This window comes from Candidatus Poriferisodalis sp. (assembly GCF_965203655.1).
GTDB lineage: Bacteria > Actinomycetota > Acidimicrobiia > Acidimicrobiales > Poriferisodalaceae > Poriferisodalis.
The window spans coordinates 401599-459269 of sequence record NZ_CBDBDD010000009.1; the positions used below are offsets into that span (position 1 = coordinate 401599).

52 protein-coding genes (2 of these 52 only partly in view) are annotated in these 57671 nt (G+C 67.9%); 25 read left to right on the forward strand and 27 right to left on the reverse strand.

Going from position 1 to position 57671, the window contains the following annotated elements:
• Positions 1-721, forward strand: the 3' portion of a protein-coding gene (locus ACOGW9_RS13210) for an acyl-CoA dehydrogenase family protein (RefSeq protein WP_419911979.1). It extends 488 nt beyond the left edge of the window; the window shows 721 of its 1209 coding nt (coding positions 489-1209); the start codon falls outside the window, past its left edge; its stop codon occupies positions 719-721.
• 45 nt (positions 722-766) lie between these two features.
• Here ACOGW9_RS13210 and ACOGW9_RS13215 read toward each other — a convergent pair whose 3' ends face one another.
• The 4 genes from ACOGW9_RS13215 to ACOGW9_RS13230 form a co-directional block, all read right to left on the reverse strand.
• Entirely contained in the window at positions 767-1675 is a 909-nt protein-coding gene (locus ACOGW9_RS13215; RefSeq protein WP_419911981.1) for a LysR family transcriptional regulator, read from the reverse strand.
• A gap of 244 nt (positions 1676-1919) precedes the next feature.
• The gene (locus tag ACOGW9_RS13220) at positions 1920-4589 is read right to left on the reverse strand and encodes a GcvT family protein (RefSeq protein WP_419911983.1); all 2670 of its coding nucleotides are present in this window, start codon (positions 4587-4589) and stop codon (positions 1920-1922) included.
• Positions 4586-5908, reverse strand: a complete 1323-nt coding sequence (locus ACOGW9_RS13225) for an aromatic ring-hydroxylating oxygenase subunit alpha (protein WP_419911985.1) — start codon at positions 5906-5908, stop codon at positions 4586-4588. The genes ACOGW9_RS13220 and ACOGW9_RS13225 overlap by 4 nt, the downstream gene beginning before the upstream one ends.
• A gap of 66 nt (positions 5909-5974) precedes the next feature.
• Positions 5975-9400: a pyruvate carboxylase gene (locus ACOGW9_RS13230; protein WP_419913083.1), complete on the reverse strand. Its 3426-nt coding sequence runs from the start codon at positions 9398-9400 to the stop codon at positions 5975-5977.
• 113 nt (positions 9401-9513) lie between these two features.
• Between ACOGW9_RS13230 and ACOGW9_RS13235 the strand changes: the two genes are divergently transcribed.
• Together ACOGW9_RS13235 and ACOGW9_RS13240 are read left to right on the forward strand one after the other, a co-directional pair.
• Positions 9514-10686, forward strand: coding sequence for an aminotransferase class V-fold PLP-dependent enzyme (locus tag ACOGW9_RS13235; protein ID WP_419911987.1), 1173 nt, complete (start codon positions 9514-9516; stop codon positions 10684-10686).
• A 123-nt stretch (positions 10687-10809) separates the two neighbouring features.
• A complete protein-coding gene (locus ACOGW9_RS13240) occupies positions 10810-11544 on the forward strand; it encodes an EthD domain-containing protein (RefSeq protein ID WP_419911989.1) in 735 nt (244 codons plus the stop codon).
• Between the two features lie 22 nt (positions 11545-11566).
• On the opposite strand, the gene ACOGW9_RS13245 is transcribed toward ACOGW9_RS13240, so the two are convergent.
• From ACOGW9_RS13245 to ACOGW9_RS13255, 3 genes are read right to left on the reverse strand one after another with little or no spacing between them, the layout of a single operon-like run.
• Positions 11567-12067 (reverse strand): SRPBCC family protein, encoded by a 501-nt coding sequence (locus tag ACOGW9_RS13245; protein WP_419911991.1) that lies wholly within the window; start codon positions 12065-12067, stop codon positions 11567-11569.
• Between the two features lie 58 nt (positions 12068-12125).
• Positions 12126-13169 (reverse strand): serine hydrolase domain-containing protein, encoded by a 1044-nt coding sequence (locus tag ACOGW9_RS13250; protein ID WP_419911993.1) that lies wholly within the window; start codon positions 13167-13169, stop codon positions 12126-12128.
• Positions 13170-13211: 42 nt separating this feature from the next.
• A complete protein-coding gene (locus ACOGW9_RS13255) occupies positions 13212-14090 on the reverse strand; it encodes an SCO6745 family protein (protein WP_419911995.1) in 879 nt (292 codons plus the stop codon).
• A 129-nt stretch (positions 14091-14219) separates the two neighbouring features.
• Here ACOGW9_RS13255 and ACOGW9_RS13260 point away from each other — a divergent pair, with 129 nt between their 5' ends.
• Positions 14220-14414 (forward strand): hypothetical protein, encoded by a 195-nt coding sequence (locus ACOGW9_RS13260; RefSeq protein WP_419855546.1) that lies wholly within the window; start codon positions 14220-14222, stop codon positions 14412-14414.
• Positions 14411-14755, forward strand: coding sequence for a type II toxin-antitoxin system PemK/MazF family toxin (locus tag ACOGW9_RS13265; protein ID WP_419855547.1), 345 nt, complete (start codon positions 14411-14413; stop codon positions 14753-14755). The genes ACOGW9_RS13260 and ACOGW9_RS13265 overlap by 4 nt, the downstream gene beginning before the upstream one ends.
• 1 nt (position 14756) lies before the next feature.
• Here the strand turns inward: ACOGW9_RS13265 and ACOGW9_RS13270 are convergent, their stop codons facing one another.
• On the reverse strand, positions 14757-15260 hold the full coding sequence (locus ACOGW9_RS13270) for a globin (protein ID WP_419911997.1): 504 nt from the start codon (positions 15258-15260) through the stop codon (positions 14757-14759).
• Positions 15261-15419: 159 nt separating this feature from the next.
• On the opposite strand from ACOGW9_RS13270, the gene ACOGW9_RS13275 reads away from it, so the two are divergent.
• From ACOGW9_RS13275 to ACOGW9_RS13295, 5 genes are all read left to right on the forward strand, one after another.
• Positions 15420-15971 (forward strand): hypothetical protein, encoded by a 552-nt coding sequence (locus ACOGW9_RS13275; RefSeq protein ID WP_419911999.1) that lies wholly within the window; start codon positions 15420-15422, stop codon positions 15969-15971.
• Positions 15972-15974: 3 nt separating this feature from the next.
• Positions 15975-16370 (forward strand): hypothetical protein, encoded by a 396-nt coding sequence (locus ACOGW9_RS13280; RefSeq protein ID WP_419912001.1) that lies wholly within the window; start codon positions 15975-15977, stop codon positions 16368-16370.
• A 72-nt stretch (positions 16371-16442) separates the two neighbouring features.
• Positions 16443-17426: an alpha/beta fold hydrolase gene (locus tag ACOGW9_RS13285; protein WP_419912003.1), complete on the forward strand. Its 984-nt coding sequence runs from the start codon at positions 16443-16445 to the stop codon at positions 17424-17426.
• A gap of 70 nt (positions 17427-17496) precedes the next feature.
• Entirely contained in the window at positions 17497-17694 is a 198-nt protein-coding gene (locus ACOGW9_RS13290; protein ID WP_419912005.1) for a cold-shock protein, read from the forward strand.
• Between the two features lie 108 nt (positions 17695-17802).
• Positions 17803-19047 (forward strand): DEAD/DEAH box helicase, encoded by a 1245-nt coding sequence (locus ACOGW9_RS13295; protein ID WP_419912007.1) that lies wholly within the window; start codon positions 17803-17805, stop codon positions 19045-19047.
• A gap of 6 nt (positions 19048-19053) precedes the next feature.
• Here the strand turns inward: ACOGW9_RS13295 and ACOGW9_RS13300 are convergent, their stop codons facing one another.
• The 7 genes from ACOGW9_RS13300 to ACOGW9_RS13330 form a co-directional block, all read right to left on the reverse strand.
• Positions 19054-19380, reverse strand: a complete 327-nt coding sequence (locus tag ACOGW9_RS13300) for a DUF3467 domain-containing protein (protein ID WP_419912009.1) — start codon at positions 19378-19380, stop codon at positions 19054-19056.
• Positions 19381-19449: 69 nt separating this feature from the next.
• Entirely contained in the window at positions 19450-20406 is a 957-nt protein-coding gene (locus ACOGW9_RS13305; RefSeq protein WP_419912011.1) for an ABC transporter permease, read from the reverse strand.
• Positions 20399-21583 (reverse strand): ABC transporter permease, encoded by a 1185-nt coding sequence (locus ACOGW9_RS13310; RefSeq protein ID WP_419912013.1) that lies wholly within the window; start codon positions 21581-21583, stop codon positions 20399-20401. The genes ACOGW9_RS13305 and ACOGW9_RS13310 overlap by 8 nt, the downstream gene beginning before the upstream one ends.
• Positions 21580-23124: an ABC transporter ATP-binding protein gene (locus tag ACOGW9_RS13315; RefSeq protein ID WP_419912015.1), complete on the reverse strand. Its 1545-nt coding sequence runs from the start codon at positions 23122-23124 to the stop codon at positions 21580-21582. The genes ACOGW9_RS13310 and ACOGW9_RS13315 overlap by 4 nt, the downstream gene beginning before the upstream one ends.
• 28 nt (positions 23125-23152) lie before the next feature.
• Positions 23153-24343 (reverse strand): BMP family ABC transporter substrate-binding protein, encoded by a 1191-nt coding sequence (locus tag ACOGW9_RS13320; protein WP_419912017.1) that lies wholly within the window; start codon positions 24341-24343, stop codon positions 23153-23155.
• Between the two features lie 161 nt (positions 24344-24504).
• Entirely contained in the window at positions 24505-25788 is a 1284-nt protein-coding gene (locus tag ACOGW9_RS13325) for an acyl-CoA dehydrogenase family protein (protein ID WP_419912019.1), read from the reverse strand.
• 25 nt (positions 25789-25813) lie between these two features.
• Entirely contained in the window at positions 25814-27757 is a 1944-nt protein-coding gene (locus tag ACOGW9_RS13330; RefSeq protein WP_419912021.1) for a primary-amine oxidase, read from the reverse strand.
• 123 nt (positions 27758-27880) lie between these two features.
• On the opposite strand from ACOGW9_RS13330, the gene ACOGW9_RS13335 reads away from it, so the two are divergent.
• Positions 27881-29719, forward strand: a complete 1839-nt coding sequence (locus ACOGW9_RS13335) for an alpha-amylase family glycosyl hydrolase (RefSeq protein ID WP_419912023.1) — start codon at positions 27881-27883, stop codon at positions 29717-29719.
• Between the two features lie 7 nt (positions 29720-29726).
• On the opposite strand, the gene ACOGW9_RS13340 is transcribed toward ACOGW9_RS13335, so the two are convergent.
• Positions 29727-30947, reverse strand: coding sequence for a glycosyl transferase (locus ACOGW9_RS13340; protein ID WP_419912025.1), 1221 nt, complete (start codon positions 30945-30947; stop codon positions 29727-29729).
• Positions 30948-31033: 86 nt separating this feature from the next.
• Between ACOGW9_RS13340 and guaB the strand changes: the two genes are divergently transcribed.
• Positions 31034-32545, forward strand: coding sequence for an IMP dehydrogenase (gene guaB / locus ACOGW9_RS13345; protein WP_419912027.1), 1512 nt, complete (start codon positions 31034-31036; stop codon positions 32543-32545).
• Here guaB and ACOGW9_RS13350 read toward each other — a convergent pair.
• Together ACOGW9_RS13350 and ACOGW9_RS13355 are read right to left on the reverse strand one after the other, a co-directional pair.
• Complete coding sequence (locus ACOGW9_RS13350) at positions 32527-34692, reverse strand: DEAD/DEAH box helicase (RefSeq protein ID WP_419912029.1); 2166 nt, start codon at positions 34690-34692, stop codon at positions 32527-32529. The two genes, guaB and ACOGW9_RS13350, sit on opposite strands and share 19 nt — an antisense overlap.
• A 27-nt stretch (positions 34693-34719) precedes the next feature.
• Positions 34720-35736, reverse strand: a complete 1017-nt coding sequence (locus ACOGW9_RS13355) for an NAD(P)-dependent oxidoreductase (protein ID WP_419912031.1) — start codon at positions 35734-35736, stop codon at positions 34720-34722.
• Positions 35737-35899: 163 nt separating this feature from the next.
• Here ACOGW9_RS13355 and ACOGW9_RS13360 point away from each other — a divergent pair, with 163 nt between their 5' ends.
• Positions 35900-37192 (forward strand): cytochrome P450, encoded by a 1293-nt coding sequence (locus ACOGW9_RS13360; protein ID WP_419912033.1) that lies wholly within the window; start codon positions 35900-35902, stop codon positions 37190-37192.
• Positions 37193-37270: 78 nt separating this feature from the next.
• Complete coding sequence (locus ACOGW9_RS13365; protein WP_419912035.1) at positions 37271-38113, forward strand: SMP-30/gluconolactonase/LRE family protein; 843 nt, start codon at positions 37271-37273, stop codon at positions 38111-38113.
• Positions 38114-38116: 3 nt separating this feature from the next.
• On the opposite strand, the gene ACOGW9_RS13370 is transcribed toward ACOGW9_RS13365, so the two are convergent.
• From ACOGW9_RS13370 to nthB, 6 genes are read right to left on the reverse strand one after another with little or no spacing between them, the layout of a single operon-like run.
• Positions 38117-39250 carry an acyl-CoA dehydrogenase family protein gene (locus tag ACOGW9_RS13370; RefSeq protein ID WP_419912037.1) on the reverse strand — a complete coding sequence of 378 codons (1134 nt, stop codon included), beginning with the start codon at positions 39248-39250 and terminating at the stop codon, positions 38117-38119.
• 50 nt (positions 39251-39300) lie between these two features.
• The gene (locus tag ACOGW9_RS13375; RefSeq protein WP_419912039.1) at positions 39301-39792 is read right to left on the reverse strand and encodes a MaoC family dehydratase; all 492 of its coding nucleotides are present in this window, start codon (positions 39790-39792) and stop codon (positions 39301-39303) included.
• A complete protein-coding gene (locus tag ACOGW9_RS13380; RefSeq protein WP_419912041.1) occupies positions 39792-40949 on the reverse strand; it encodes a hypothetical protein in 1158 nt (385 codons plus the stop codon). The genes ACOGW9_RS13375 and ACOGW9_RS13380 overlap by 1 nt, the downstream gene beginning before the upstream one ends.
• Before the next feature lie 7 nt (positions 40950-40956).
• Complete coding sequence (locus tag ACOGW9_RS13385; protein WP_419912043.1) at positions 40957-41496, reverse strand: UGSC family (seleno)protein; 540 nt, start codon at positions 41494-41496, stop codon at positions 40957-40959.
• 52 nt (positions 41497-41548) lie between these two features.
• On the reverse strand, positions 41549-42193 hold the full coding sequence (gene nthA, locus ACOGW9_RS13390; RefSeq protein ID WP_419912046.1) for a nitrile hydratase subunit alpha: 645 nt from the start codon (positions 42191-42193) through the stop codon (positions 41549-41551).
• A gap of 33 nt (positions 42194-42226) precedes the next feature.
• Complete coding sequence (gene nthB, locus ACOGW9_RS13395; RefSeq protein ID WP_419912048.1) at positions 42227-42967, reverse strand: nitrile hydratase subunit beta; 741 nt, start codon at positions 42965-42967, stop codon at positions 42227-42229.
• Between the two features lie 97 nt (positions 42968-43064).
• Between nthB and ACOGW9_RS13400 the strand changes: the two genes are divergently transcribed.
• Together ACOGW9_RS13400 and ACOGW9_RS13405 are read left to right on the forward strand one after the other, a co-directional pair.
• Positions 43065-43715 carry a 5' nucleotidase, NT5C type gene (locus ACOGW9_RS13400; RefSeq protein ID WP_419912050.1) on the forward strand — a complete coding sequence of 217 codons (651 nt, stop codon included), beginning with the start codon at positions 43065-43067 and terminating at the stop codon, positions 43713-43715.
• A gap of 9 nt (positions 43716-43724) precedes the next feature.
• A complete protein-coding gene (locus tag ACOGW9_RS13405) occupies positions 43725-44543 on the forward strand; it encodes an NUDIX hydrolase (protein ID WP_419912052.1) in 819 nt (272 codons plus the stop codon).
• Here ACOGW9_RS13405 and ACOGW9_RS13410 read toward each other — a convergent pair.
• The 3 genes from ACOGW9_RS13410 to ACOGW9_RS13420 are packed head-to-tail and all read right to left on the reverse strand — an operon-like array spanning position 44540 to position 47457.
• The gene (locus tag ACOGW9_RS13410; RefSeq protein ID WP_419912053.1) at positions 44540-45058 is read right to left on the reverse strand and encodes a hypothetical protein; all 519 of its coding nucleotides are present in this window, start codon (positions 45056-45058) and stop codon (positions 44540-44542) included. The genes ACOGW9_RS13405 and ACOGW9_RS13410 overlap by 4 nt on opposite strands.
• Before the next feature lie 8 nt (positions 45059-45066).
• The gene (locus ACOGW9_RS13415; protein ID WP_419912055.1) at positions 45067-46218 is read right to left on the reverse strand and encodes a hypothetical protein; all 1152 of its coding nucleotides are present in this window, start codon (positions 46216-46218) and stop codon (positions 45067-45069) included.
• A gap of 57 nt (positions 46219-46275) precedes the next feature.
• Positions 46276-47457 (reverse strand): hypothetical protein, encoded by a 1182-nt coding sequence (locus ACOGW9_RS13420; RefSeq protein WP_419912057.1) that lies wholly within the window; start codon positions 47455-47457, stop codon positions 46276-46278.
• A 32-nt stretch (positions 47458-47489) separates the two neighbouring features.
• Here ACOGW9_RS13420 and cysS point away from each other — a divergent pair, with 32 nt between their 5' ends.
• The 9 genes from cysS to ACOGW9_RS13465 all read left to right on the forward strand — a co-directional run.
• Complete coding sequence (cysS, locus tag ACOGW9_RS13425; RefSeq protein ID WP_419913085.1) at positions 47490-48692, forward strand: cysteine--tRNA ligase; 1203 nt, start codon at positions 47490-47492, stop codon at positions 48690-48692.
• Between the two features lie 50 nt (positions 48693-48742).
• Positions 48743-49513, forward strand: a complete 771-nt coding sequence (locus ACOGW9_RS13430) for a ParA family protein (RefSeq protein ID WP_419912059.1) — start codon at positions 48743-48745, stop codon at positions 49511-49513.
• A gap of 37 nt (positions 49514-49550) precedes the next feature.
• Positions 49551-49841 carry a hypothetical protein gene (locus ACOGW9_RS13435; RefSeq protein ID WP_419912061.1) on the forward strand — a complete coding sequence of 97 codons (291 nt, stop codon included), beginning with the start codon at positions 49551-49553 and terminating at the stop codon, positions 49839-49841.
• Positions 49842-49883: 42 nt separating this feature from the next.
• Positions 49884-50741: a RecB family exonuclease gene (locus tag ACOGW9_RS13440; RefSeq protein ID WP_419912063.1), complete on the forward strand. Its 858-nt coding sequence runs from the start codon at positions 49884-49886 to the stop codon at positions 50739-50741.
• Between the two features lie 127 nt (positions 50742-50868).
• Entirely contained in the window at positions 50869-51672 is an 804-nt protein-coding gene (locus ACOGW9_RS13445; RefSeq protein WP_419912065.1) for an enoyl-CoA hydratase/isomerase family protein, read from the forward strand.
• A gap of 58 nt (positions 51673-51730) precedes the next feature.
• Complete coding sequence (gene mutM / locus ACOGW9_RS13450; RefSeq protein WP_419912067.1) at positions 51731-52612, forward strand: bifunctional DNA-formamidopyrimidine glycosylase/DNA-(apurinic or apyrimidinic site) lyase; 882 nt, start codon at positions 51731-51733, stop codon at positions 52610-52612.
• A 70-nt stretch (positions 52613-52682) separates the two neighbouring features.
• A complete protein-coding gene (locus ACOGW9_RS13455) occupies positions 52683-53261 on the forward strand; it encodes an NfeD family protein (RefSeq protein ID WP_419912069.1) in 579 nt (192 codons plus the stop codon).
• Positions 53261-54214, forward strand: a complete 954-nt coding sequence (locus tag ACOGW9_RS13460) for an SPFH domain-containing protein (protein ID WP_419912071.1) — start codon at positions 53261-53263, stop codon at positions 54212-54214. The genes ACOGW9_RS13455 and ACOGW9_RS13460 overlap by 1 nt, the downstream gene beginning before the upstream one ends.
• Positions 54215-54269: 55 nt before the next feature.
• Positions 54270-57671 carry the 5' portion of a RecQ family ATP-dependent DNA helicase gene (locus ACOGW9_RS13465; protein WP_419912073.1) on the forward strand. It continues 1803 nt past the right edge of the window, so only the first 3402 of its 5205 coding nucleotides appear in the window; it begins with the start codon at positions 54270-54272; its stop codon lies beyond the right edge, outside the window.

Sequence of the window (57671 nt, forward strand, 5' to 3'; positions counted from 1 at the left end):
GGCACATCGAGACGGCGACGAGTGGGTCATCGACGGCCGCAAGGCGTGGGTCAGCAACGGCACCGCAGCCGACGTGCTGTCGGTGTACGCGCAGGCCGATCCCGAGGCCGGACATCGGGGCATCATGACGTTTCTCGTCGACGGCAGTGCCGACGGCATCGAACGAACTGACGGCTACGAGCTCATCGGCGCCCATGGCATCGGCACCAATGAGATCCGCTTCGACGAGTGCCGGGTGCCTGACGCCGATGTGATGGTGCCGCTCGGCGAGGGATTTGTCGCGGCCATGGAGGGCATCGACATCGCCCGAGTGCTCGTCGCCGCCATGTGCTGCGGCATGATGCGCACCGGCCTCGCAACCGCCATCGACTACGTCCGCAAGCGGCAGGCGTTCGGCGGCCGCATCGCCGACCTGCAAGGAGTGCGGTTCAAGCTGGCCGACGTGGCGACCGACCTCGAGGCCGCCCGCTTGCTGGCCTACCGAGCGGCGCTGGCGGTTGCCGAGGGCCGCCCAGCGGCAGTCCACGCAGCACACGCCAAGAAGTTCGCCACCCGTGTCGCCGAGAGGGGCCTGGCGGACTGCATGCAGGTGATGGGTGCGGCGGGCGGCCGGCGCGACCATCCGCTGCCCCGCCACCTTGCCGCCTCACGACTGACTCACTACGTCGACGGAGCCACCGAGATCCAGGACGTGGTCATCAGCAGGGCGTTGCTCGACTGAGCGCACCATGGCCGGGCTCGTGCTGGTGGGGTCCCGGCGCCGGGCTCAGACGTTGCGCCGGTCTCCGAGCCAGTCGACGATGGCCTCAGCAACGTGGCGTTCGGGAGCCTCGCCATTGGTCTCGGCCCTGGTGAGAGCCGCCCATTCCAGGTCGAGTCCGGACCTGCCGCAGCGCACTGAGGACAGCCGACCCGAATCCAGCCAGGGCGACATCGCCCACTTGCTGAGTATGGAGACCCCGAAGTCGGCGGCGACCATCTCGGCGATCGCGCCCGTTTGCTCGAGCACGGTGATCGTGCGGGGTGACACTCCGGCAGGCCGCAGGAACCGTTCGTATTCGAAGCCCGGCGAGGGCTGGCGGCTGTAGGTGAAGTAGTTCTCGTCGGCCATCGATTCGGGGCCGATCCAGGTTCGGTTCGCGAGTCGGTGCTCAGGGTGCGTGATCAGCACCAGCTCGTCGGTGAACAGATGCTGGGCGTCGCAGGACCCATGTGCGGGCCCCGGGGCGAGCACGAGATCAGCGGTGCCGTCAGCGAGCCGCTGGACCGGGGCGTCACCCACGACCACCAGTTCGAGCAGCAGTCCCTCCAGCCGCTCGGCAGACGCTGCCGCGAACGGCGCCAGCCAGTGGTAGCAGTCATAGGAGCCGACACCGATGCGCACCGTGGCCGTCGTCCCGCCCACGCTGCGCATGAAGTCGGTCTCGGCGCGAGCCAGATCCGGCATCGCACGGTGTGCTGCTTGGCACAGTGCCAGCGCAGCGGGTGTCGGCTGCATGCCGCGAGAGGGCCTGCGCTCAAACAATCGACCGCCAAGCCGCCGCTCTGCTTCGGCGAGCCGATGGCTCACGGCCGACTGGCTCACATGAAGCCGACCGGCAGCCGCCGTGACCGAGCCCGTTTCCGAGACCGCCACAATGGTCTCGTAGTGGTGCATTTCCAAACGTGAAGACATGGCTACGGCATCGCCGACATTTGATCTAATTCATTTCCCAATGTAGGCAAGAAGTGCAAGAGAGTATGTGCATTCAGCGGGAATGACAACTGAGCCGGTTTTCTCGTGAAGAGCCGCCAAGAATCGTTGAAAGATAGAACATAAAGTTCTCAATTTCCTTGATCTAGATATCCAGAAATGTTCATAATAGATACGTTCGAATCTCGTAGCGCCTACATTCAGTCGGCTACGGGAAGAGCGGTGCTCAGCGACGCATCGCCGTACCCGCTGGATCCCAGAGGCAGCCGTCGATGAGGTGTGCCGTGCGCCGCTCGCCTACGATTTCGATCCCGAAATCGGTCCCCTCATTTGCGAGTTCGACTGGCACGTAACCCATGGCGACCGACATGTCGCTGAAGTGGGCATAGCCGCCGGAAGTCACCCAGCCGACCGGTTCGTCATTGCAGTAGATCGGTTCATCGGCAAGTGCATCGAATCCGGTGCGATCCGCCGGTCCGGGCACGGTCCACGTGCGCAACGTCATCGAATCGGGCGGCAGGTCTCTCCCCGGATCTGGACCCCGAGGCCCGTACTTGGCGACAAGGGCTGAGCGACCCACAAAGTCCGACCCGTCGTCGCTGGCTCTGGCCATTCGCACGAAACGGCCCAGACTCGCCTCGAACGGGTCGTAGACGGGCCGGTACTCGCGTGCCCAGCTGCCGAAGCTCTTGTCCAAGCGCAGAGAGTCCAACGCATGCAATCCGAACAGCCGCAGGCCGTGCGCTGCGCCGTGGGCGACGAGCAGCTCGAACACATAGCGAAGCTGGCCTGCATCGAGCCACAGCTCGTAACCGAGATCGCCCGTGTAGCTGAGCCGGCTGCACCACGCCCGGGCCCAGCCGACGTCGATCGCCGTGAAGCTGCCGAAGCACATCGCCGCGTTGCTGACATCTGCGTCGGTGACCTCAGCGAGCAGCGCCCTCGACTCCGGCCCGGCAATGGCCACGCCGCACAGCGCAGCGCCGAGTGTGCGATACCGCACGGGTTCCCGCGGCGCCGCTCCATGCGGCGCTGTGCTCGATGACGCCGCTCCATGCTGCGCTGTGTCCTCCCAGCGAGCGAGATGTGTGTCGAACCAGCGCTCGTAGTAACGCTCGGCGATGCCCGAGCCGAAGATGATGAAGCGCTCGTTGGTCGCGGCGTTGGCGGTGGCGCCGCCGGTCACCGTGTGCACCGGCCCGTCGGCAGTGCCCGTCGCCGTCGGCAGGCAGGCGATCGTCAGATCTCCGGTGAGGTTGCCTTGCTCATTGCACATCGGCGCGAGCGCGATCCGCCCCGGTCCCGGCAACCTGCCTGCGGTGAGATGCGTGAGCCAGGCCCGCGCCCCCGGTCCTTCCACCAGGAACTTGGCGAAGCCCGATGTCTCTATGAGGCCGACGGCGTTGCGGACGGCGAGCACTTCTTCGCGCACATGGGGCCATGCGTTGGAGCGACCGAACGTGACGTCCTCGACGGTCCCGGGCTCTGGAGCAAACCAGAGCGGCACTTCGAGTCCGTAGGCATCCCCGAAGACGGCACCCGCCGCACGCTGCGGTTCGTAGATGGAGGTCGTGGTCAGCGGCCGGCCTTCGGGCAGGAACTCGTTGGGGAAGCTGATGCTGAAGCGCCGCCGGTAGTTCTCTCGCACCTTGGTGGCCGTGTAGGCCCGGGTCGCCCAGTCGCCGAATCTGGCGATGTCCATGGCCCACACGTCGAATCCGGGATCGCCGCTGGTCATCCAGTTCGACAGGGCGAGCCCGACACCCCCGCCTTGGGACAATCCCGCCATCACCCCGCAAGCCGACCACAGGCCCGGCAGCCCGCGGATGGGGCCGACGAGAGGGTTGCCGTCTGGGGCGAACGTAAACGGCCCGTTGACCACCCGGGCGATGCCGGCGTCGGCCAGCACGGGAAAGTGCCTGAACGCGGTGTCCAACGACGGTGCGATCCGCTCCAGATCGGGCGTTAGCAGGCGCTTGTCGAAATCCCATGGCGTCTGCTGGCGCTGCCACGCCACGGCTGCCTGCTCGTAGGTGCCGACCAGCAGACCCTGACCCTCTTGGCGTGTGTAGATCTCGCCGCCGAAGTCGATGGAACCCATCAGCTCGGCGCCGGAGCGCTCGTTGTGGGCGACGATCTCGTCAATGGGCTCGGTGATGACGTAGGTGTGCTCCATCGCCAGCACCGGCAGCTCGAGCCCGACCATGCGGCCCACCTCGCGTGCCCACAGCCCTCCTGCGTTGACGACGTGGGTTGCTTCCAGCCAGTCGTCGATCTCGCCGGCTGTATCTGATGAGCCGGCGAGATTGCCCCCGGAGGTGTCGTACAGCCCGATGCGCCATGCTTGGCCGTCGGGCGTCCGCTCGATGCGGCGCGCCCACGTGTGACGACGGACCTGCGCACCGGCAGCCATCGCCGCCTTGGCGTACGCGTAGGTCACGCCGGTCGGATCGACGTGGCCATGCTCGTAGTCGTACATCGCTCCGGCGAATTGGCTGGGATCGATGATCGGCATGAGCCGGGCGGCTTCGTCGGCGGAGATCATCTCGGACGTGATGCCGAGGTACTTGCCGCGTGCGTCGGTCATCCGCAGCCAGTCGAGGCGCTCGGCCGTGTCGGCCAGGAAGACCGCGCCGGTGAGGTGGATGCCGCAGTCCTGGCCTGAGAGCTCTTCGATCTCGCGATACAGCTCGATCGTGTACTTCTGCAGCTTGGCGACCGTGGGGTCGGAGTTGATCGGATGCATGCCGCCGGCGGCATGCCACGTCGAGCCCGCGGTGAGCTCGGAGCGTTCGAGCAGCACCACATCGGTCCAGCCGGCGCGGGTCAGGTGAAACAGCACCGAAGCGCCCACGACGCCGCCGCCGATCACGACGGCCTGTACCCGTTCAGTCACGAATGCGAAGTCTGGCCCGACAGTGCAGGTTCGGCGACCTCGATGGCCGGCGGCAGGGGATTCGGCTCGCTGCCGTAAAGGTCGGCGCCTCCGGGACGGTCGCCCGCCGGCACCTTCAGGTCGGCGGCGGAAGGGAGCGTCATCAGGTCGGCGGTCATCTTGTGGAAGCGGTTGAGCGGTTCCTCGAAGCGGGGGGCCAGCGGCCCCGGCGGCGCGCCGCCGAGCGAGATGCCGCGCTGGGCGCGCTCGCAGATGTCGATGTCCTCGTCGTTCACCTCGATCCAGAAGCGGCGTGTGATCTCGAATGACTCCCGCAGCTCGGCCGAAGGCTCACTCGCGGTCAGCGGGCCTGGGGGGAACAGGAATGTGCATTGTTCGAGGGTGCGGCCCGCGGCGAGTGGCTGCAGCACCATCAAGAACATGTGGCTTGGCAGCACCGCGAGCGTCACGTTGGGGAACAGCGCCACGAACCTGCCGCTTGCGGCATCAGAATCGTCGAGTCCGGCTGCTGCCGGCAGCGTCAGCCAGTCGTCACGCTCGTCGCCAGACACCGGTGTGGTGGTCTGGCCGCAGTACATGCCCGGACCCTGGTAGCGGTAGTGGTCGGGCACTCGGGACACCTTGGCCAGCTCCGGGTGCACCCAGGGAAGGTGGTAGTACTCCGCGAAGTTCTCCACGATGAGCTTCCAGTTGGCCGCCACGTCAAACGTGCGTGCTGCCCCGTCGAGTCCGGTCGAGCGCCACTCGGAGAACTCGTAAGCCGCCAACCTGTCCGGCAGATCGCCGAGCCACTCCTTGAGCGGCGGCGTGTCGTCGTCGAGACAGACGAACACGAGTGGGCCCCAGGCCTCGGTGCGCACGGGAATCAGCCCGTAGTCGGCCATGTCGAAGTCGTCTCTGGGCACTTCGTCGAATAGGGGTGCTGCTACGAGCCGCCCGTCAGCGCTGTAATGCCACCGGTGGTACGGGCAGCGGATCGTGTTAGCGATGTCGCAATCGCGTTCGGCCAGCTCGGTGCCCCGGTGGCGGCAGGAATTCAGAAAGCCATGCAGCCCGGCGTCTGATCGGGTCAGCAGCACCGAACGTCCGCCCACCGAGCGCACGAGCAGCCGGCCCGGCCGAGTCACTTCTTCAGCCAAAGCCACCGCAACCCACGCCCGGCCGAACAGTCGCTCCTGCTCAGCAGCGAAATAGTCCTCGTCGGCGTACACCGCAGGCTGCATGGCGAAGGATGCGTCGACGGCGTTGCGTTGGGGAGCCCAGAACCCAGCCTCCGGTTGTGTCCAGTCAGCTACCGGCTGTATCCCGTCTGCCGCCATGTCGCCGTTCTACCCCTTGGGCGCCTGTTCCGAACACTAGTGCGCGGAGAGAAGTGCCACTCCCGGCTAGCCGTCGTGCTCGCTCTCGGGGCTGCCCGAACGTCCCGCAGGGCGGATCTCCGCGATCAGGTCGCCGGGCTCGAGCAGCGACCCCGAGGCTGCGGCGACCGAGATGACCGTGCCGGTGACGGGCGCAGAAATCGACGACTCCATCTTCATGGCCTCGATGACCGCGACCGTGTCGCCCGCTTCCACTTGATCGCCTTCGGACACCGACACGTTCACCGAGCCCCGGAACGGTGCCGCCACGTGACCCGGGACGCTGGGGTCAGCCCTGGCATGTTCGGGTCGATCGACGGCCACAGTGCGATCCAGCGTGTCGATGTCACGGGGCTGGCCGTTCACCCGGAAGCTCACCAGGCGAATGCCCTCGTCGTTCGGCTCGCCGATGGACCGCAGGCCCAGCAGCAGCCGCACGCCCGGGCCGAGCACCACGGCGGTGTCGTCGTCGTGAGGGTCCAGCCCGTACCAGAACAGCAGCGATGGCAGCACCGACAGGTCGCCGTAGCGGTGGGTGTTCTCGTCCTGGGCCGCTGAGGGCGTGGGGAACAGCAGCCGATTCAGCGTGGCGGCGCGGTCGGCCGCCAAACCCACCACGTCGTCCTCGGTGAGGTCCTTGGTCTTGGGCGTCCAATCACGGCCCTCGGTGGCGTGGGTCCGGAAAGGTTCGGGGAAGCCGCCGGGCGGGGTGCCGAGCTCGCCGTGCAGGAAGCCGATGACGCTGTCGGGCAGGTCTGCCCCGGCCGGATTGCCAGCCAGCTCGGCAGGCGAGACGCCCGAGGCCACGAGGTGCAGGGCGAGATCGCCGACGACCTTCGACGACGGGGTGACCTTGATGGGGCGGCCGAGCAGGTCGCTGCACGCCGCATACAGACGCTCGACTTCCTCGAAACGGTGCCCCAGGCCCAGCGCCCGTGCTTGCGCCCGCAGGTTCGAGAGCTGCCCGCCGGGTATCTCGTGGCGGTAGACGGTGCCCGTGGGCGACGGCAGGCCTGCTTCGAACGGCGCGTACACGTGCCGCACGGCTTCCCAGTAGGGCTCCATGTCGCCGATCGCGTCGAGACTGAGCCCGGTGGCCCGGTCGGTGTCGTCGGTCATCGCCACGATCGAGGCGATGGACGGCTGGGAGGTCATCCCCGACAGGGGCGGGGCAGCACCGTCGATGGCATCCACCCCGGCGTCGATAGCTGCAAGGTAGGTGGCGAGCTGCCCGCCGCCGGTGTCGTGGGTGTGCAGGTGCACTGGCTGGGCGAATCGATCCCGCAGCGCACTGACGAGCACCTCCGCAGCCGGAGGGCGCAGCAGTCCCGCCATGTCCTTGATGCACAGGACGTGCACCCCGGCGGCGTCGAGCTGTTCGGCGACCCCGAGGTAGTAGTCGAGGGTGTAGAGGTCCTCATTGGGGCTGGACAGGTTGCCCGAGTAGCAGATGGTGCCCTCGGCCACCGCGCCGGCCTCGATGACGGCTTCGATGGCGGGCCGCATCTGGTCGATGGAGTTGAACGCGTCGAAGACCCGGAAGATGTCCATCCCGCATGCAGCCGCCTCGGCCACGAACTCGTGGGCGACCGTGTCGGGATAGGGCGAGTAGCCCACCGTGTTGCGCCCCCGCAGCAGCATCTGGGTGCAGATGTTGGGTGCCGCCGCACGTATGCGCCGCAGCCGTTCCCACGGGTCCTCGTGCAGGAACCGCAGCGCCACGTCGAAGGTGGCGCCGCCCCAGCACTCCATGCTGAGCAGCTGCGGCATGTGATGGGCCATCTGGCGGGCGCCGGCCACCAGGTCGATGGTGCGCAGCCGGGTGGCCAGGATGGACTGGTGGGCATCGCGCAGCGTGGTGTCGGTGACGGCCACGGTGCCGGCGGCCCGCAGGTCGGCTGCGAAGCCCGCAGGCCCGAGCCGGTCGAGCCGCTGCTTGGAACCGTCCGGCGGCGTACGCGGCGTCGGTGCGAGCTTGGTGACGGGATCGACATGGGTCGGAGCCGGGCCGTGGGGCTGGTGGACGGTCACGTCGGCCAGGTAGCGCAGCAGCCGTGTGGCCCGGTCGGCGCCCACCGACGCTGCGGTCAGCTCGGGCCGATCGTCGATGAAGGTGGTGGTGACGGGTTCGGATTGGAACTGGGCGTCGGCCAGGATCGCTTGCAGGTACGGCTGATTGGTTGATACGCCCCGCACGCGGTATTCGGCCAGCGTGCGCTGCATGCGCCGGACCACGGTGTCGAAATCGGGGCCGCGGCAGGTGATCTTCTCGATCATCGAGTCGAAGTGCGGGGTGATCTCCACGCCCTGGTACACGCAGCCGTCGAGCCGCACGCCTGCGCCGCTGGCGGGTCGGTAGGCCACGATGCGCCCGGTGTCGGGCCGGAAGTCGTTGGCGGGGTTCTCGGCGGTCACGCGGCACTGCATGGCGAAGCCGCGCACGCTGATGCGGTCCTGGGACAGCCCCAGATCGTCGAGCGTGGCACCGGCGGCGATGCGCAGCTGCGACTCGACGAGGTCGATGTCGGTGACTTCTTCGGTCACCGTGTGCTCCACCTGGATACGAGGGTTCATCTCGATGAAGACGTGCCGACCGCTGGGCTCCACCAAGAACTCCACCGTGCCCGCGTTGACGTAGCCGATGGTCTCCGCGAAGCGCACCGCATCGGCCAGCAGCTGCTGCCGCACCGATGGATCGAGGTCGCGGGCGGGCGCCATCTCGACCACCTTCTGGAAGCGCCGCTGCACTGAGCAGTCCCGCTCGTAGAGGTGCACGACGCGGCCGCTGGCATCGGCCAGCACCTGCGCCTCGATGTGGCGCACATCGGTCATGGCCTCTTCCAGAAACACCGTGCCGTCGCCGAAGGCGCTGTGGGCTTCCCGGCGAGCGGCCTCGACCGCCTCGGCCAAGTTCTCGGGGCGCTCCACGCGGCGCATGCCGCGCCCGCCGCCGCCTGATGCGGCCTTCACGAACAGCGGGAAGCCGATCGCCGACGCAGCACTCGTGATGTCGGATTCGGCAGCGTCATCATCGACGGGCGGCGACTGTCGCAGCACCGGCAATCCGGCGGCTTCGGCCGCCTCACGGGCCCGCATCTTGTTGCCGGTCAGCCGCAGCGCCCCTGCGCTGGGCCCCACGAAGGCGATGCCAGCCGCCGCGCACGCATCGGCGAGATCCGGGCTCTCGGAGAGGAACCCGTAGCCGGGGTAGATGGCGTCGGCGCCAACCTCGACCGCCTTGGCCACGATGGCCTCGTGGTCGAGGTAGGCACGAACGGGCCGGCCCTCGGTGCCGATGACGTATGCCTCGTCGGCCTTGATCCGGTGCAGCGCCCCGCTGCGTTCCTCCTCGACGGGAAGGATCGCAACCGTCCGGATACCAAGCTGGGTCGCAGCGCGAAAAGCACGGATGGCGATCTCGCCCCGGTTCGCTACGAGCAGCTTCTTCATCACATCTCCCGCGGACATCTCCCGTGGACGTCTCCCGTGTCCGGTCAACATGTTCGCGCCTGACTCGGTTCCTACATCACTTCGCTGCGGCGAGCCGCTGCCGTAGCGTGCCCTGCGTGACTGCATGGCTGTTGGACCCAGAAGTGCTGCATCTCAATCACGGCTCGTTCGGCGCAACCCCTGCGGGCGTGCTCGACGCGCAGCAGGCCATCCGCGCCCACATCGAGGCCAACCCGACCCGGTTCTTCCTCGAGGGCGAGTACCAGGAACGGCTGGACTGCACGCGGCGGGCTGTGGCGGACTTCGTCGGCGCAGACCCGGCAGGGCTCGTGTTCGTCACGAACGCCACGGCGGGGGTGAACTCGGTGCTGCGTTCGCTGGAGCCGAGCCTGGCGCCCGGCGACGAGATTCTGGTGACCGACCACGAATACAACGCCTGCGCCAACGCCGCGGCCGTGTCGGCCTCCCGTGCCGGCGCTGTGGTCACCACAGCAGCAGTGCCGTTCCCGCTCGACGACCGCAGCGAGGTGGTCGACGCCGTGCTCAGTGCCGTCACCGACCGCACGCGCATCCTGCTGATCGACGCGGTCACCTCGGCGACGGGCCTCGTGATGCCGGTGGACGAACTGGTGGCGCGGCTGGAGCCCGATGTGCGGGTGCTCGTCGATGCGGCACACGCCCCCGGCATGATCGATTTCGACGTGACGGAGTTGGGCGCTTCGTACGTCACCGCGAACTGCCACAAGTGGATGTGCTCGGCCAAGGGCGCCGCATTTCTGTGGGTGCGACCCGACCGGCGAGACGGCCTGCACCATGCGGTCATCAGTCACGGGTACAACGGCGGGTGGCCGTCGGAAGGGGGGCATTTGCATGCCCAGTTCGATTGGACGGGCACTCATGATCCGACGGCCTGGCTGACCATCGCCGATGCTCTGGCCACGGTCGAGGCCATGCATCCCGGCGGCTGGCCGGGGGTGAAGGCGGCCATCCGCGAACTCTGCCTGACCGGTCGCGACGTGCTCATGGAAGCGCTCGGCATCGACGCCCCCGCGCCCGACGACATGATCGGTGCGATCGCCAGCGTGCCGCTGCCACCGGCTGGCAACTCGGGCTCGGCGATCTTCGACCCCCTGATGGCAGCGCTGCGCGACCGGCATCGCATCGAGGTGCCGGTGTTCACCTGGCCGGCGCCGCCAGACCGTGTGCTGCGCATCTCGGCCCACCTCTACAACCGGCCCGACGACTACGACCTGCTCGCCAAATCGCTCACCACGGAACTGACCGACTAGGGGCCGCTAGACCGGCTGATGGTGCCGTCGTGGGGCCGCAGCGCTGCGGCGGCTGGGGCTAGGTGGCAGGATCGCGACAGGCAGGGCGAGACCCGCCCGAGGTTCGCAGCCCAGGAGGCACCGATGTCATCGGCCATCGCAGCAACACCCGGCGCCAAGATGATCTTTCTCATCAAGCGCCGGCCGGACGCCACCCGCGACGAATTGGTCGCGAACTGGTTCAAGAATCACATGCCCGACGTGATCGCCGGCCAGGAGCGCGCCGCCGCCGACGGCAAGGTCCACGCCACGAAGTACATCGCGACGCTGTTCGATCAGCGGCCCGGCAAAGACGTGCCTTGGGACGGCATGGCGCAGCTCTGGTTCGACCGGGCGATCCCGAATCCGCCCGAGCCGCACGGCACGGTGCCCCGAGACACGTTCCAGGAGAAGGCTCAGCCGTACGTGGGGTGGGCAACCACCGAGTACGTGGTGATCGACGGCGAACTGCCTGTCGTGCCGAACACCCTCAACGAGCCGTTCCCGGCGACGCGGTCGGGCTTCTTCAAGGTGTCGTTCCTGGTGCCCGCCCGCGACGGGATCGACTACGACGAGGCGTTCCGCCATTGGCTGGATGCGCATGCGCCCAACGTGCGAGGGGTCATGGGCGAGATCGGTGGCCTGCGCTACGTCGTGAACCACAGCCAGGACCCCGCGAATGAGTCCTACCTGGGCATGGCCGAGCTGTACTTCCGCGATCCGCAGGGCTGGGACGACTACCGGGCCACCATCACCGAAGACGGCTTCAGCGAATTCGTCGACTTCGACCGCCTGGTGAACATGCACGCAACCGCACAGATGATCGGCATCCCCGGCTGATCGGCTGCTTCACTGCGAGGCGTCAAGCCTCTGCGGCCGCCTTCATCGCTGCGAGCGTGGCGCGGATGCCGGCGCGGGCGTTGCCGGCCCGGTAGTCGAGTTCTTTCTGTCCGAACTCGACCATGCGCGGCGAGAGCTTGCGGAGCGTCCAGGTCTCGGTCAACGTGGTGCCCGCACCCTTGGGCGCTAGCTGGTAGCGCCACAGGACGATGTTGTATTCGAGGCCGCCTGTCACGAAGGCGAAATCCTCGTTGTCGACCCGGCGGATGATCTCGACGGGGGCCTTCCACTCCTCGCCGTCGAGCCGGTTGATGCCGACGAACATGTCGCCGACCTGCCCGGTGCCGGGCACGCCGTCAGGTCCCTTGCGCCAGTACCCGCCGGTGTTCTCGTTGCTCCACTCGCCGTAGCGGTCAAGTGCCGTCACCATCTCCCACACCTTCTCCGGCGGGGCATCGATTTCGATCGACTCGCTATGGGACATCACCGGGTCGTCAACATGCCCGGGAAGCTGCTCACTCATAGCCCGCAGCCTTGCAGACGCTGCCGGACAGTGTCGGGGTCGAATCTTGGCCTGAGGGTCATGACAGCAGCTGCAGCGCGAGTCGAAATGTGGCCCGCAGCGTGTTGGTGCGACCGTCATTGGCGACCACGACCACACCCCGACGTCGGTCGGCGTCGAGCCCGGCGGATGCCGACCACAGGGTGTTGGATCCCTGCATGGCGTATGAAAGGGCAGGAACACGGTTGGCAGGCATCCAACCCATTGCAGCGCAGCTGCGCCCTGCGCCAACCGGTGCCAGGAGTTTGGTGATCGACTCCGGCCGGAGGAGTGGATCGTCGCCGCTCGGCGGTCCTGCTGCTTCATCGTGGAGAAATGCATGAACGAACCGCGCCCAGTCCTCGATGGCGATATGCAGGGTCCCCGCGGCCGACATGACCGGCGGATTGTCGCTCAAGGGATGTGACGGCTCGACTGGTCTGCCGGGCAGCGCACGCAGGAGGCCGAATCGGAATCGTGGACCGTGACCCGCCACGCGTGCCGGAGCGCCGAATCCGGCACTGCTGATGCTGAGAGGCTGGTGCACGTAGACGTCCAAGGCCCGCTCGAATGGCATCGACGCCAGACGGTCCACAGCGGCCCCGACAAGCACATAGCTCAGATTCGAGTAGGCAAAGCGGCCAGGTCGTCGCGGCGGCGATGCCATCACACGTGTGGCCACGTCGAAACGTTGTTCTTCGAGCGGACGGGAGTCGGCCCACGCCTGCCGCATCGCCGACGGCGTGAGATTCGGCTGGACACCTGCATGCCACCGCAATGCGTCATCAACCGTCTGGCTCGCCCAGTCGGCGTGCAGGTGACCGCGAGGGCAGCCGAGCGCGTCGGCCAGCGGCATGTCCCATTGCGCTACATCGTTCTCGACCAGCCTCGCCCACAGGACTGCGGTCATCGTCTTGCCGCAGGATCCGATGTGCCACGCATCCGACACCGTCACGCGGTCGGCTGTGCCGCGCCGCAGCACTCCGGCCACAGCTGCTTCGACGGAGCCATCGGCCGCAATGACAGCCGCGGCGACTGCAGGAACGCGGTCCCGGTCGCAAAACCCATCAAGCAGTTGATTCATGGCCATGACGGTCATTCCGGATGTGCGCCAGCGAGTCAGCGTCTACTCGGGACCCGCGCTGTCGTTGGCGGGATAGAGCTCTCGCCAGTCGATCTGGTCGTCTTTCGGCAGCGCGGCGTTGAGCGGCGCCATGTCGGCCAGCAGAGCGTCGGCAGCGTCGTCGCCGATGGCGGCCCAGTGAGCGCCGTCGAGCCGGTCGGTCGTGGCCTCGACCTGGGCTCTCCCGGCCAAGCCCGCTTCGGTGGCCTGCCCGTCGGCTTCCACCCAGCCGCGGCTGCGGAGGCGCTCGTAGGCGTCCGCCGCCTCTGTCTCGGTCCAGCCGGCTTCTTCTTGAATCCACTCGCGGGGTGCCTCATCGACGGCGACTTGGGACACCACCGACTCGCAGCCGTCCAGACCGGCCGCTGCCAGGGCGATCAGGTGGCATCCGCTTCGGTACTCGCGCAGCAGCGTGCAGCCGTGCCACAGCGCAAGGTGCGGCTCGCCGGGCCAGTCCAGCGACGCCCAGCCTGCGAACAGCACCCGCCCGACGGGGTCTGCCGCATCGCAGGCAGCCCGCACGGTCTCGGCGCAGCGGCGAACCGGATCGCTGCCGACCAACTCGCCCAGTTCGCGCCGCAAGGCGGCGTCCATGCCCTCATAGCGCGCCGCCAGCACTTGGGTCGGCGTCGAGAACGTCCAAGCATCGGGGATGGCCCGCCTGACCCGCGCAGGTGCGTAGTAGAAGAACAACGACTCCACGACGCTCGCCGGCACGGGTCCCAACGGCGCCGATCGGGTCGCGAAGTAATTCATCCAGAAGCCGCGCAGCCCAGCGGCGGCACCGGTTTCGCGCACCTCCGGCGCCCAGTAGCAGAGCTGGTGATACCGCTCCACGCACTCCCACATCTGCCGCGCCCGTTGCATGGTCGTCTCAGCCATCGTCAGACGTTCTAGCTGTTCGCCCTCTGTAAGCGGCGATTCCCGCAAAGCGGACCTCGTCGAGCGTGGCGTTCTTGAGTGTGTATGCACATCTGTATGCAGGCACTTCTACATCACTAGGCTGCCATCGTGGCAAGCACCAGCGTCCGGATCGACACGAACACGCACCAGAACATTTGCCAGCTTGCCCAATCGTTGTCCTTGACGATCGGGGAAACGGTGGCGCTGGCGGTGAGGCGACTCCGTCAAGAGCGGATGGGTCTCGAATTGCGTGCGGAACTCACTGACAATGAGCGGGATTGGCTTGAGGCTGATCTTGGATGACGTTCGTTTCGGGTGATGTCGTCGAGGTAGATCTCGGCGTTCCAGCAGGGCACGAATCGGGCTTTCGCCGACCTGCGGTTGTCGTCACCGCCCAAGCCGTTCTTGATGCAACGCCGAGCGTGCTTCAACTCGTGCCCCTGACGACGCGCCTTCGGGGCTTGAGCCTCGAGGTGGAGCTGGATCCGGGCTCTGCCAATGGACTTGAGTCTCGATCGGCTGCCCAATGCCAGCATGTGCGGTCCGTGGCCGTGTCCCGGGTGCAAGAACGCAGCGGCAACATAGGCAACGTCGCACTTGCCCAAATCCGCGAGATCATCGCGCTGTTGTTCGACCTTCCCTGACTCAGCCGGGCTGGTTGATGAGGTGGGTGGCGGCGTTGTCGAAGTGGGCGAACATGGCCTGAGCGATGTCGGCATCGAGCGGCGACCCGTCTGGCAGCTGTGCCGTTTCGAGCGAGGCAACCATGTGACGCATCCAGGCATTGCGTTCGGCCGGCCCGATGGTGAAAGGCATGTGACGCATGCGCAGGCGCGGGTGGCCACGCTCAGCGCTGTAGTTGGCCGGCCCGCCCCAGTACTGGGCCAGAAAGCCCGCCAGTCGGTGCCGGGACAGTCCCATGTCGGCGGGGTACATCGGTCGGAGCAGTTCGTCCTGCTCGACTGCGTCGTAGAAGCGATCCACCAGATCGTCGAAGAATTGTTGCCCGCCCACGGCTGCGAACACCGTCGGCGGCTGCTCGACGGCCTCGGCCAGGCTGCCGCCCAGCGTCAGGCCACCGGCGCCCCAAGCGGCTTCTTCGCGTGGGACGGAGGGCTCGCTCGCTGTGGCGGCATCGTCCTCGGTCACGGCGCTCAGGCTAAGAGGCGAAGCCGTGCCCGAAGCGGCCCGCGAGCGACAGCGAACAAGAGCGGGAAGCACGGGGTGAAACCGTGAGCCAAGTGGCACCCGGCATCCCGCAGGGCGGGGCGCGTACAGTCGTGGGGCGCGACCAGCACGGGAGACACGATGGCGTTGACAGAACGGCCCCAGCGGACGACCAATGGGCGGAAGCCGGATGGGCGGCGGGCGCACCGGTCGTACCTCAGCTACATCGACAAGTCGCGCGAGTACTACGCGGCGCACGGCTACCCGCAGCCGTACCAGTGGGCGTACAGCCACGACGTGGCGTTCGCTCCGCTGCCGAAGCCGCTGTCGGAGTGCACCGTCGGGCTGGTCACCACGTCGTTCTTTGAGAAGGGCCGCGAGCCCGCGGGAGTGCCGGTGGCCCGGCCCAAGCAGCCCTACGCGGCTCGCTACGACGACGCCCTCGACGGCCTGTACAACAGCGATCTCTTCTGGGACAAGGACAACACCCACACCGAGGACCTCGACACCTACCTGCCCATCAACCGGCTGCGCGAGTTCGAGGCCGAGGGGCGCATTGGTGCCCTGTCTGAACGCTTCTACGGGATCCCCACCGACTACAGCCATCGCCGTACCCAGCGCAACGACTCGCCCCGCATCGAGGAGTGGATGCGTGAAGACGGCGTGGATGTGGCCTTTCTGGTACCGCTCTGACCGGTGTGCCACCAGACGATCGGTCTGATCGCTCGACATCTGGAAGAAGCCGGCATTCCCACGGTGGTTGCCGGAAGCGCCCGCGACATCGTCGAGGAATGCGGCGTCGCTCGCTTCGTGTTCACCGACTTCCCCTTGGGGAATCCGACTGGCAAGCCCGGCGATGTCGACATGCAACGCGCCATCGTGGGCACCGCGCTCGACCTGCTGGAGCGCGCGTGGCTGCCGCGCACGACCGTGCAGACGCCCTTCGTCTGGGACGCCGACGACAACGACGGTTGGCGTGATCACTTCATGCGCGTCGACGACTCGAACCGGGCCGCTTTGGCCGCGGCCGGTGAGGCACGCCGGCGCGATCAAGAGGCCGCCAAGGCTGACGGACGCGCCCGGACGAGCTGAGCAACCCGGGCACCCGCGTCGGGACCAGCCGGCGACGCCACGCGTGGTGCCCGAGCGAACGAAAGGCCGCACATGACTGACCAACCGCGCAAGCCGCTGTTCGACCCTGCAGACGCTGAAGCGCCCGACTTCGTGCCGTCCGAGCCAGCCGGCGCCGATGTCTATTCGCATCCCTCCGAGCACGGCGAGCGCATCACCGACACGCTCATTCCCGACCTCATGATCGAAGCGTCAGGAGGCGTGACGGTTGCCGCTGACATCTACGGCGACGACGGCCCGCTCGTGCTGCTGCAGCACGGCGGCGGCCAGACCCGCCACGCCTGGAAGGGAGCGGGCCAAGCCCTCGCAGACGGCGGCTACCGGGCCGTGTGCCTCGATGCCCGGGGCCACGGCGACTCGGACTGGGCGCCCGACGGCGACTACACGACCGAAGCGTCGGTGGCCGACCTGGTGGCGATCGTGGAGCACTTCGGCGAGCGACCGGTGCTGGTGGGCGCCTCGATGGGCGGCGGGACATCTCTGACCGCTGTCGGCGAAGGCGCCGTGGATGCGTTGGCATTGGTGCTCGTCGACACGGCGCCGCAGATCGAAGCAGCCGGCGTGCGCAAGATCCGAGAATTCATGGCCCAGGGCGCCGATGGGTTCGCATCGCTGGAAGAGGTGGCCGAGGCCATTGCCAACTACCAGCCGCACCGCAAGCGGCCCAGGAATCTGGACGGGCTCGCCAAGAACGTCCGCCTCTGGCCCGACGGCCGCTACCGCTGGCACTGGGATCCCGCCTTCATGCACCGCCCGCGCAGCTTCGCCGAGCGCATCCCCCGCCAGCAGGCCGCCGCGGAGAACCTGACGCTGCCGACCCTGCTGGTCCGGGGCGGCATGAGCGACGTGCTGTCGGAGGAAGGCGCTCAGTCGTTCCTCGACACGGTGCCGCATGCGCACTACGCCAATGTGGGTGGTGCGGCGCACATGGTGGCCGGCGACCGCAACGACATTTTCGTCGAGGCGACGCTCAAGTTCTTGGCCGAATTTGTGCCCGGCGCGCACGCGCAGGCCTGATCGCAGCCTTCCCGCCGTACCCTTGCGGCCCTTGGCCGGGCCGGCCAGGCCGAGCTTCGAGAGGCACAGCATGCGCGGAACAGTCAAGTTCTTCAACAACGAGAAGGGCTTCGGCTTTATCTCCCGTGAAGGCGCCGATGACGTCTTCGTCCACTTCTCCAACATCGTCGGTGAGAACTATCGGACGCTGGAGGCGGGGCAGGAGGTCGACTTCGATATCGGACCCGGCCGTAAGGGCGACGAAGCCCAGAACGTCAAGCCCGTCTGAACTCGATCGCCGTCGCGCGCCGTCGCCTGCACTGATAGGCCGCGTCGACGCTTGTTCGGGTCGGCGGCGGTCCCGTCGATTGCCGACCCGATGTCGGCGAGGAGATACATGCCCCCCACCTTTGCCCAGCTGGGCGCGCCCAACTTCATTGTCAGCGCGCTCGCCGAACGCGGCATCAGCCAGCCGTTTGCCATCCAGGCAGCCACGGTGGCCGATGCATTGGCCGGACGCGACGTCTGCGGCCGCGCGCCGACCGGATCCGGCAAGACGCTGGCGTTCGGGATCCCGCTCGTGGCCGGCGTCGGCAAGGCTCAGCCGCACAAGCCACGAGCTCTCGTGCTCGCGCCGACCCGCGAACTCGCCGATCAGATCAAGACCGAGCTGCGCACCTTCGCAGGCAAGCGCCGCGTTGGCGTTGCCTATGGCGGCGTGGGCTACGGCTCCCAGATTGGTTCGCTGCGTCGCGGCGTCGACATACTCGTGGCGTGCCCGGGTCGCCTTGAAGACCTGATCTCCCAAGGCCAGGCAACCCTGTCGGCTGTCGACAAGGTCGTCATCGACGAAGCCGACCGCATGGCCGACATGGGATTCATCCCGGCCGTGCGGCGCCTGCTGGACCAGACCGCAGCCGAGCGCCAGACCATGTTGTTCTCTGCGACGCTCGACGGAGACGTCGCGACGCTGACACGCGACTACCAGCGCGATCCCGTGCGTCATGAGGTCGGCGACGAGACCCCCAACGCCAAGGCCGCCCACCACGTGTTCTGGAGCGTGGCCCGCACGGACCGCACCGACATCTGCGCCGAGGCGATCGATGCCGCAGGATCGACGGTCGTGTTCTGTCGAACCCGGCACGGCTGTGATCGCGTGGCCAAGCAGCTGAATCGCCGAGGCATTCGAGCGGCTGCACTTCATGGCGGACGCAGCCAACCCCAGCGCACCCGGGCATTGGCCGAGTTCGCCGCCGGCGAGGTGCAGGCGCTGGTCGCGACGGACGTTGCTGCGCGCGGCATTCATGTCGAAGGTGTCGGTGCGGTCATCCACTACGACATTGCTGCTGACCACAAGACCTACCTGCACCGGTCGGGCCGCACGGCGCGGGCCGGCCAAAGCGGCGTGGTGGTCTCGCTCGTCCAGCCTGACCAAGTCACAGAGCTCAAGTCCATGCAACGCAAGATGGGTCTGGAGCAGCGCGTCACTGACGCCGACGTCACTGCGATACGGCAGCCGGCGCGCACTCAGACGCGACGTCGCACGCTGGAGCGTCCGGCGGCCAAGCATCAATCCCGGCACCGTCCTCGCAACAACAACCGTTCCAGACCGAAGGGACGGCAGCGCTCCGCGAAGCGCTGAGGCAAATCAAGCGTCTGAGTCGTCGTCCGACTCGCCGAGAGACTCGAGGCTGGACGGCGCCAGGTTCGAGGCGAACTTCGACATGTTGTCGGTAAGGGCGCTGATCAGCTGCTCCACGAACTGCGGCGACATGTTGACCCGCTGTACCACGACGCCCCGTCGCGGCGACTGCTTGCCGCTGAAGTCCAGCCGGATGAAGTCGAGCGTGAACTCATAGGGCGAGTGGCGCACCACGGCAAAGTTCGACCACACACCGGCCTCGAGCTCGGGTGGCAGCCGGATTTGCAGTTTCGTGCCGTCGGGCAGGGCTTCATGGGTGTTGCCCTCTGTCACCTGCGGAAACCTACTTGGCGGCTGCGTCAGGACACTCCGCGATGCTCGCACGCGTGAGAATGCGCGCCCTCAGCGCTCCTCACGCCGGTACGGCAGCGTCAGCGCAGCCGGAGCGGGGCTCGGGCGGTGGCGAGCGCGGAAGCTGATAGCGATCAGCACCACCACGGTCAGCAGGAATGGCAGGATGCCCAGCAGGGCCGGCGAGATCGTGTTGACCTCCAGCCCGAAGATCGTGAGGTCGAACGTCTGGACGCGTGGCTGCAAGGCCAGAGTGAAGCCGAACAGCAGCGAGCCGGCCGCCAGCCGTCCTGGGCGCCATGCGCCGAAGATGACCAGCGCCACAGCGATCCAGCCCCGCCCGGCAATCAGGCCCTCGGTCCAGCCCGCCGCCATGTACAGCGAGAGGAACGAGCCGGCGGCACCGGCGAAGGCGCCTCCGACGAGGACCGCACTGGTGCGCAGCAGGGTGACCGAATGGCCGACCGAGTCGGTGGTGGAAGCGGATTCGCCGACTGCCCGCAGCGCCAGGCCGAGCCGGGTGCGGCTCAGCACGAACCACGCAGCAACCCCCAGTACGCCCGCGAGATACACCACCGGGGGTTGATCGAACAGGATCGGTCCCGCCCACGGGATGTCGGACAAGCCGACGATGCTGAGATCGGTGAACACCGCATCGGCCCGCTCGCGCACCGCGTCCTGACCGATGAATGCTGCGAATCCCAGGCCCCCGATAGTGATCGCGAGGCCCGACACGACTTGGCCGGCACCCATGATCACGCTGACCAGCGCATGCACGCCCGCCGTCGCCATGCCGACGAGGGCCGCGACGGCAAAGCCGATCCATGGGCGATCGGTGGCGATCGCCGCCATGAACCCCGTCACGGCGCCCATGGCCATCATCCCCTCGACTCCGAGGTTGAGCACACCGGCACGCTCGGCGATGAGCTCGCCCAGGCCGGCCAGATACACCAGCGTGGCGAACTGCACGGTCGCCACGAGCAGGCCGATGACGGCATCCTCAGACACCGGACGCTCCTGCGCTCGCCGGATTCTCGGCGGCGTCGCCATCGGCCCCGCGGCCCACCGGTCGCACCCAGCGCACCCGGTAGTTGAGCAGCACCGCCGCGACCAGCGCGCCGATGAGGATCATGGCCTGCAGGATCGTGGCGATCGAGCTCGTCACGCCGAGCGTCTGGATGGACTGGCCGCCCCGCAGCACTGCGCCGAACACGAACGCGACCACGGCGACGCCCGACGGTCGCATCAGCGCGAGCGCCGCCACGATAATCCCGGCGAAGCCATAGCCGCTCGACAAGCCCGGCTCGAGCCGGGTGGCGGTGCCGGTCAACTCGATCGCCCCAGCCAGGCCCGCCAGCCCGCCCGACAGCAGCAGCGCCGCCAGCACCTTGCGCTGCAACGAGATGCCGGCATAGCGAGCAGCCGCAGGTGACGAACCCGCCATGCGCAGCTCGTAGCCCCATGCTGTGCGCGAGACGGCCAGCCAGAACGCCAGCAGCAGCGCCGCTGCGAACAGCACGCCGATGTGGACCTGGCCGAACAGCCCCGGCAGCGAGGCTTGGTCTGGCAGGGGTGAGATCTGGGCAAAGCCGAATGACTCAGGGTCCTTCCACGGACCCACCTTGAGCCATTCCACGATGCGTATCGCCACTTCGACCAGCATCAGCGTGGTGATGATCTCGCTCACGCCGAGGTAGGCGCGAGCCAGCGCGGGTCCCACCACCAGCACCACGCCGCCCACGGCGCCGGCAACCAGCATCAGCACGATCAGCACCGGGCCCGGCAGGTCGCCGGCCACCATGGCGAATCCGGCCGCGACGGTGGCACCCGCCATCATCTGGCCCTCGGCGCCGATGTTCCACAGGCCCATCGATCCGGCCACCGCCACCGCCAGTCCGGCGATTGCCAGCGGCGTGGCGCGCAGCAACGTCCGCGACAGTGCGTCGAACCCGCCGAGCGATGACTCGGCCATGCGCTCATAGACCGCGACCGGATCGTTGCCCGAGCCCCACAGCAGCATCGCCCCGGCGATCAGTGCCAGCACGATGCCGATCACGAATGCGATGGCTTGAGCGGCCGGTGCAACCCGGGCACGCCGCTGCAGCACCGGCCGCACGATGACGCGATGCCAGCGTGCGCGGCCGCGGGCAACGGTATGCAGCGGGGCGTGGGTCGGCTCGGTCACGCTGACGCCGTTCCGGCCATGGCGGCCCCGACCGCAGCCCGGGTGACCTGCGTGGGATCCATGCGGGCCGCCACCTGACCCTCGTACATCACGATGAGCCGGTCTGACAGGGCGAGCAGCTCGTCGAGATCTTCCGAGATCAACAGCACCCCCACACCTGTGGCTCGCTGCGCGACGATCTGCGACTGGATGGCGGCGATGCCTGCCACATCGAGGCCGCGGGTCGGCTGCGCCGCCACGAGCACCTTGGGTTCGCCGGTTAGCTCACGTCCGAGCAGCAGACGCTGCAGATTGCCGCCGGACAGGGCGCTCACGGGTTCGTGCACGCGTCCCACTTGCACGCCGAAGCGCTCGACGAGGCGCCTGCAGTAGTCCTCGCAGCGACGCAGGTCCAGCATCATCCTGCGCCTCATCGACCGGTAGGAGCGCACGACGGCGTTGTCGACCACTGACATGGCGGGTGCCAGCCCCACGCCGAGCCGGTCCTCGGGCACATATGCCAGCCCGGCCCGTGAACGAGCCCGTGGCGAGGTGCCGGTGATGTCGGCGTCCGCGAGCCGCATGGTGCCCGCCGTGGTCGCCCGCAGCCCGGCGATGGCTTCGGCCAGCTCACGCTGCCCGTTGCCCGAGACGCCCGCGACGCCGACGATCTCGCCAGCGCGTACATCGATGTCGACCGAATGCAGCGCCGGCAGCCCGCGGTCGCTGAGCGCCGAGATGCCCTCCAGCTTGAGCACGACGTCACCGCTGGGCTGATCGGTCGGCCGCTGGATCTCCGCCGCCGCCTCGCCCACCATCATCTCGGCGAGATCGGAGCGGTCGATGCCCGCGAGGCTGCGCGGCTGGGCCACGGTCACCCCGTTGCGCAGCACGGTCGCCTCGTCGCACACCGAGAGCACTTCGTCCAGCTTGTGGCTGATGTAGATCACTGATCTGCCTCGATCGGCCATCGAGCGCAGTGTCAGGCCCAGATCGGCTGCCTCGGCAGGAGTCAAGACCGCCGTCGGCTCATCCAGCACCAGCAGATCGGCGTCGCGCCACAGTGCCTTGAGGATCTCGACGCGCTGGCGTTCGCCGACCGAGAGCTGCCACACGGGTCGGGTCGGGTCGGTCTGCAGCGAGTAGGTGGCTGCCAGGTGGGCGACCCGCTCGATGATCTGGCCCTTGTCCAGGTAGCGGGGTGCCGAGCCCAGCACCACGTTCTCGAAGACGGTCAGCGTGGGCACCAGGCGGAACTCCTGGTGGACCATGCCGATGCCCGCCGCGATCGCATCGGCGGGGGAGTGAAATTGGCGTTGGCGGCCGTGCACCCAGATCTCGCCGGAGTCGGGCAGGTACACGCCGCCCAGCACATTGACCAGCGAGGTCTTGCCGGCGCCGTTCTCGCCGAGCAGCGCATGGATGGTGCCCGCGCGCACGGTGAGGTTCGCGCCGTCACAGGCGACAACGCCGGGGAACTCCTTTCGGATGCCGCGCAGGTCGACGACGACGCGACCGTCGCCGGAGCCGGGGGACACAGCGGCGTCCCCCGGCTCCGGCATCGGTTTCAGTGCTGTTCGATCAGACGGATCAGGGGCTGGCGTCACCCACGACGCCTTCGACGAACCAGCTCATGCCCAGCATCGAGCCGTCGTCCATGGTCTCGCCTGCGGCGACTTGCTCGACGCCGTCCTGATCGTTGATCGGGCCGGTGAAGACATCCCAGCTGCCGGAGCGGATCTGCTCGGCGACCTCGGCGATCTGGTCGGCGACGGTGCCGGGCACGTCGGCGGACAGCTCAGCGAGCTGCACGATGCCGTCGTCCATGCCGCCCCAGTACGCGCCCGGTGTGTAGGTGCCGGCTGCCACGGCCTCGATGGTGCGGGCGTAGCGCGGGCCCCAGTGCCAGACCGGCGCCGTGATGAACGCCTCTGGCGCGAAGTTGCGCATATCGGAGTTGTAGGCCACCCAGCGAGCCCCGGCGTCCTGTGCTGCGACGCCCGCGGCGGTCGAGTCCTGGTGCATCGCGATCACGTCAGCGCCGGCCTCGAGCAGCGCCGAGGCGGTGTCGCCTTCGACCGCGGGGTCGAACCAGGTGAACGTCCAGTTGACGTGCACCTCAGCGCTGGGGTTGACCTCACGCACGCCCAAGGTGAAGGCGTTGATGCCGCGGATCACCTCGGGAATGGGGAACGCAGCGACGTAGCCGATCTGACCGGTCTGCGTCATCGCACCCGCTGCGATACCCGACAGGTACCGCGGCTGGTACATGCGGCCGAAGAAGTTGCCGAAGTTGGAGTCGTTCATCTTGTAGCCCGAGGCGTGCTCGAAGATGACATCGGGATACTCGGCGGCCAGTTCCTCCATCGGATCCATGTAGCCGAACGACGTGCCGAAGATGATGTCCGCACCCTCGTTCTCGATGAAGTCGACGGCGACTTCCTTGAACGCCTCAGCGTTCTCGGGGATGCTCTCGACGACGAGCGTCGTCGCCCCGGTCTGTTCCTCGGCAAAGAGGCGACCCTGATCGTGGGCCCAGTTCCAGCCAGCATCGCCGACCGGTCCCACGAGGATGAACGCCGCAGTGATGTCCTCCGCCGACATGCCCTCGGGCTCAGGCTCGGGCTCGTCGGCCGGCGGGGCTGTCGTTGCAGGTGCTGCAGTGGTCGCTGGTGCCGCAGTCGTATCGGCCGCCTCTTCGTCGTCGGTGCCGCACGCGGCGCTGACCAGTGCTATGGCGGCGAGCGCGATGGCTAGCCGTATCAGAGTCCTCGAACGCATGATCTCCCTCTCCGTTCGCGCCCGCGAGGCACACTCGGGGCGATCGGGATCGAGCCTAATCTCGCTGGCCCGAGCGCACAGCCAGCATCGCGACCGTTATCGAGCAACGCCGGGACGGGCCGCACGCATCCGGATGGAGTTCGGCACGGTTCGCCGGCGCTTCAGAAGGGGTTGAGTTCGAGACCGAGGAGGTGACGGCCGAGCTGGTGGGTCACCCGGTCTTGGTGCACGTTGATGTGCACCGGCATGGCGCGGAAGTCGCGGTAGCGGCGGTCGAACGCGCCGCCTTCCCGCAGCGCCGTGCCGCCCTGGGTGCGGTGCAGCAAGGACATGGCCTCGTCGAGCTGCTCCACGGCCATCGTGGTCACTGCCATCTGCCGCAGGTAGTCGGCTTCGTCAGGAACTACACCGGCGGCGATGCGGCGGTCGACGTCATTGCAGGCGGCTTCGGTTGCCGCGGCGGCGGCTGCCAGCAGAGATGCCGCCCGGCCGAAGTTGACCTGCACGGTGGGCCGGTCGACCATCTTGCCGCCGATGATCACCCGCCGGCCGCCGGCCGCGTCAGCAGCCTCGGCCAGTGCTCGGCGCACGAGGCCCACGGCCATGAACGAGAGCCACAGGTCGGAGATCCCTACCCAGTCCTCGCGGTAGCGGTGATGCACCACCGGCACGGTGCGCAGCGACTCTGCCCGGTTGGCGCCGAACCAGGCCACGCAGTCGCTGAGGTTCACCGGCACGTCGGTGTAGTGGACATCGTCGGTAGCCGATGCCCGCAGCCCGGCGCCGTCCCACGACGCGTCGATCTTCATGCCCTCAGTGGTGGTGGGCAGGATGGTGAAGCGGATGTCCATGGGCCGCACCGGCTTGCCGTCGTCGCCGGTGATGGCGAATGCCACCCCGCAGTAGTCGGCGTAGCGGGCGCCGGTGCCCCAGCGGCCGGTGCCGTTCAGGATGGCCTGGTCGCCCTCCACCCGGCCGTAGACCGAGCTGCGGGCACCGCCGGGGAACGACACCCACTGGCCGTTGGTCACGACGTGGGTGAGGAAGTCCTGCTGTTCGGGGCCCACTGAGCCGACGAACAGGTGGAACACGCACAGGTGGTTCCACAGGCACCAAGCCAGGCTCGGGCAGCGGGCTGCCACCGCTTCGAGTTCGCGGCCCATGTGCAGCATGGTCTCCTCGACGCCGCCGATGTTGCGCGTGGCCGACATGCGCATGAAGTCGGTGCCGCGGATGGCCTCGATGACCTCCGACGAGACGGACCGGGTCCGGTCTGCCGTCTCTGCTTGCGCCTCGATCGCGTCCAGGAATGGTGCTATCCGCAGGCCCTCGGTCGGCACCGGGGAAAAGTGCTCGACGAGTTCCTCGCCGGATAGACCGGCGTCATCAGGTTCGGCCCCTGAGGACATCAGGCTTGGCTCGTCGGCTTCGGGTGCTCCCGCCATCCGGCCACAGTAGGCCGCGGTGACCTCAGGCGCAGTGGCCGTTGGATGACGGCGGCACGTCCAGCATCGGGTTGCGGTCGAAGAAGCCGTCGGGCACCAGCCCGAAGCCGACGTACTCGGTGGGCATCACCGGGAAATCCTCGGGCCGCGCATCGTGCGTGATCCCGAACGTGTGCCACACCGTGATGTCGGTGTCGACCACCGACCGGTCGCCCGCCGTGTAGCGCTCCAGGCCGTCGCCGGCGTTGCGCTGGGTGGGGAACCGTCCGGCGCCGTAGCGCTCGTCGGGCCGGGTCGGCGAGACCCACAGGTTGTGCCTGGCGAACGTCGCACGCTCGGAATGCGGGCTGTCGTTTGCAGCAAACATGGTGGCCGTGGGCGGCGGCAGCAGCCGGAAAGCGGTCGGATGCCCCAGCCGGTTGATGCGATCCGTGCTCTGGATGCGCCAGTAGCGGCTCGACGCCGAGTTGGCGTTGCGGCGGGCTGCCAGCTCGCTTTCGAGCACGGTTTCCCGCGCGGCGAACGCGGTGCCGTACGGGTTGTCCGGTCCCGGCGGCAGGGCCTCCGTGTTCACTTCCACCACCCGGTTGGCGTTGCCGTCCACCGCCATGTCCAGCCGCACGCAGAAGATGTGCTGGTGGATCGGGGCTGACACGTGCGGTGCAACCTGGCGGGCGAACGTCAGGTCGTCGCCCTCGCGGTGTGACCGCGTGGTGAGGATGCCGGTCAGCTTCACCTCGTAGCGGATTGTGCCGTCGAGGTAGAAGTACCAGAAGAACCCGTACTCGTAGTTGCCGACCGTGTGGATGGCGCTCACCACCAGTCGGCGCGAGCGGCGCACCTCGGTGGTGTCGGCGTTCCAGTCGAAGTGCTTCCAGCCGATGCCGAAGTCCTCCTCGTGGATGCAGATGGCATTCGGCGTGGTCACCACCGAGCCGTCGTCGAACACCTGCGTCGAGTCGAGGTAGACGATCTCGCCCAGGCAGTCGCAGCCGAGCTGCAACGAGTTGTTCATCAGGCCGAGGCCGAACTCGCCGGAGTCGAGCGCGTGCTTGAACGTCTGCGACGGCCGGGTGTCGCCGTAGGGAACCACCATCTCGGCCAGCGACGCCCGGTCGATGATGGGCCGCATCCGGCCCCCGTCGTCGTACGCGATGCGGTGCAGCACCAAGCCCTCGGTGTCGTCCATGACGACCCGCATCGACCACTTCTGCCAGCGCAGCTCGTTGTCTTCGAGGGTGAAGCTGGTGCCCTCGGGCTGGGTGATCTCGATCGGGCGCAGATCGGTGCGCATGGGCCCGAAGTCCTCGGTGACCGAGTCGACGTCGTAGTTGCCTCGTTCAGACGCCAGCGGCCACTGATCGAAGTCTTCAACGTGCAGCACTTCGAGAGTGTCGACGTCCACATGCACCATCAGCCCGTCGAGCGGGTAGGCGTAGCCGTTGTCTGCGGGGTTCGGGCGCCAGAAGCCGATGCAGCGCTGCACCCGCCGTCCGGTTTCGAAGTCGAAACCGTAGTCGCCGGTGGGCCAGGGGTCGATCTGCACCTGGGAGGGATCGGTGATGCCTCGCTTGGCGCAGGCCTCGGCGAATCTCGGGTCCTTCCGGCAGGCGTCCATCACGGCGAACAGCTCCGCCATGCCGACGCGGGGCACCACGTCGGGATGGTGGGTCCACGAGTCCACCTCGCCGCGGGTCACCGACACCACGGCGGTGTGCACCTCGCCGTGCTCGCGCACCACAATCTCGAAGCGGCGGTCAGTGGCGGTCCCGGGCGTCCATGCGGCGACTTCGGCCTTGGGCGGCTCGGCGATGCAGAAGCCGTGGATGCGCGCGCCATCGCCGAGATGCCCGGCGCGGCGCAGCACTTCGAGGGCGGCGTGGGCTTCCGCTTCGGTCATCATCGACAGCGGGTGAACCGAGGGCGTTGCCGATCCCTCGACCGGTGTTTCCAGCAGTGTGTCGGCCATGGCTTCACGCTACGCGGTGCAGCGCGCATACGCGGTCGGCGCGATGAACGTCACTAATCTCGCTCACTACGGTTCCGCACCCGATTGGCCGAGAACCGGCCTGACGAATGGGGTCCGCACGTCGTGATCGATGGGGATCTCCGCAGCCGGGTCAGGCGCCACCTTGAGTTCATCTATCCGGCGATGCGTACCGATCGTCTCGTCGACGACGTGCTCTCCACGCTCGGGCTCGACGGCACTGAGGGCGCTGCAGAGGGCGGCCCGCGCTGGGATGAGCACGACGTGGCGGTGATCACCTACGCCGACTCGATCACCGAGGCCGGCAAGGTGCCGATGCAGACGATGCACGAACTGCTCGACGACCTGACCGGCGACGTCGTGTCGGTCGTGCATGTGCTGCCCTTCTACCCAGCGAGCTCGGACGGGGGCTTCGCCATCACCGACCACCGTGCTGTGGACCCGCGGCTGGGAGCCTGGGAAGACATCAGCGATCTCAGTGAGACCTACACGGTCATGGCCGACCTGGTCGTGAACCATGTCAGCGCCGATCACCCATGGATGGAGCAGTTCTGCAGCGGGGAAGAGCCAGGCAGCCGCTACCTGCTCACCGCCGAGCCCTCCGATGACCTGTCGAGCGTGGTGCGCCCCCGCACCACGCCGCTGCTGCGCGAGGTCGAGACCCCCGACGGCCCCCGACTGCTGTGGTGCACCTTCAGCTACGACCAGATCGACCTGGATTTCGCTGAGCCTGAGGTCCTGCTGGACTTGCTGCGCACCGTGGCCCGTCTCGTCGACGCGGGCGTGCGGTGGTTCCGGCTCGACGCCATCGCCTATCTGTGGAAGGAGCTCGGAACCTCCTGCGTGAATCTGCCCCAGACGCACGAGTTCGTAAGGCTGCTGAGGACGCTGCTGGATGCACGCTGTCCCGAATCGGTCATCATCACCGAGACCAACGTGCCCCACGACCAGAACGTGGCGTATTGGGGCGACGGCGACGAAGCCCACCTCGTCTACAACTTCAGCCTGCCGCCGCTGGTGGCTCACACGATGCTGTCGGGCTCGTCGGTGGCGATGCAGCAGTGGCTGGAGAAGCTGGAGACACCTCCTGCGGGCACGTCGTTCTTCAATTTCATTGCCAGCCACGACGGCATCGGGCTGCGCCCGGTGGAGGGGCTGCTGAGCGTCGCCGAGATCAACCGGCTCATCGCCGCGGCGCACAGCGCGGGCGGCACGCATTCGGAGTTCGACACGCCTGCGGGACCCAAGGCGTACGAGCTGAACGTCTCGCTGTGGGACCTCTTCGCAGGCGATGGCGACCCGCTGGGCGTGGCGCAGTTCCTTGCCGCGCACACGATCATGCTGAGCCTCGCCGGCGTTCCCGCCCTCTACGTGCACGCGCTGCTGGGCACGCCCAGCTACTGGACGCCGATCAGCGAGCCGCCGCGCATCGTCACCGAGCACGGCCTGCCGCCCGTGGAGCAGAACAAGCGCACGATCAACCGGCGCAAGGTCACCTTGGACGAGGCGGTGGACTTGCTCGGCGCTCAGGATGGGATCCGGCGCAGGACCCTGGTGGAGCTCGTGCACCGCATGCTCATCCGTCGTGCGCAGCCGGCATTCCATCCCGACAGCCCGCAGGTGTCGCTGGATCTGGGACCGCAGGCGCTGGGGGTGATGCGCGGCGATGCGCAGCGCGGCCAGACGGTTGTGTCGGCGACCAACGTCGGCCACACCCTTCTCACCGTCGATCTTGAGGTGCTGTCATCGCTCTGCCCGCCAGACAGCGCAGGTAGGCAGTTCGGCGAGGTCGGCTGCGTGGATCTGCTGGACGGTGCGCCGCACGGCCCGTCGGACCGCGTGAACTTGGCGTCGGGCCAGACGGTGTGGCTGTGCTTGGAGTCCGAGCGCCGGGAGCCCGCGCACGCGCACCGTCCCCCAGCCGCGCATCTCTCGTCTACATAGGGCGGTCTCAGGCGTTGTCGAGCTCGACGGCGTCGTAGAGCTGGCCGAGCACGTCGGGTATGGCGCTCTGCACGCGTGACCAGTTCGGGATGAACGGCGTGCCCATCGGGTCGTTCAGGAACTCGTCGCCAGCGTCCATGATCGCCGAGGCGAACAGCTCCACGGCGGTCTCTTCGGCGTGCAGGTCGAAGTCGAAGCCGTTGAACGTGGCGTCGTTGCGGTAGTGGCTGACGAGGTCGAGCGCGTTGCGGTAGTAGACGGCCTTGACGGTGCGGAAGATCTCGGTTCCCAGCGTCGTTCCGTCGATGGCCAGCTTGCGGTAGATGGCCTTGGCGATATCGCGGCTCATCTTGTGCAGGCCCGCGTTGGCGTCATCGAGCGACAGGTCTTGGTGCTTGTGGTCGTAGCGCCCGCACAGATCGACCTGGCAGATCCGGCGCCCCTGGTAGATGCGGTACACCTCCGACAGCACGCCGATCTCGAGGCCCCAGTCGCTGGGGATGCGGATGCTGCGGGTCATGTCGAGCTTCATCGCGAACTCGCCGGCCAGCGGGTAGCGGAACGACTCCAGGTAGCGCAGGTAGTCGTGCTCGCCGATCGTGGCCCGCAGCGCCCGCAGCAGCGGTGTCACCAGCAGGCGCACGACGCGCCCGTTCAGCCGCGCCGAGGCGCCCTCGCCGGCCCGGTAGTAGTAGCCCTTCGAGAAGGAGTACCCGAAGGTGGGATGCAGGATCGGGTACAGCAGCCGTGCGAGCAGGCCACGGTCGTAGGTGAGGATGTCGGCGTCGTGCAGGGCCACGTTCTCGCAGCGTCCTGAGGCCAGGAAGTAGCCCAGGCAGTACCAGACATTGCGGCCCTTGCCCGGCTCGGTCGGTGCCAGCACCCGGTCGGCGAGCACCTCGTCGATCTTGCGCAGTCTCGGGCCGTCATTCCACAGCAAGCGGGTGCGCTGGGGCAGCCGTGCGAAGAACTGCCTGGCGTCGGCGAACTGGGCCTCGTCGGCCCGGTCGATGCCGACGATGATCTCGTCGATGTAGGCGACCTTGGCAATCTCGTCGACGATGTTGCCGAGCGCAGGTCCCTGCAGCTCGCTGTACAGCGCCGGGATGATCAGCGCGATGGGCCGGCGGCGGGAGTAGTCGTACAGCTCGTCGGCGAGGCTTTCGATGGGACGGTCGGCGAGGCGGTGGAGCGTCGCGATTGACTCGTGCTGCTGGAAATCGGCCACGTCAACCCGCTCTGCTTGCTTGCTGATGGTGAACCTACCCCGACCGGGTTCACCGGCTCGATTCGGGTCGCGCGGTAGGGTGCGACATGGCCCCCCAACACCCCCCTGGAGTGGGGCGATTCCCCTCCCTGAACGCAAAATTCACGACCGACGGGCTCACCTTCGACGACGTGCTGCTGGTGCCCGACGCGTCCGACGTGCTGCCCGATGCGGTCAACACATCGAGCCGGTTCACGCGGGGCATCACTCTCGCCGTTCCGCTGGTGAGCGCGGCCATGGACACCGTCACCGAGGCGCGCCTGGCCATCGCCATGGCCCGTCACGGCGGCATCGGCGTGATCCATCGCAACCTGCCGGTCGCCGATCAGGCCGCCGAGGTCGACAAGGTGAAGCGCTCCGAGTCGGGGATGATCAACGAGCCCTTCACGCTCGGCCCCGACAACCTGGTGTCCGAAGCCGAGGACCTCATGGCCCGTTTCAAGATCAGCGGGGTGCCGATCACCGATCCGGCGGGCCGGCTGGTCGGGATTCTCACCAACCGCGACCTGCGCTTCGAGACCGATTGGAGCCGCCCGATCCACGAAGTGATGACGTCGGAAGGGCTGGTGACCGCGCAGGCGCCGATCACGCTCGACGAAGCGCAGGTCATCCTTGCGCAGCACCGCATCGAGAAGCTGCCGATCGTCGACGACGACTTCCGGCTTGTCGGCCTGATCACGGTGAAGGACATCCAGAAGCGCATCCAGTTCCCGAACGCTTCCAAGGACGAGCGGGGCCGGCTGCTCGTCGCTGCTGCGGTCGGCACCGGTCCAGACACGATGGAACGTGCGGCGGCGCTGGTCGAGCGGGATGTGGATGCCATCGTGGTCGACACGGCTCACGGCCACAGCCGCGACGTCATCGAGACCGTTGCAAAGATCAAGGCCAATCACCCTGCAGAGGTGGTAGCGGGCAACGTGGCCACCGCCGATGCGGCTCGTGCGCTCATCGATGCCGGTGCCGATGCGATCAAGGTCGGGATCGGCCCGGGCTCGATCTGCACGACGCGGGTGGTGGCCGGGGTGGGGGTGCCGCAGATCTCGGCGGTGTTCGACTGTGCCTCGGAGGCCGCAGCGGCCGGGGTGCCGGTGATCGCGGACGGCGGCATGCAGTTTTCGGGCGACCTCGCCAAGGCGATCGCCGCGGGGGCGCACAGCGCCATGGTGGGCAGCCTGCTGGCAGGCACCGACGAGTCACCCGGCGAGGTCGTGCTGTACCAAGGCGAACGCTTCAAGGAATACCGCGGCATGGGCTCAGTGGGTGCCATGAAGGGGCGCAGCTACTCCAAGGACCGCTACTTCCAGGACGGCCGCGAGGTGGAAGAGCTGGTGCCCGAGGGCATCGAGGGGCGCGTCGCCTACAAGGGTCCGCTGGCCGGTGTGCTGCACCAGCTCGTCGGCGGGCTGCGCCAGGCGATGGGCTACTGCGGCGCCACCAGCATCGACGACATGCGGCTGCGCACCCGGTTCGTGCGTGTCACCGCAGCGGCCCTGCGCGAGAGCCATCCCCACGACATCATGATCACCAAGGAGGCGCCCAACTACCGGGCGCCGACCTGATCAGCTCCCTCTTCCTTGCTGAGCTGCTCCAGCCGTTCCCACTCGTCGATGAGGCTGCTGTCGGTGTCGCGCACGAGGTCACCGAGCCACCGCGTCAGCTCCACGATGTCGTCGGTGCGGCGGTCCTCGGGCACGTTGCGCACGAGCGCCTTGTAAGCATCGCTGAGGTAGCGCAGCAGCACCCCTTCGGAACCCTTGATGCCGTAGTGGTTGACGTACTCACGGAACGTCATGGCCCGTTCTCGCAGGTCACGCGCCGCTGACTTGGGGCGGATGTTGTCGTTGCGCAGCCAGGGGTGGTGGGTCGACCAGGCGTTGAAGCTGTCATAGAGCCAGTCGCGCAGCGGCTTGGGCCACTCGACTTCTTCGAGGCGCTCCATGCGCTCCTCGTACTCCACGCCCTCGGCCTTCATCTCGGCCAGCAGGTCGGTGCGGGCAAGGTCTCGCTGCCGTTCCAGCACCACGGTCGGGTTCTCCAGCGTTGCCTCCAGCACGCTGAGCACGTCGAGCGGGTAGGTCGGCTCGTCGGGGTCGAGAAACTCGATGGCGTCGAGTGCGAACGGCGACAGCGGCTGGGTCAGGTCGAACTCGGCCTGCAGGTCCACGTTGACCCGCACGAGGCGGTCGAGCTCATCGGGTTCCGCGAGCTGTTCCACCACCTGCGTCTCGGTCAGCGAGCGGTAGATGGCGATGGCGCGGCGGATGTGGGTGCGGTTGGCGGCCCGGGTCTCGTGGTTGTCGGTGAGCAGCCGGCGCATCGCTGCGCAGCCGTCGCCGGGCCGATCCAGCACGTTCATCAGCATCGAGTGCGACACGTCGAACTGCGAGCGCAGCAGCTCTGGCTGTCCCGATGCGAGCCGCTCGAACGTGTCGGCATTCCACGGCGCATAGCCCCGCTTGGGCGGCGACGGGCGCCGCACCTTGCGCAGCTTGGCCGGGTCGTCGCCGAACTTCTCGCGGGCTTTCTCAAGCGCCATCGCGTACTCGATTTCGTGCTCGGGTGCCTGGCACCACACGAAGCCCTCGTGGTCGAAGCCCCTGCGCCCCGCCCGCCCGGCGATCTGCTGGAAGTCGCGCACCGACAGCACCCGCGTGTCGCGCCCGTCGTACTTGCAGAGCTGGGTGAACACCACCGTGCGGATGGGCACGTTCACGCCGACGCCGAGCGTGTCGGTGCCGCAGATGAGCTTGAGCAGGCCCGCTCCGGCCAGCCGCTCCACCAGCAGCCGGTACTTGGGCAGCATCCCGGCGTGATGGACGCCGACGCCCGCCTTGACGAAGCGCTGAATGTCACGGCCGAACGGCGAGTCGAACCGGAAGTCGACGATCTCCGCGGCCACCTCCGCCTTCTCGTCTTTGGTGAGCACGTTGAGGCTCGTGAGCGCCTGCGCCCGCTCGGTGGCGGCTCGCTGGGTGAAGTGGACGATGTAGGCGGGTACCCGCCGCAGCTCCAGCAGCTCTTCGAGCGACTGGTGCAGCGTGGTCTCGCGGTAGGTGAAGGTGAGCGGCACCGGCCGTTCGGCTCCGGTCACGGTGGCGACCTCGCGGCCAGAGCGCCGCTGTAGGTCGTCGGCGAAGCGCTGGGTGGGGCCGAGCGTGGCGCTCATCAGGATCATCTGGGTGCGGGTCAGCTCGAGCAGCGGCACCTGCCAGGCCCATCCCCGGTCGCGGTCGGCATAGAAGTGGAATTCGTCCATGACGACGCTGTCGACCGGGGCGCCGGCACCTGAGCGCAGCGCCAGGTTGGCCAGGATCTCCTGCGTGCAGCACACCACCGGCGCGTCGGGGTTGACGGCGCCGTCGCCGGTCACCATGCCGACGTTGGCAGCGCCCAGTTCCTCGCAGAGCGCGAAGAACTTCTCCGACACGAGGGCTTTGACCGGCGCGGTGTAGTAGCTGCGCTGGCCGCGTGCCACCGCCTCGAAATGCGCAGCGAGGCCCACCAGCGACTTGCCCGAGCCGGTCGGTGTGGTGATAATGACGTGGTTGCCCCCGAAGATCTCCAAGATGGCGTCTTCTTGGGCCTCGTAGAGCTCCAGGCCGATCTCGGCCGTGTAGTCCAGGAAGCCTTCGAGCAGTGAGTCAGCGTCCGGCTCGCGAGGCAGAAACGCCGTCAGCCGTCCCGCCGCCGCTCGCTCAACTGCCATCGGTATCGGAGGTTAAGAGGCAGAGCCTCAGGCGCTGCGGCCGGGCCAAGCCTCGGGGTTGAGCATGTTGGGCGGCTGGTCGCCGTCGAGAGCGGTCATGACCTCGTCGACAGCATGGATGAAGATGCGGCGGCGGCCGGCGACGGTGGCCGAGGCGACGTGCGGGGTCACCACCACGTCGGGACGACCTAGCAGCGGGTGGCGAGGCGGCAGCGGCTCTGGCTCGGTCACATCCAAACCGGCACCACGCACCTTGCCTGCGTCGAGCGCTGCGAGCAGCGCGTCTTGGTCGACGAGGCCGCCGCGAGACGTGTTCACCACATACACGCCGTCGCGCATGGCCGCGAGCAGTTCGGCGTTCACGAGATGGCGGGTTTCATTGCTGAGCGGCGCGTGCACCGACACGACGTGCGCGTCAGCCACTGCTTCGCTGGGCGTCGCCGCCCGCTGCGCCCCGAGTTCCGCAAATCGCTCGTCGCTGGCATACGGGTCATACGCCACGGTTTCCATGCCGACGGCCGACATGATGCGGGCCACAGAGCCGCCGATGCGTCCGAGCCCGACTAATGCGAGCGTCGAGCCGGCCAGTTCGAGATGCCCGTGGCGTGCCCAGTAGTCGCCTTCGGCAGCTTCGAGCCGGCGGGCCGATTCCTTCAGTCCCTTGGTGACGGCGAAGATGAGCGCGACGGCTTGCTCAGCGGTGGAGATCGTCGGACCGTCGGGCGTGTTGCAGGCGGCGATGCCGAATTCGGTGGCGTCGTCGAGGTCGAGATTGTCGAACCCGATCCCAGCCCGGGCGATCACCTTCAGCAGTGGCGCACGCTCGTACACGGTGCGGTCGTAACGGATGGCGGCGCCCACGATGGCGCCGTGAGCCCGTTCGATGCCTTCGAGCGGGTCGTCGCCGCGCACGTCGGCAATCTCGGCCCGACCGTCCAGCAGCTCGCGCGGCAGCCGGCCAGCAGGCCGGTCGAACCAGACAACCGGCAGGCCAGCCTCTGCGTTGGCGTCAGGGGAATTCGCGTGAGTCGAACCGGTGCTCATGCCGTCAGTATTGCGCCGAGCCGCTGCCAGGCACCGTGCCGGATTGACAGGTCCGCTATTGGGTGGGCATGCGACGCGCCGCCCGGGCACGGCGCGGCGGTGAGCGGCACAACTACCGTTGACGCTGGCTGTAGCCGGTATGGGCGAGCAGAGGCGCGATTTCATGCAGGTCGACGAGGCGGTCATCCACGACACCGAGCGGTACGCCGCCGAGGGCTACCCGTGGGCCGAGTGGGACCTGCTGCGCGAGGAGGCGCCCGTCTACTGGTACGTGCGCGACAACATCGTCCCGTTCTGGGCCATCACCCGCTACGAGGACGTGAAGTGGATCTCGGGCCAGAACAAGACCTTCATCAACGGCGGCGGTCGCCTGCGCCTCGCCGATGCCGACCGGGATGCCCGCTTCTGGACGAAGTACCGCCAGCGGGCCATCGAGATCGGCTGGGACCCCGACGAACCGCCGGACTTCATCTTCAAGGACCGTCCCGACCACTGGGACCTGCGCCGGCTGGTGGTGCCGGAGTTCACCCCGAAGGCGATGCGCAGCAGATCCGAGTCGCTTGAGCTGCACGCTCAGCGCTTCGCGGACGAGTTCATCGCCAAGGTCGCCGACGAGGGCACGGCCGACGTGGTGGAAGACCTGGCGGTGAAGCTGCCGCTGGCGGCCATCTGCGAGATGGTGGGCGTATCGGCCGACGACTGGGAACAGGTGCACGCCTGGACATCGGTGCTGTTCGACGATCCCGATCTGGAGAGGTTCTGCCGACCCGGCGAGCCCCGCGACGAAATGCGGGCGCGCATGATCCGCGAGTTCGACACGTGGATCGGCGAGCTGATCCGCGAGCGCCGGCGTGACGGCACCGACGGCCGCGACTTGGTGAGCATCCTGCTGCGGTCGGAGATCGAATCAGGCCCGCTGACGCCGCAGCAGCTCGTGGGCTACCTGCGCTTGATGATCGCTGCGGGCAACGAGACAACTCGCAACGCCGCGAGCGGCGGGGTGATCGCCCTGCTGGAGCACCGTGATCAGCTCGAACTGCTCAACGAGCGCATCGACGACCCCGATGCCGTGGAATCGGCCGTGGAGGAGATCCTGCGCTGGACCTCGCCGGTCATCCAGTTCGCGCGCACCTGCACCAAAGACACCGAGCTGCGAGGCCAAACGATCAAGGCCGGGGAGCACGTGGGGGTGTGGTACCCCTCGGCCAACCGCGACGAGCGCCAGTTCCCCGAGCCGTACCGCTTCGACATCCGGCGCACGCCCAACGACCACCTCGCCTTCGGGCACGGCGCCCACTTCTGCCTAGGCGTGCACCTGGCCCGCTGGGAGCTGCGAGCGTTTTTCCGGGTGGTGGCGCCCCTGCTCGACGGCCTTCGGCTCGACGGGGAGCAGTCGCGCATCGGACACCTGCACGTCGGCCCTATCAAGCACCAGATGGTGGTCGCTCGGCCTTGATCCGCCCTCAGCGTCGGGTATCTGGACACGACCGGTGTACTCAGATCGCATCTGAGGCCAAGACTAGCGTCGGCGGCCATGACGACGACTGATGTGGTGGTGACGGGGCTGCGATTCGGGGAGGGTCCGCGCTGGCGCGGCGACCGCCTCTGGTACTCCGACTTCTACCGCCACGGGATCTACACGGTCACGCCCGACGGCAACGAAGAGCTCGTGCACACGGTTCCGACGCAGCCCTCGGGGCTGGGCTGGCTGCCGGATGGCGACTTGCTGTTCGTCTCGATGCTGGACCGGCAGCTTCGCCGACTCGACGCCGACGGCAACGAGTCGCTGCACGCCGACCTGTCCGGCATCGCCGGAGGGCCGTGCAACGACATGGTGGTTGCCGCCGACGGCACGGCCTACGTCGGCAACTTCGGGTTCGACGACAGTGCAGGGGAGACGTTCGCCCAGGCGACCTTGGCGATCGTGAGCCCCGACGGCGCGGCACGGCCTGGGCCCGACGGGTTCGACTTCCCCAACGGCACCGTCATCGACCCCAGCGGGCGCCACATGGTGGTGGCGGAGAGCTACGGCCGCCGGATGACCGCGTTCGACATCGACCCCGACGGCTCGCTGAGCGGCCGGCGGACGTTCGCCGATCTGGGCGAGCGGGTGCCCGACGGCATCTGCCTCGACGAGGCCGGCGGCATCTGGGTTGCCGACCCGCTCAATGCGAGCTGCTTCCGGGTGGTCGACGGCGGCGAGGTCACCGATGTCATCGAGCTGGAGCTGAACTGCTTCGCCTGCATGCTCGGCGACGACGATCGCCGCACCCTCTACATGGTCACCGCTCCCACGTCGCGCCCGCCCGACGACGCTCCGGCCCTTGGCCGCATCGAGACCGTCCGAGTCGACATCCCCGGCGCTGGCCTGCCGTAATTCTCAGCCCTCCGGGTCGGTGGCGACGAGGCGACGCAGGTGGCCTGCGCGGATCTCGGCTGTCTGGCCCTGGACCAGCAGGAACAGCGCTTCGCGGGCGAGGCGCTGCGCGTGATGGGCGAGCGTGATGGCTCTTCCGCCGACCGATGAGACGAGCGCGCTGGTCGCGCGGATGCCCACATATCCGACCTGCGCACGGCGTTCGGGCATCTCGTCGACCTCGGCCGCGTAGAGCGCGCTTCGTGCGGCGTCCAGCTCGGCATCCAGTGGCGTGGGCCCGAGCAACCCGAGTGCACGGGATGCCACGCCCAGCATGAGGGCGCCGTTGGTTCGCAGGCCTTGGCGGTAGAACGACAGCCAGTCGCTGTAGTCGATGACCTCCACCACCTCGTCGTTGCCGACGGCGTGCCCGTTGAAGTGAAGCTCCACTGTCACCGACGAGTCCACTGCGGCAAGCCGCAGCCGGCGGGACGTCAGCGTGCGCGCCTCTGTGGCCGGTATGAGCATCCACACCAGCCGATCTGCCTCGTGAGCGGCGACTAGCACAGCGTCGATGTGACCCCACCCGGTGACGAACGGTGCCACGCCACGCAGCACCCAGCCACCGCCGGAATGCTCGGCGAACAGGCACGGCTCGGGCCGCAGCACATGTGCGAACGCCACGCCGCTGCGCCGCTCGCCGGTGGCCAGCGGGCGGGCCCACCGCTCATGCAGCGGCGATCCGGCTGGCATCCGAGCGGCGTTCGCCGAGCCGCCGCCGTGCTGCGCCCACACGAACGCGGTCGTGAGGCAACCGCCCGCTAACGCTTCGAGAATGGGGAGCCGCTCAAGCTCGTCGAAGCCGCAGCCGCCCACGTCGGTCGGCGTCCACAACCCGTACAGGCCAGCGTCACGGAACAGGTCCAGGTTGTGCACGGGAACCTCGCCCGATGCGTCCACGTCAAGTGCGCGCTCAAGCAGCACTCCATCCGCGAGCCCTTGAGCATCAGCCAGCATTTCCCCGGCCTCGCGCGGGGCACCGGAGCTCACGGATGTACGCGGGGTGTTGTCGTCGCGCAGTGCACGCAGCCGCTCGGCGGCGCCAGGTCGTGCCAGCACGCGATCGTGCAGTTGCCGATAACTCTTGGTACTCGGCATCGGACGGAACCTTTCTTCGGCGACCTGTCGGGCGCCTTCTTCGCAAAAGGTTATGAAGGAGGTGGCTCCGCTGGTTGGCGCCACATGAGGGCGTTGCGGCGCATGATGGCGACCAGCGTGTCGTCCTGGTTGTAGGCGCGGTGCTCGAACAGGATGATGCCCTGGTCGGGCTTGCTCTTGGACGGGCGTGCCGAGACCACTTCGCTCTCCACCCGCAGCGTGTCGCCGTGGAAGACGGGTGCAGGGAAATCCATCCGCTCAAAGCCGAGGTTCGCCACGGTGGTGCCGTGGGTGGTCTCGTGGACCGATATGCCGACTACGACAGCGGCCGTGAACATCGAGTTCACGAGCGGCTTGCCGAACTGGGTCTCGGTGCGGGCGTACTCGAAGTCGAGATGCAGGGCAGCGGGGTTCATGGTCATGGTGGTGAACATGACGTTGTCGGCCTCGGTGATCGTGCGGCGCAGCCGGTGGTGGATCACCAGACCCGGTGTCAGCTCTTCGAACCACCGTCCGCCGTGCGGGCGGGGCGCATCGCTCATCAGGCTGCTCCTCCTGCAACTTCGGCAGTGTCTGATTGGCCGACTCCAAGGGTGTCGGCGGCGTCTGATTGGCCGATGCCGAGAGCATCGGCCCAAGGCACCTCGCACGCTTGGTCGAGATCGATCTCGGCGTGGACGACCGGGTTCTGGTGAGGGCCGGCGCACCACGACGGCATCACCATCGTGTACAGACCCGAGCCGCCCGCCTGGAATACCACGATCCTGCTGGGGTCTTTCAGGATCGGGATCAGCTCATCGGGCGGGCCATCCCGGTCGAGGTAGAAGGCCGACCCGACATGGGCGAGCGTGGCTGCCGTGTTGGTGGCGCGGGCAGCCAGCTCGGCCTGAATGTCCTCGCGGGTCAGCCCCGCGCGGGCCAGCACCGTCGTGTGGTCGGGGTTCATGATCACTGTGACAGCGCCGTGCCGCAGGTGCGCGTTGTTGCTGCCCGGATTGGCCATGACGGCTGCGATCACGTTCAGCAGCCGGCTGGCCGACTCGGGATCGTCCGCATCGCCGGTGAAGATCGTCGAGTGCGGTGCCTCGGCGCCGACCACGACCACAGCGCTGTCTTCTTCGGCGTAGCCGTAGCCGGTGTGCAGCGGCGCGAACGGGCTGTTCTCGGTGTCCTCGGCGAGGCAGTAGGTGAACTTGCCGGGATGGCCGTGCAGCGCCATGTCTGACACCCCGGGGCGGGCACCGCCGATGTTCATCATCGCCAGCCGCAGCGCCCGGCCGATGGTGGCATTGGCACGATGGCCGGGCCCCAGCGCGCCGAATCCCGATGCCACTTCACCGCACTGGTGCCGTGCTGGCCCGCACACCACGATGAGCGGCGCGGTGCAGTGGGTGGTGCTCTGCATCTCGGTGAGGTCGAACTCGGGCTTGCACACCGCCCGCACGGCGGCCACCACGACGGGGATGTGGTCGGGCAGGCAGCCCGCCATCACCGCAGCAGTAGCCACTTTCTCCACGCTCGCCACGCCGTGCGCGGGTCCCATGACGCCCAGTTCGAGATCGGGGTCGAGGCCAGAGGCGAGCGCCATCATGGCCACCCGCTCCGGAGTAGGAATGACGACCGGCAGGCCGTCGGTGAGCCCGAGCGCGTGAAGCTGCTCGAGCGCGTCGGCCTCGCTGCGGGCCTCCAGCAGTGTCACGGCTGGCTTAGTTGGAACCAGCGCCGGTCAGGATCGAAATGATCTGCGGCGTGATGTCAGCGGCAACCTTGGCCATGTTGTCCTCGCCGCTGCCCGCTACCGGGTGCGGCAGGCGGACGCGAGGGACGGACGGCATGCCGGTGGCGTTGGCCACGAAGTCGCCTTGGGGCCAGAACGCATCGGTGACGAGTGCGATGGACGGGATGCCCGCTCGGGCGGTGGTGATGCTGTCACGCACGGTGCCAGATGTGCAGCTGCCTCAATGGCCGTACGCGGCGATCACCGCACCGCACTCGGAGCTGATGTCGCTGAGCATCCCTTTGCCGACGACCGACGAAGCGTCGCCCTTGTCGTAACGGTTGAACGACGCCGACGGCAGCCGTTCGGCCAGCGCCTTCTCGACGTGGTCGAGAAATCTGACGCTGTCGGGGAAGCCATTGGCGACCAGGCCGATCGTGATCGGCTGATCGAGTGGTGTGCTGAGCGTGTAGGGCTCAGGCGCAGTCTTGGCCTCGCCTCGCGGATCGTGGAAGGTGAGGGTGCTCATAGGTCCAGTCTGACACCCGCGCCGCAGGCGCGCGTGCTGCGCGCTCGCACGCTTACTCGCTGCCGGGATCGGCGGCCCGGGCCACACCGATCATCGAGTCTCTGGTCACTAGGTCGGCCAAGCGTTCGACGGGCCACCCTTCGGTGCCCGCAGGCCGCTCGGGCAGCACCAGGAACCGGGTCTCGGAGCTGGAGTCCCAGACGCGTACCTCGGTGCCCGGGTCGAGTTCCAGGCCCATCTCGGCCAGCACCGCCCGAGGCTCGCGCACCACGCGAGCCCGGTATTCGGGGCTCTTGTACCAGTTCGGCGGCAGCCCAAGCAGCGCCCACGGGTAACACGAGCACAGCGTGCAGACGACCACGTTGTGGACGCCGGGCTCATTGGCCTTCACCTCGATGTGCTCGATCTCAGCGCCGCGGATGTCCATGCCGGCCAAGACGGCATCGGCGTCGGTCAGCAGCTGCTGTCGCAAGCCAGGATCAAGCCACGCCTGGGCCACCAATCTGGCGCCGATCATCGGGCTGATGTCGTGCTCGAACCGCTCGATGATGGCGTCGATCCGTCCCCGGTCGGCGATGCCGCGTTCCACCAGCACGTCTTCCAGCGCCTCGACGCGGATTTCCGGCGATGATGCAAGGTGACGGTTGCGGTGGTCGTGATCGCCGTGGCTGCTGCCGCCGGCATGGTCGTCGTGCATCGGTTCCTCCCTGGTCAGCCTGCTGCCATCGCGTCAGCCGCCCTCGGCTGCCGTCAGGTAGCACTCGTAGAGGTCGACGTGAATGGTGGTGTTCGGCTCTGCCTCGTCGCCCCACAGCGTCTGGGCGTCGTAGCCCACGCAGTAGACGTGCTGGGGCCGCTCGCCCATGTCGTGGGCCGTGCTGTCTGGCAGCACTTCGGCCGGATGCAGCTTGGCGACCGTGCCGGGCTTGCCCACCGCGTAGCTCGGAAGGCGGGTGTGGCCCGGTTGGGTTGGGCCCGGCGCCACCACCCGATCGCCCACCTCGAAGCGGGGGCGTTGGGGGAGTTGGCGACGCACGGTGCGACGCTCGGGGGCCGGTGTGGGCCGGTCGGGCGGCAGCAGCGCCGCATCGAGCGCGGCCGCCGGCGCAGCCCGCTGGACTGGTGACGCACCGGCGGCCTCCGCAGCGGGCACCTCGATGCGCTCGGCGACCTCGCTGTTCATCTCGTCTGCGCTGATGACCCCGTACTCGCCGAGCAGCACCTCGAAGCCGGCGAGCCAGCGGCCGTAGTAGCCGTTGTCGAAGTAGTCGGATGCGTCCAAGCGCTCGAGGACGTATCGGAACTCGCCCGGCCGGCGGGCCGTCGAAGCCGTCACCGCGCCGAGCAGACCGAAGACACGCCGTTCCCAGTCGGCATGAAACGGCGGCTCGTCCGGGTCGTGAGGCACCGGTCCGAATCCCGAAGCGCCCCCGAGATCATGGACGCTGCGCTCGTGAGAGTCGGACTGCATCGGGTCCAGCATTGCACCTGTAGCGAAGATCGCCGCATCGTCTCTCAGTCGCTGGAATCACCTGAGTCTGCGTCAGTTGGGTTGTTAGGTTGCTGCGGTGCCTGCGTTTGTGCTTGCGGTGGACCTCGACGGTGTGTGCGGGATGCACACCGAGGCCTTCCGTCGCGTGGTGGCGGCCGAGCGCGGGGTTCCGGAGGACTCGCTGCCCCTGGTGCGTGGCTGGAACTTCAGCGAGTGGGGCCTCGCCGACGGCGAGTTCGAGGAGCTGCATCGCATCGCCGTGATCGACTACCGCATGTTCCGTGAGATGGAGCAGATGGAGGGGTGCTCTGAGGCGCTGTGGCGGCTTTCTGACGCAGGCGTGTGGATACGGATCGTCACCCACCGCCTGTATGTGAGCTGGGGTCACCGCGTGACGGTGAGCGACACAGTTGAGTGGCTCGACCGCGAGCGCATTCCCTACCGCGACATCTGCTTCGTGGCCGACAAGGCGATGGTGAATGCCGACGCCTACCTCGAAGACGCTCCGCACAACGTGATCGACATCCGTGCCGCAGGCGGGTATGCGATCACGTTCGACCAGCCCTACAACTCCCAGGTGGAAGGACCACGGGCCCACGACTGGGCCGAAGCCGAAGAGATGGTGGTGGAGCTGCTGGCGGAGCACAGCGGCTACGTCTCGCGCCCGCTGCCCGGCATGGATGCCGGCTCGGACCGGCTGGAGCTGCGCACCCGGGATACCGCGTAGGCCGGCCGCGTGAACGATTCGCCCACAACACCGCCGGCACCGATCGACGCGGCGACGGTTGTCGTGCTACGCGATGCCGAGCCCGCTGCTGCGCCTGGCCACGGCTTCGATCCGGCGGCAAGCGATGCGGGCGTCCACATCGAGGTGCTCATGCTGCAGCGCAACTCGCGGGGCTTCTTCGGCGGCATGTGGGTGTTCCCCGGCGGCCGGGTGGATCCGCCCGACCGGGAGGTTCCCGGCGACGTGGTGGCCGAGTGCGATCCCCGCACCGCCGCCGGTCCCCAGGGCCCCTTCACTGCTGACAGACGCGGGTATCGCACGGCCGCGGTGCGCGAGGCCTCCGAGGAAGCCGGCATCGACCTGTCATCGGCCGAGCTCGTGCACTTCGCCCACTGGGTGCCGCCGCCGATCCGGCCCAAGCGTTTCTCGACGCACTTTTTCGTGTGCGAGGCGCCGGAGGGTCTGGGCGCCATACGCGTCGACGGCAGCGAGATACTGGACTACGCTTGGGTCTCGCCCGCTGCGGCGCTGGCCCGTCGGGCCGCCGGCGAGATCGAGTTCGTCACGCCCACGTTCGTGACGCTCACCTGGCTGTCGGGTTTCACCCGCGCCGCCGACGTGCTGGCGTCGGTGGACGGGCACACCTGCTATCACACCGAGATCATCAAGTCGCCGGAATCCGACCCCGGCCACGTCGCGGTCTACGTCGGTGATGCGGCCTTCCCCGATGGCGACCTCGACGCCCCCGGCCCACGCCGACGCTGCGTCATGGTCCGCTCCGGCTGGCGCTGGGAGGAACACGACGGCACCGCCGCCGCGGTGGCTTAGGCCGAGCGCAGCCCGCGCACCCGCGGAACGAGACGCTCGATCTGATGCTCCTGGGGCGGACCGTCGGGGCCGCCGCCGGGTCGGGCGGCGCGGAAGTCGATCGCTGCCTGGGCGGGCTCAGCGCCGAATGCCACCATCGCGAGAATGCCGATCACCGACGTGCGCGCCATGCCCGCCCCGCAGTGCACGAGCACACCGTCGCCGCTGTCGAGAGAGCCGACGACTTCGCGCACCAGGTCGAGCACCGCATCGTCGGCCGTGACACCGCCGTCGGGCGTGGGCAGCCACAGGGCACGCGGGCTGTCGGTGTCGCCGCCATGGGTATCGAGCCATTCGCTGTACGCGGGGTAGCGCAGCTCGATCTCGCGATCGGTCAGCATGCATGCCAGCGTCGATGCCCCCACCCGGTCGAGCGCAGCCTGGGGATCGGGTCCGACGGCGGAGAAGTTCGTGACGAACAGTCGGCCTCGTGCCGGCGGCGACGGCAGCGGGACTTCGTCGATGCGGTGCTGCACGGCGCGAGCTACGAGTCGCCTCTGCGGAACCTCGCGAAGCGACCCTTCGGTTCCTCGGGTGGCTCAGGCAACGGCGGCCATGCCTCGGCGAGCTCCTCCTGACCGGAGCGGCGCACGGCTTCGAGTTCGTCGCGGCTGTAGGGCTCTGGCCGGGGGTCGAGCGCCCGGTAGCGGGCCTCCGCGCTGGCGAAGTTGTCGTCGGTGATCAAGCCGTCGATCAGCGTGGCCGGCTCCCAGGCCTCGCGCGGGCCCAAGTAGATGTAGCCGTCGGCCACATCGCGCAGCCGCAGCGAGCTCTCCGCGCCGTCAGTCGAGCCCGTCACCTCGGTCATGGCGACGCTGCCGAGCGTGGACGCGGCCAAGTCCAGGCCGAAGCGGACCTCGGTGCTGCCCCTGCCCTCGGGCGATCGCGACACGAGTTCCTCGACTCGCTCGGTTGCCGCCGTGTCGGCGATGGTCCCGTGAAACACGACCCGTCGGCAGCCGTCGCCCATCCAGCGCCACAGGAGGTTCCCCACCGATGTCGTCGGCTTGCCGCCGGCCCATTCGATGAGCCTGGTCGTGGTGGCAGTGACGTTCATGTACACCAGCGCCCGCTCGCCCGATCGCAGTACCTCTGCAGTGAGCACGCTTGCGGCGTGGAATGCCGACATGTCGCGGAAGTGCCCGCCGAGCCACCAGTTCCGCAGGCCCTCCTCGGCGGCCGAACGGCCGTCGAGCAAAGCGGGGTCCTCCACGTAGGTGGGCAACCCCAGCGCGACCATTCGGATAGGCCTGCGGTCGGCGTCACGGCGCTGCTCGGCTCGGTTGTGCTCCCAGACGGCACGCAGGACATCGGCATATTCCTGGTAGCCGAAGCCGGCGCCGAGCAGATCGACGAACAGGTCGGCGCAGGCCCGCTCGTCCCACTCGGGTGCGTTAACCAGCGCGTCGAGCTCAGCTTGGCGGCGAGAGTTGGTGTACTCCCAGGCCAAGTTGGCGATGCCCTGGTCGGCCAGCTCGCTCAGTGCGTTGGCCAGGAACTCGAGGTGCTGGCGCACCCCGATCTGGTCGCCGAGCATCACGATCTGGTGGCGTCCGCAGATGTCGCCGAGGTACTCGGCAGGAGATTGGAGCGCGGACGTGGGCCGCTCGTCGTCGGTGGGGGCTTCGGGCGGCACCGCCCATGAGTCTGCCCGGTTTGGGGCCCGAAGCTGACAGTGGGCCAGCCGGAACCGCTAGAGCACCTGTGTCCAAGCCAGCTCTGCTGCGGCGGCTGTTGCGGTGACCGCGACCTCGAAATCGCCTGCGGTGGATCGGACATCGCGCAGACCTGGGTCGAGCGCGTACCGCCGCGCGTGCTCCACGTGCATCGCCGGCACCGGCTCGGGAAGCGGGGTGGGCGCCCGCCGTTCGTAGTCGCGTTCGAGGTAGATCCAACCGCTGGCCAGCCCGCCGAGCGGTTCGCGGTCGAGGCTGGTGGTGCACCCCAGCCGGGCGGGCGGACCCCGGTCGACGTCGAACGCGAGCGGCACTTCGAGGTCGTCGTTCAGCGCGAACACGGTGTCGAGCACGCCGTCGGCAGCCAGCGCGTAATCGCACAGCTCACCGTCGGCGGGCAGCGCCTCGTGGATCAGCACCGTGACCGCGCGGTCCGCGATGGCCTCGTACACACGGTTGGCCGCGCCCACCACCCGTCCGTCGACGACCTCGGCGTCGATGGCATCCCACACCTGGTGCGGCCGCCGCCGCACCCGCGTGAGGGCATGGGCGGTGCGTGTCAGCACGAGCGCGCGATGACCGGGCTCGACCACCTCGCTCAGCAGCACCTCGCACATGTGCTGCGACACCGGGCCGCGGTCTCGCAGGTGCGGCCACGCGTACGCGCTGCGCAGGTCGGCCGTGTCGGTGACCGCGTCGAGGTCCAAGTCGTAGTCCAGCCCCAGCACGCGCATGGGCGCAGTGCCGGCGTCGGCGAAGCGACGGTTCACCTCCCACACTGCACTCAGCACGTCGAGGTACTCGCGGTAGACGAAGTTGTGGCGAATGCCCCAGCGCAGGAGCGCCTCACGTGCGAGCACCTCGTCGAAATTGGTGCCGGAGACGACCGCGTCGAGCCGTGCCTGATCGTCGACGCAGGCGTATTCCATCGCCACGATGCCGACGCCGGCGCGGTACGCCGCGGCAACCAGGTCTTGCAGAAACAGCCCGGCGCGGCGGGTCGGCGTGTGGTGGCCCACGAAGACCACCTGATGGCGCCCGAACAGATCGCTCACGTAGGTGAGGGGGTCGCTGCCGTGGTTTCTCAACCAGTCGGCCAGCTCGTCGAGCAGGACCGGCTGGATGGGCGGCAGCTCGCGGCGGTGCCGGTACAACGCGATCCGTTCGAGCAGCGCAGGATCGCCTCGACGGTTCTCCACCTGCTCCGACAGTACCGTGTCGGGCCGTGGGAATGCGCTTGTACGACACTGCGCAGAAATCGATCGTCGAGCTCGAGCTCGACGATCACGTCGGCATGTACGTGTGCGGGATCACGCCCTACGACGCCACCCACTTGGGCCACGCTGCCACCTACCTGACCTATGACCTGCTGATCCGCCGCCTGGAAGACTTGGGCCACACGGTCACGATGGTGCGCAACTACACCGACGTGGACGACAGCATCCTGCCCAAGGCGGCCGAGCTCGGCGAGCACTACCTGTCGCTGGCCGAGCGGGAGATCAAACGCTTCGAAGCCGACATGACGGCGCTAGGGGCACGGCCGGCGGCGCACGAGCCGCGGGCCACCCGATCCATCGACGACATGATCGCCATGATCTCCAAGCTGGTCGATGCCGGGCATGGGTATGTCTCTGGCGATCGTGTCTTCTTCGACGTGAGCACGTTTCCCGAGTTCGGGAAGCTGTCGGGCTACAGCGCCGAGGAGATGACGGCGCTCGCGGCAGAGCGCGGCGGCACGCCCGATGATCCACGCCAGCGCAACCCGCTCGACTTCGTGCTGTGGCAGGCCAGCGCAGACGGCGAGCCCTCGTGGCCGTCGCCGTTCGGGCCGGGGCGACCGGGCTGGCACATCGAGTGCTCCGCCATGGGTTATGCGGCGCTGGGCGAGACCTTCGACATTCACGGGGGAGGCGGCGACCTGATCTTTCCGCACCACGAGTGCGAGATCGCCCAGAGCGAGGCCGTGCATGGTGTCCCGCTTGCCCGCTACTGGATTCATGCGGGGCTGGTCTCCTACCAGGGGCACAAGATGTCGAAGTCGCTCGGCAACCTCGTGTTCGTCTCCGAGCTGCGGTCCCTCATCGACCCGCGGGCCATACGGCTGGCACTGATGGCGCACCACTACCGCGGCGAATGGGAATGGTTCGACTCTGAAGGACTCGCCGGCCAGCGCGACCTGGACACGCTGGTGAGCGCCGCGAACGGGGCTCCGCGAGGCGACGATGCTGCCCGAGGGTCATCGGGGCTCGTTGCGGAGGTGCAGGCTGTGCTCGATGACGATCTCAACGCACCGGCGGCACACGCCGCGCTGCTCGACGCCGCGGCGACGATCGAGCGTGGCGCTGCAGGCACCGCGCTGCGCTCGGAGCTGGCCGCTGCGGCGGCGCTGTGCGGGATCGACCTGCACAGCCCTCCCGTTGCAGGCGCTCCGTGAGGCCGGGCTCGGGGCTGCTGGGATGAGGTCGGCGGGGTGAGGTCGGCGAGATGACGACACTGACCGTGGTCAACCAGAAGGGCGGGGTGGGCAAGACGACGGTCACGCTCGGTCTTGCCGAAGCGGCGTGTGCTGCGGGCCACAGCGTCCTGGTGGTGGACCTCGACCCGCAGTCCAACGCGTCGGCTGGGCTCGGTGTGTGGAATGCCTCCCTCAACATCGACAGCGTGCTCGCGGATGCTGCGCCTGCGGCGGCGCTGGCAGCCATCACCGACTCCGGGTGGCCTGACGGCGGTCCGTGCCCGCAGCTCGTACCCGGCAGCTACGCGCTCGCGAGCCGCGAGCCCCAGATGGCCGCCGACCTGGTGGGTGCCCAGGACCGGCTGCGCATAGCGATGGCTGGTGTGAGCCATGACCTCGTGTTGATCGACTGCCCACCGTCGCTCGGACTGCTGTGCATCAATGGGCTCTTCGCAGCCGATCGGGCGATGATCGTGACCGAGCCCGCCGCGTGGGCCGCAGACGGCGTCGACCTGATGCGGTCGACGATCACCCGGGTTGCCCAGCGCCAGGGCACGCCGACCGTCGCCGGCGTTGTGCTGAACCGCATGGGACGCACTCGCGACAACGCGTACTGGGCGCAGCAGCTCGCGGAGCGCTTCGGCAGCGAGCTGCTGCCGCCGATTCCCCAGCGGGCCGCGATCGCCGAGGCCTCCGGTCAGTCGCTGCCGCTGCGGGCACTGGGACGCCGGCCGGGTGCCCCCGAAGCGGTGGCGGCATTCGACGGGCTGTGGGCCGATCTCGAGCGCCGGCTGGGCTGAGGCGCCCCACTACCCTCGGATTCAGCGAAGTTTCAGCATGGCCAACTACGACCCCAACCGACCCCGGCCGAGCATCGATGCGGCGGCAGCGCTGCCGGGTGACGCACTCCGAGGTGACGACCCCGAGACACCGGCCGCGACGCCGGCCGACGGTGCCGAGCACGACGCCGATCCGGCGCCCGCGCCCGCGTCGCAGCTGTTGCCGCGACAGGCCGAGCCGGTCGACCGGCGGCAGCTAGCGGCGTTCGGGGGTGCCGTGGCCGTCGGGTGGCTGGTGGCGGCTGCGCTCGCATGGTGGCTGTGGCGGCGCTGGCGACGGCGCCCCTGAACCATCCGCGCCCGTCGTGACAAGATCAGCCACGCTGTGAATGTGGATGCCCACGCCGGCGGCGTCACTGCCGGCATCGCCCGCGACGTCGAGATTCCGCGAAGCTTGAGCCCCTCGGGCGCGTCCACATTCCGGCAGTGCGCACGGCGCTGGAAGTTCCGCTACATCGACAAGCGGCCCGATCCGCCGGGCGCGCCAGCGCTGCGCGGCACCTTCGTGCATCACGTCCTGGAGGAGCTGCTGGCGGTGGCACCGGCGCAACGCACGCTCGAACGAGCTCGGGCCATCTGCCGCGACCTGTGGCCGGCGCTGGCGGGCAACGCCGACTTCGAAGCGCTGGAGCTGTCGGCCGACGACGAACGCGCCTTCCGGTGGAACGCCTGGCGGGACATCGAGGGGTTCTTCGAGCTGGTCGATCCCACCGGTGTCGATGTGGTCGACCGCGAGCGCGATCTGGTCGCCACGCTTGATGGCGTGCCGTTCCGCGGCATCGTCGATCTCGTGGACCGAGCGCCCGACGGTCTGCGGATCACCGACTACAAGACCGGTCGACCGCCGGGAGCTCGCTACCTCGACAGCCGGCTCACACAGGTCTGGCTGTATGCGGCGGCGGCTGCCGCACTCGGCGACGACGTGAGCGAGGTGCGGCTGCTGTACCTCGGCGAGACCGGCAACGGGCGCGACACCCGCGAGCCCATCGAGATTGCTCGCCCGTTCGATCCCGACGCCGTGCACGCTGCGGTCGACGAGCATCGCGTCACCTGGGACCGCATCGCCGATGCGGTGGGCAGCGGCCAGTTCGAACCGACCACCGGTCCGCTGTGCAGCTGGTGCCCCTACCAAGACGACTGCCCCGAAGGCCGGGCCGAGCACCAGCGGAGGAACGGGCTGGCTGCTTGAGCCAGCCCGCATCAGACACAGCTGGTTGCGTGAGCGTTGCCGCACCAGACACGGCTGGCTGCGTGAGCGAGACTGCGCGAGTTGCGGCCATGCTGTAGGTCGATTCGCCGAGCCACGGAGCACCAAGATGGAGTACGAGCAGATCACCGTCACCGACGATGGCGACGTGAGGGTCATCACGTTGAACCGGCCCGAGAAGCTGAATGCGTGGACGCCGCGCATGCAGGCGGAGATGACCCACGCAGTGCTGGCAGGCAACAACGACCCGTCAGTCGGCGCGTTCGTCGTGACCGGCGCTGGCCGAGGCTTCTGCGCCGGGGCGGATATCGCGGAGGTCTTCGCCGCCCGCATCGCAGACGCCGACGAAACAGGCGCCAGCGTGGGCGAGGCGGCGGCCGGCGACGACAGCGCTGCTGATGACTGGGTGGACCTGGTACGCAATTCCAAGCCGCTCGTTGCCGCCATCAACGGTGCCTCGATCGGCGTGGGCCTGACGATGGTGCTCTCGATGGACCGCCTGATCGCCCACAGCGAGGCCAAGATCTCGTGCCGGTTCGTGAAGATGGGCGTGACACCCGAGCTGGCCTCCTCTCACATGCTGGTGCAGCGCTGTGGATGGGGTGCGGCCACCGACCTGGCCCTCTCGGGTCGCATCGTGACCGGCGCTGAAGCCGGCGAGATGGGCCTGGTGGACGAGGTCACCGACGGCGACGTGCTGGAAGTGGCACTTGCCCGCGCCCGCAGCTACGCAGAGAACCCGCCCACCATGGTGCAGCTGACCAAGCAGCTGCTCACCGCAAACGGCTCGGACACCGACTTGGGGGCCGTGCAGCGCCGTGAGATGGAGGCCCTGAATGTCGCGCGCGCCTCGGATGATCACCGTGAAGCAGTCGCCGCATTCCTGGAGAAGCGCGCTCCCAAGTTCCGCTGATCCCGACGTGGCACCCATCGCCCCGGCACGCCTGCCGGGGAGGGTGTGCTGAGCCGCCATGCCTGAGTTGCCCGAGGTCGAGGTCGTCCGGCGGCAGCTTGCAGGGCCGCTCGTGGGACGCCAGATCGTCGAGGCGTGGGCTCACCCGTCGCGCAAGTTCGCTTCCGGCGCCGATGCGATCGGCAGCGAGATCGAGGTGCTCCGGCGTCGGGGCAAGTACCTGATCGCAGAGCTCGACTGCGGGCGCGAGCTGGTCATCCATCTCGGCATGACAGGCCGGCTGTGTTTCGCGACGACTGCATCAGTGCGCGATGCGCCCCCGACGCCCGCGGTCCAGCCTCGTGACGGGCCCGCGACCGAGGTCATGGACGCTGCTGAGGTCACGCTCGCCGATCCCTACGTGCGGGCCTGGTGGCGCCTCGACAACGGTGACGTGCTGTGCCTGCACGACGTGCGACGGTTCGGCCGGATTGCCGTGTGCGACCGCGGCAACTACAGCGAGTTGCCGACGCTCGCCGCCATGGGTCCCGAGCCGCTGGAGGGTGACCTGGATGCAGGCGCGTTCTGGCGGGCGAGCAGGCGGTCCAGCCAGCGCATCAAGACGCAGTTGCTGAACCAGCGGCTGATCGCCGGGGTCGGCAACATCTACGCCGACGAAGCCTTGTTCCTGGCCGGGATCAACCCGTCGGCTCGCTCGATCTCGAAGCCGCGAGCTGAACGGCTGCTCGCGGCGCTGCGCGATGTGCTGGTGGCCAGCATCGAGCGTGGCGGCAGCACGCTGCGCGACTACTACAGCCTCGAAGGAGCGGGCGACAATCAGAAGTACTTCGTCTGCTACGGCCGCGCCGGGGAGCCGTGCGTTCGCTGCGGCACCGAATTGCGCCGCCGCGTGCTCGACCAGCGGTCCAGCACGTGGTGCCCAACCTGCCAGCAGAGGTGACGCGGCAACGGGCTCGCTGGGGCGGGGCATACTTGCAGCACACCCAACAACGAAATGAGCGGGGGTTCGGGTGGACAACGAGTTGTGGCGCTGGGTCTGGGTCATCACGGCGCTGGTGATGGGCCTCGGCGAGATTTTCACCGCAGGATTCTTCCTGCTGCCGTTCGCCATCGGCGCGGCCTTGGCGGCCATGGCGGCGTGGCTGGACTTCCACGGCGGGGTCCAGTGGCTCCTGTTCTTCGGCGGCACCGCCGTGTCGTTGCTGATCCTGCGTCGTTTCATGGGACGTCAAGACCGACCCGATGATCTGCCAGTGGGCGCGAATCGCTACATCGGCTTGCCGGCACGCGTCATCGAGACGATCGACATCGTTGAGAACACCGGGCGCGTTCGAGTGGAGTCCGACGAATGGCGAGCGGTCGCCGAGACAGGGCCTATCGAGGAGGGATCGGTGGTTCGCGTGACCGCGCTGCGCGGTACGAAGCTGCTCGTCGAGTTCGTGGAACCGCCGCCACCCGACTACGTGCCTCACCATTCGCCGCCCGCAGCAGTTGCTGCGGCAGAGCCGGCACAGGAATCCGCCGAGGGCGATGCTGACGCCGATGAAGGCGAGCAGGCCCCCGATACCGAAGCCCCAAGGAGCGAATGATGAACAGCATTGACCCCGCAGTGATCCTGCTGGTTGTCATCGCAGCGGCGATCTTCGTCGTCGCCGCGACCGGCCTACGCATCGTGCGCCCGTTCGAGCAGGGACTCATCGAGTTCTTGGGCAAGTACCGCACGACGGTCGAGCCGGGCCTGCGATTCGTTATCCCGTTCGTGCAGCGGATTCTGAAGGTGGACATGCGCGAGCAGGTCGTGGATGTGCCGCCGCAGGAGGTCATCACCAAGGACAACGTGGCGGTAACCGTCGATGCCGTCATCTACTACGAGCCGACCGATCCGGTGAAGCTGAAGTACGCGGTGGGCAACTTCATCATCGCCGTGACCAAGCTGGCCCAGACCAACCTCCGCAACGTGGTCGGCGACCTGCAGCTCGACGAAGCGCTGGTGTCGCGCGAGATCATCAACTCCAAGCTGCGCCAGATTCTCGACGACGCGACCGACAAGTGGGGCACCCGGGTGGTGCGCGTCGAGATCCAGCGCATCGAGCCGCCGCCCGACGTCACCCAGGCCATGCATCGCCAGATGAAGGCTGAGCGCGACCGGCGCGCGGTGGTCACCGAGGCCGAGGGCGAGAAGACGGCTGCGATCCTGCAGGCCGAAGGCGTCAAGCAGTCCCAGATCCTGCGAGCTGAGGGCGAGGCGGAGGCCATCAAGCGGGTGGCAGATGCCGACAAGTACCAGAAGCTGACCGTTGCCGAGGGTGAGGGCCAGGCCATCGAGCGGGTGTTCGCGGCGATTCACAACGGCGACCCCACCGACGACCTGATCGCCATCAAGTACCTCGAAGCATTGCAAGGCGTGGCGGACGGCCAGGCCACCAAGATCTTCCTGCCGCTCGACACCAGCGGCGTGCTCGGTGCCGTCGCCGCAATGGGCGAGATGTTCCGCGAGCGCACCACCGATGCCGCTTCCCCGATTGGGGCCGCCGAGGAGTAGTCGTTGCCCGATCGGACAGCGACAACACGGACGGCTGGCTGGGGTTTGTTCCCCGATGACACTGCAGGATGAGCTGGACGCGGAGTCGGCAGTGCTGCACTACGTCGTTGTCGACATCGAGACCGTGCCGCAGGTTGGAATCGGGCCTGCGCAGGACATCCGCGAGATCGGCGCGTGTCGTGTCGAAGTGCTTCCGGATGGCAGACACTCGGTGGCGGCGCGCCCGTTCCATCGGCTGATTCGCAGTGAGGTCGTGAGCCCGGTCACGGGTTCGAGATACTCACCGTCACCGTCTGCAGCGGCTGCCGATGCGGAATCCGACACTGGGCTGGTTGCCTGCCGCGATGCGCTCGGCGACCTTGTGGACTTTTGCGCCGGGACGCCGGTCGTGGCCCATAACGGGCGGCTGCACGACTTCGCCGTGCTCGAAGATGCCTGCCGCCGTCACGACGTGCCGACACTGCATGATGACCGCCTCGACAGCCTGGATTTGGCACATGTCGCTGCCCCACGCATTGGCAGCGAGTTGCGGCCCAATGCGGACGGCTCAATACCGCCCGCTAGTCGCAGCCTCGACGACCTCGCAGCGTGGCTCGGTGTCGCGGATCGTCGTCGTGAGCGGCATCGCGCCGTGCCAGATGCGGAACTGACGGTGCTGCTGATCGAGCGGATGCTGAAGATGATCTCCAGTACCGAACCGGTACGGCAGCTGCAACGGCGGATTCTCCATGCGGGGTGCCATCCGTGGGCGCGCTTTCTTGAGCATCCGCTGGTTGATGTGTCCTTGATCGATTGCCTCAGACTCGACACGGCGCAACTGAGTGCTCAGGATGGCTCGCCAAACGATGATGTCCCGGGTCTTGGGCACCGCAGCGTCGAGAGGTCCAGCACGGCCGCTCAGCCCGTTGCGCAGCTTGACGAGGCCTCGGTGCTCGCTCCGCTGAGTCCGGGCGGAGCGCTCGTCACTGGGGAGGGACGCGTTTTTCGGGACCAGCAGCGCAAAATGGCCGCTGCTGTACTCGCCGCTCTTGCTGACAGTTCTCGCGGCAGTGGCGACGGCGGGGTTGCGCCAACCGGACGATTGGCAGTCGAAGCGCCGACTGGGACTGGCAAGACACTGGCCTACTTGGTTCCTGCCGCCGCGTGCGCCCGAGCCCGCCGTCGCCCTGTCGCGATCGCCACGCATTCCAAGGTGCTTCAGGACCAGCTCCTCACCGACATCGAGATCTATCGCAGAACCGTCGGCGACATCCGCTGGGTGCTGCTCAAGGGCATCGCCAACTACGTCTCGGTGGGTTACCTCGATGCGGCTATCGAAGCAGGCTCCGAAGAACCCGTTGAATCGCTCGTCCTTGCGGTTCTCGCGGGCTGGGCCGCTCAGACGGCCACCGGCGACTGGGACGATCTCAGCATCGCTCAGATCGAAGCTGCGTGGCCGCAGGTTAGAGAACTCAGAGCGCGGCTGAGCGTAGACGAGCTACGGGACTTCGCCACCGACGAAGCGGACCGCTTGTGCTTTTATCGACGAGCACTGAACAGCATTTCCTCGACAGACATCGTGGTTGCCAACCACGCCGTGCTGGTGACGCTCGATCGACTCTTCGAAGAAGTCAGTCACCTCATCATCGATGAGGGCCACAACCTCGAAGATGCCGCGACGAGCGCGCTGACCGAGGAAACCGGAGCATCGGCGCTCTCGGCGCTGTTCGACTGCGTCGCGCATGCCCGCGGTGGCGGCGGTGTGCTGCGGCGCTACGCCGTTGCCTGCGGCGACAACCCGCCGGGCGGACAAATCGACGCAGCACTTGAGTCGCTGGACCGATGCCGCGAGGCGATTGCAGAGCTGGACACTCGGGTCGTCGACTATGTGAGAGGGCGAACCGAGGTCACGGTTGCCCAGGCTGCCAGCTTCGGTGTCTCATATCGACTGAGGCCCGGCTTCGATACCCGCAGGGCCGAGTTCGCGCCAGCGCGCCGCGCCGCACAGGCGCTTTGCGAACATCTGCGACATCTCAGCGGTTGCTTGGCCTTGGGCCCGCCTGCATCTGCGCAGGGAACCCGACATTGGCGACACATTGAGTCAGAGCTAGGCCGAATCAGTCGTGATGCTCGGGCGGCGGCCGATGTCGTCGCCGAGACCATGTCAGCGCGCGATGACGAAAACTGGATCAGCATTGTCGATCTGTTTTGCCGGACATCTGCGGGCGGCGATGGGACGACATGGGAGTGGCAGCTGCGACGAGTGCCGCTGTCAGTCGCCGATCGGCTCAAGGCCAAGTGGATGGAGCTGGCTTCGGTTGTCCTGACGTCAGCGACACTGCGGGTAAACGGTGAATTTGGTCACGTGCTCGAGAGGGTCGGACTATCGGACGCACTGCGACTTTGCTTGCCGACACCGTTCGAAGATCTCTCGACCAATGAGCTCGTGGTGCTTCCACGCCATCTGCCAGTCCCTCGCGGGGGCCTGATGCCAGAGTTCACCAAGGCCGAGGCCGATGAACTCGCCCGCCTGATCCTTGTGGCACGTGGCCGAACGCTCGCACTGTTTACGGCGACAGCGCGTATGGCACACGCCCGAGACTTCCTCTGGCGCGTGCCCGAACTTCGAACGGACGGGCTCGGTGTCATGTGCCAGGGCGATGCGCCGTCAGGCGAACTCGTTGATCGGATGCGGGCCGATAATTCGTCGAGCCTGCTCGCTACTCGCTCGTTCTGGGAGGGCATCAGCGTGCCCGGCGAGGCGTTGAGCCTCTTGGTCATCGAGAAACTGCCCTTTGCTCCGCTCGGAGATCCCGTGGTGGCAGCACGGATGCACGAGATCGAGCGCCGAGGGGAGGACGCCTTCACGCGCTATCTGGTGCCCGAAGCCGCTCTGCGCTTTACACAAGCGGTCGGTCGGTTGATTCGAACCGAGACTGATCGTGGCGTGTGTGTCGTGCTGGACAAGCGGATTCGGGGCAGTGCGCCGTACGCCAGCGTTTTTCTCGATTCGCTGCCCGGCCCTCCCTCCATCCAGCGGCCCTCAACGGAGCGGGAGGCGTATGCGGCCGTGGCTCAGCACTTGGGCCTTCCTTTGAGCGCGACGGTCCAACATCGGCTGGAGGGGCTGCCCTCCTCGGATCCATGGCGCGAACTCGAAGGGCTCACGGACAAGCACGAAGAGGCAGCAGGCACAGGACGTGTCGACGAGCTACTGGAACGAGCTCGCAATCTGCTCGGATTCGATGAGTGGCGTCCGGGCCAGCTGGACGTGATGCGCAGCTTCGCTCGAGGCGATGACACCCTTGCGGTGATGCCCACCGGAGCGGGCAAGTCGCTCACCTACCAATTGCCTGCCATGTTGCGCCGAGGTCTGACGTTGGTGGTGTCTCCTCTGGTGGCGCTCATGCGAGATCAGGTCGAGGGATTGCGCGAACGAGGATTGACGCGTGTAGCTGAACTCCGCTCTGGCCAGACA

Bases quoted from the DNA above. Each gene is read 5' to 3' on its own strand.
- ACOGW9_RS13435 (WP_419912061.1), top strand. From the start codon at position 49,551: ATGGCCAACTACGACCCCAACCGACCCCGGCCGAGCATCGATGCGGCG.
- ACOGW9_RS13445 (WP_419912065.1), top strand. From the start codon at position 50,869: ATGGAGTACGAGCAGATCACCGTCACCGACGATGGCGACGTGAGGGTC.
- ACOGW9_RS13375 (WP_419912039.1), bottom strand. From the start codon at position 39,792: ATGAGCGATGCGCCCCGCCCGCACGGCGGACGGTGGTTCGAAGAGCTG.
- ACOGW9_RS13355 (WP_419912031.1), bottom strand. From the start codon at position 35,736: ATGAGCACCGGTTCGACTCACGCGAATTCCCCTGACGCCAACGCAGAG.
- ACOGW9_RS13320 (WP_419912017.1), bottom strand. From the start codon at position 24,343: ATGCGTTCGAGGACTCTGATACGGCTAGCCATCGCGCTCGCCGCCATA.
- ACOGW9_RS13315 (WP_419912015.1), bottom strand. From the start codon at position 23,124: ATGCCGGAGCCGGGGGACGCCGCTGTGTCCCCCGGCTCCGGCGACGGT.
- ACOGW9_RS13215 (WP_419911981.1), bottom strand. From the start codon at position 1,675: ATGTCTTCACGTTTGGAAATGCACCACTACGAGACCATTGTGGCGGTC.
- mutM (WP_419912067.1), top strand. From the start codon at position 51,731: ATGCCTGAGTTGCCCGAGGTCGAGGTCGTCCGGCGGCAGCTTGCAGGG.
- ACOGW9_RS13225 (WP_419911985.1), bottom strand. From the start codon at position 5,908: ATGGCGGCAGACGGGATACAGCCGGTAGCTGACTGGACACAACCGGAG.
- nthB (WP_419912048.1), bottom strand. From the start codon at position 42,967: ATGCAGTCCGACTCTCACGAGCGCAGCGTCCATGATCTCGGGGGCGCT.
- ACOGW9_RS13240 (WP_419911989.1), top strand. From the start codon at position 10,810: ATGTCATCGGCCATCGCAGCAACACCCGGCGCCAAGATGATCTTTCTC.
- ACOGW9_RS13330 (WP_419912021.1), bottom strand. From the start codon at position 27,757: ATGGCCGACACACTGCTGGAAACACCGGTCGAGGGATCGGCAACGCCC.
- ACOGW9_RS13460 (WP_419912071.1), top strand. From the start codon at position 53,261: ATGAACAGCATTGACCCCGCAGTGATCCTGCTGGTTGTCATCGCAGCG.
- cysS (WP_419913085.1), top strand. From the start codon at position 47,490: ATGCGCTTGTACGACACTGCGCAGAAATCGATCGTCGAGCTCGAGCTC.
- ACOGW9_RS13265 (WP_419855547.1), top strand. From the start codon at position 14,411: ATGACGTTCGTTTCGGGTGATGTCGTCGAGGTAGATCTCGGCGTTCCA.
- ACOGW9_RS13360 (WP_419912033.1), top strand. From the start codon at position 35,900: ATGCAGGTCGACGAGGCGGTCATCCACGACACCGAGCGGTACGCCGCC.
- ACOGW9_RS13350 (WP_419912029.1), bottom strand. From the start codon at position 34,692: ATGGCAGTTGAGCGAGCGGCGGCGGGACGGCTGACGGCGTTTCTGCCT.
- ACOGW9_RS13290 (WP_419912005.1), top strand. From the start codon at position 17,497: ATGCGCGGAACAGTCAAGTTCTTCAACAACGAGAAGGGCTTCGGCTTT.
- ACOGW9_RS13430 (WP_419912059.1), top strand. From the start codon at position 48,743: ATGACGACACTGACCGTGGTCAACCAGAAGGGCGGGGTGGGCAAGACG.
- nthA (WP_419912046.1), bottom strand. From the start codon at position 42,193: ATGCACGACGACCATGCCGGCGGCAGCAGCCACGGCGATCACGACCAC.
- ACOGW9_RS13365 (WP_419912035.1), top strand. From the start codon at position 37,271: ATGACGACGACTGATGTGGTGGTGACGGGGCTGCGATTCGGGGAGGGT.
- ACOGW9_RS13370 (WP_419912037.1), bottom strand. From the start codon at position 39,250: ATGCCGAGTACCAAGAGTTATCGGCAACTGCACGATCGCGTGCTGGCA.
- ACOGW9_RS13275 (WP_419911999.1), top strand. From the start codon at position 15,420: ATGGCGTTGACAGAACGGCCCCAGCGGACGACCAATGGGCGGAAGCCG.
- ACOGW9_RS13250 (WP_419911993.1), bottom strand. From the start codon at position 13,169: ATGAATCAACTGCTTGATGGGTTTTGCGACCGGGACCGCGTTCCTGCA.
- ACOGW9_RS13325 (WP_419912019.1), bottom strand. From the start codon at position 25,788: ATGGCGGGAGCACCCGAAGCCGACGAGCCAAGCCTGATGTCCTCAGGG.
- ACOGW9_RS13245 (WP_419911991.1), bottom strand. From the start codon at position 12,067: ATGAGTGAGCAGCTTCCCGGGCATGTTGACGACCCGGTGATGTCCCAT.
- ACOGW9_RS13295 (WP_419912007.1), top strand. From the start codon at position 17,803: ATGCCCCCCACCTTTGCCCAGCTGGGCGCGCCCAACTTCATTGTCAGC.
- ACOGW9_RS13285 (WP_419912003.1), top strand. From the start codon at position 16,443: ATGACTGACCAACCGCGCAAGCCGCTGTTCGACCCTGCAGACGCTGAA.
- guaB (WP_419912027.1), top strand. From the start codon at position 31,034: ATGGCCCCCCAACACCCCCCTGGAGTGGGGCGATTCCCCTCCCTGAAC.
- ACOGW9_RS13255 (WP_419911995.1), bottom strand. From the start codon at position 14,090: ATGGCTGAGACGACCATGCAACGGGCGCGGCAGATGTGGGAGTGCGTG.